The 57,671-nt window shown below is 46.3% G+C and carries 39 protein-coding genes and 1 pseudogene (1 of these 40 cut by a window edge); 32 read left to right on the top strand and 8 right to left on the bottom strand.

What is annotated here, in order from left to right; translation table 11 throughout:
* The first annotated feature begins 352 nt into the window (after positions 1-352).
* Entirely contained in the window at positions 353-1,402 is a 1,050-nt protein-coding gene (locus H5336_RS16885; protein WP_185235401.1) for a DUF481 domain-containing protein, read from the top strand.
* A 517-nt stretch (positions 1,403-1,919) separates the two neighbouring features.
* Here the strand turns inward: H5336_RS16885 and H5336_RS23475 are convergent.
* Entirely contained in the window at positions 1,920-2,054 is a 135-nt protein-coding gene (locus H5336_RS23475) for a hypothetical protein (RefSeq protein WP_281385658.1), read from the bottom strand.
* 7 nt (positions 2,055-2,061) lie between these two features.
* Between H5336_RS23475 and H5336_RS16880 the strand changes: the two genes are divergently transcribed.
* From H5336_RS16880 to H5336_RS16870, 3 genes are all read left to right on the top strand, one after another.
* The gene (locus H5336_RS16880; protein WP_185235400.1) at positions 2,062-3,735 is read left to right on the top strand and encodes a right-handed parallel beta-helix repeat-containing protein; all 1,674 of its coding nucleotides are present in this window, start codon (positions 2,062-2,064) and stop codon (positions 3,733-3,735) included.
* A gap of 1,089 nt (positions 3,736-4,824) precedes the next feature.
* Positions 4,825-5,826 (top strand): oxidoreductase family protein, encoded by a 1,002-nt coding sequence (locus H5336_RS16875; RefSeq protein ID WP_185235399.1) that lies wholly within the window; start codon positions 4,825-4,827, stop codon positions 5,824-5,826.
* 94 nt (positions 5,827-5,920) lie between these two features.
* Entirely contained in the window at positions 5,921-6,832 is a 912-nt protein-coding gene (locus tag H5336_RS16870; protein ID WP_185235398.1) for a 3'(2'),5'-bisphosphate nucleotidase CysQ family protein, read from the top strand.
* A 78-nt stretch (positions 6,833-6,910) separates the two neighbouring features.
* On the opposite strand, the gene H5336_RS16865 is transcribed toward H5336_RS16870, so the two are convergent.
* The 4 genes and pseudogenes from H5336_RS16865 to pelA all read right to left on the bottom strand — a co-directional run bounded on the left by H5336_RS16865 (position 6,911) and on the right by pelA (position 12,775).
* The gene (locus tag H5336_RS16865; RefSeq protein WP_185235397.1) at positions 6,911-7,801 is read right to left on the bottom strand and encodes a DMT family transporter; all 891 of its coding nucleotides are present in this window, start codon (positions 7,799-7,801) and stop codon (positions 6,911-6,913) included.
* Positions 7,802-7,990: 189 nt separating this feature from the next.
* Complete coding sequence (locus H5336_RS16860; protein ID WP_185235396.1) at positions 7,991-8,716, bottom strand: hypothetical protein; 726 nt, start codon at positions 8,714-8,716, stop codon at positions 7,991-7,993.
* Complete coding sequence (locus tag H5336_RS16855; RefSeq protein ID WP_185235395.1) at positions 8,716-9,870, bottom strand: hypothetical protein; 1,155 nt, start codon at positions 9,868-9,870, stop codon at positions 8,716-8,718. The genes H5336_RS16860 and H5336_RS16855 overlap by 1 nt, the downstream gene beginning before the upstream one ends.
* 668 nt (positions 9,871-10,538) lie before the next feature.
* Positions 10,539-12,775 (bottom strand): annotated as a pseudogene (gene pelA / locus H5336_RS23665) (pectate lyase).
* Positions 12,776-13,762: 987 nt separating this feature from the next.
* On the opposite strand from pelA, the gene H5336_RS16840 reads away from it, so the two are divergent.
* From H5336_RS16840 to H5336_RS16755, 18 genes are all read left to right on the top strand, one after another.
* The gene (locus H5336_RS16840) at positions 13,763-14,644 is read left to right on the top strand and encodes a helix-turn-helix domain-containing protein (protein ID WP_185235394.1); all 882 of its coding nucleotides are present in this window, start codon (positions 13,763-13,765) and stop codon (positions 14,642-14,644) included.
* A 402-nt stretch (positions 14,645-15,046) separates the two neighbouring features.
* Positions 15,047-16,483 carry an L-fucose/L-arabinose isomerase family protein gene (locus H5336_RS16835; RefSeq protein ID WP_185235393.1) on the top strand — a complete coding sequence of 479 codons (1,437 nt, stop codon included), beginning with the start codon at positions 15,047-15,049 and terminating at the stop codon, positions 16,481-16,483.
* A gap of 2 nt (positions 16,484-16,485) precedes the next feature.
* The gene (locus tag H5336_RS16830) at positions 16,486-17,325 is read left to right on the top strand and encodes a transketolase (protein ID WP_185235392.1); all 840 of its coding nucleotides are present in this window, start codon (positions 16,486-16,488) and stop codon (positions 17,323-17,325) included.
* Positions 17,322-18,323, top strand: coding sequence for a transketolase family protein (locus tag H5336_RS16825; protein WP_221628078.1), 1,002 nt, complete (start codon positions 17,322-17,324; stop codon positions 18,321-18,323). The genes H5336_RS16830 and H5336_RS16825 overlap by 4 nt, the downstream gene beginning before the upstream one ends.
* A 5-nt stretch (positions 18,324-18,328) precedes the next feature.
* Entirely contained in the window at positions 18,329-19,831 is a 1,503-nt protein-coding gene (locus H5336_RS16820) for an FGGY family carbohydrate kinase (RefSeq protein WP_185235391.1), read from the top strand.
* 17 nt (positions 19,832-19,848) lie between these two features.
* Positions 19,849-20,832: a D-ribose ABC transporter substrate-binding protein gene (locus H5336_RS16815; RefSeq protein WP_185235390.1), complete on the top strand. Its 984-nt coding sequence runs from the start codon at positions 19,849-19,851 to the stop codon at positions 20,830-20,832.
* An 85-nt stretch (positions 20,833-20,917) separates the two neighbouring features.
* Positions 20,918-21,517, top strand: coding sequence for a DUF2291 family protein (locus H5336_RS16810; protein WP_185235389.1), 600 nt, complete (start codon positions 20,918-20,920; stop codon positions 21,515-21,517).
* 9 nt (positions 21,518-21,526) lie between these two features.
* Positions 21,527-23,062, top strand: coding sequence for a sugar ABC transporter ATP-binding protein (locus H5336_RS23660; RefSeq protein WP_185235388.1), 1,536 nt, complete (start codon positions 21,527-21,529; stop codon positions 23,060-23,062).
* A 13-nt stretch (positions 23,063-23,075) separates the two neighbouring features.
* Entirely contained in the window at positions 23,076-24,077 is a 1,002-nt protein-coding gene (locus tag H5336_RS16800; protein ID WP_185235387.1) for an ABC transporter permease, read from the top strand.
* A 1-nt stretch (position 24,078) separates the two neighbouring features.
* Entirely contained in the window at positions 24,079-25,386 is a 1,308-nt protein-coding gene (locus H5336_RS16795; protein WP_185235386.1) for a DUF1593 domain-containing protein, read from the top strand.
* Positions 25,386-26,831, top strand: coding sequence for a DUF1593 domain-containing protein (locus H5336_RS16790; RefSeq protein ID WP_185235385.1), 1,446 nt, complete (start codon positions 25,386-25,388; stop codon positions 26,829-26,831). The genes H5336_RS16795 and H5336_RS16790 overlap by 1 nt, the downstream gene beginning before the upstream one ends.
* Before the next feature lie 126 nt (positions 26,832-26,957).
* Entirely contained in the window at positions 26,958-28,352 is a 1,395-nt protein-coding gene (locus H5336_RS16785) for a glycoside hydrolase family 88/105 protein (RefSeq protein WP_185235384.1), read from the top strand.
* 90 nt (positions 28,353-28,442) lie between these two features.
* Positions 28,443-29,825 carry a glycoside hydrolase family 140 protein gene (locus H5336_RS16780; protein ID WP_185235383.1) on the top strand — a complete coding sequence of 461 codons (1,383 nt, stop codon included), beginning with the start codon at positions 28,443-28,445 and terminating at the stop codon, positions 29,823-29,825.
* 91 nt (positions 29,826-29,916) lie between these two features.
* Positions 29,917-31,521 (top strand): DUF5060 domain-containing protein, encoded by a 1,605-nt coding sequence (locus H5336_RS16775; protein WP_221628077.1) that lies wholly within the window; start codon positions 29,917-29,919, stop codon positions 31,519-31,521.
* Positions 31,522-31,617: 96 nt separating this feature from the next.
* Positions 31,618-33,090: a DUF1593 domain-containing protein gene (locus H5336_RS16770; protein WP_185235805.1), complete on the top strand. Its 1,473-nt coding sequence runs from the start codon at positions 31,618-31,620 to the stop codon at positions 33,088-33,090.
* A gap of 44 nt (positions 33,091-33,134) precedes the next feature.
* Positions 33,135-34,640, top strand: coding sequence for a nucleoside hydrolase-like domain-containing protein (locus H5336_RS16765; protein WP_185235382.1), 1,506 nt, complete (start codon positions 33,135-33,137; stop codon positions 34,638-34,640).
* A gap of 919 nt (positions 34,641-35,559) precedes the next feature.
* On the top strand, positions 35,560-37,503 hold the full coding sequence (locus tag H5336_RS16760; protein ID WP_185235381.1) for a pectate lyase family protein: 1,944 nt from the start codon (positions 35,560-35,562) through the stop codon (positions 37,501-37,503).
* Positions 37,504-38,263: 760 nt separating this feature from the next.
* Positions 38,264-40,141 carry an endo-1,4-beta-xylanase gene (locus tag H5336_RS16755; protein ID WP_185235380.1) on the top strand — a complete coding sequence of 626 codons (1,878 nt, stop codon included), beginning with the start codon at positions 38,264-38,266 and terminating at the stop codon, positions 40,139-40,141.
* A 791-nt stretch (positions 40,142-40,932) separates the two neighbouring features.
* On the opposite strand, the gene H5336_RS16750 is transcribed toward H5336_RS16755, so the two are convergent.
* From H5336_RS16750 to H5336_RS16740, 3 genes are all read right to left on the bottom strand, one after another.
* Complete coding sequence (locus tag H5336_RS16750; protein ID WP_313557549.1) at positions 40,933-43,485, bottom strand: glycosyl hydrolase 115 family protein; 2,553 nt, start codon at positions 43,483-43,485, stop codon at positions 40,933-40,935.
* 468 nt (positions 43,486-43,953) lie between these two features.
* Positions 43,954-46,113, bottom strand: a complete 2,160-nt coding sequence (locus tag H5336_RS16745; RefSeq protein ID WP_185235379.1) for a xanthine dehydrogenase family protein molybdopterin-binding subunit — start codon at positions 46,111-46,113, stop codon at positions 43,954-43,956.
* A 1-nt stretch (position 46,114) separates the two neighbouring features.
* Positions 46,115-46,603, bottom strand: coding sequence for a (2Fe-2S)-binding protein (locus tag H5336_RS16740; protein WP_185235378.1), 489 nt, complete (start codon positions 46,601-46,603; stop codon positions 46,115-46,117).
* Between the two features lie 903 nt (positions 46,604-47,506).
* Between H5336_RS16740 and H5336_RS16735 the strand changes: the two genes are divergently transcribed.
* From H5336_RS16735 to H5336_RS16690, 10 genes are all read left to right on the top strand, one after another.
* Positions 47,507-49,087 (top strand): pectate lyase, encoded by a 1,581-nt coding sequence (locus H5336_RS16735; RefSeq protein WP_185235377.1) that lies wholly within the window; start codon positions 47,507-47,509, stop codon positions 49,085-49,087.
* Positions 49,088-49,188: 101 nt separating this feature from the next.
* Positions 49,189-49,722 carry a hypothetical protein gene (locus tag H5336_RS16730; RefSeq protein WP_185235376.1) on the top strand — a complete coding sequence of 178 codons (534 nt, stop codon included), beginning with the start codon at positions 49,189-49,191 and terminating at the stop codon, positions 49,720-49,722.
* Between the two features lie 9 nt (positions 49,723-49,731).
* Positions 49,732-50,679 (top strand): hypothetical protein, encoded by a 948-nt coding sequence (locus H5336_RS16725; RefSeq protein ID WP_185235375.1) that lies wholly within the window; start codon positions 49,732-49,734, stop codon positions 50,677-50,679.
* A gap of 456 nt (positions 50,680-51,135) precedes the next feature.
* Positions 51,136-51,501, top strand: coding sequence for a GntR family transcriptional regulator (locus tag H5336_RS16720; RefSeq protein WP_185235374.1), 366 nt, complete (start codon positions 51,136-51,138; stop codon positions 51,499-51,501).
* Entirely contained in the window at positions 51,491-52,186 is a 696-nt protein-coding gene (locus H5336_RS16715; protein WP_185235373.1) for an ATP-binding cassette domain-containing protein, read from the top strand. Before H5336_RS16720 ends, H5336_RS16715 begins: the two co-directional genes overlap by 11 nt.
* Complete coding sequence (locus H5336_RS16710; protein ID WP_185235372.1) at positions 52,183-53,028, top strand: hypothetical protein; 846 nt, start codon at positions 52,183-52,185, stop codon at positions 53,026-53,028. Before H5336_RS16715 ends, H5336_RS16710 begins: the two co-directional genes overlap by 4 nt.
* Positions 53,029-53,606: 578 nt before the next feature.
* On the top strand, positions 53,607-54,515 hold the full coding sequence (miaA, locus tag H5336_RS16705; protein WP_185235371.1) for a tRNA (adenosine(37)-N6)-dimethylallyltransferase MiaA: 909 nt from the start codon (positions 53,607-53,609) through the stop codon (positions 54,513-54,515).
* An 899-nt stretch (positions 54,516-55,414) separates the two neighbouring features.
* Complete coding sequence (locus H5336_RS16700; RefSeq protein WP_185235370.1) at positions 55,415-55,861, top strand: ATP-dependent zinc protease family protein; 447 nt, start codon at positions 55,415-55,417, stop codon at positions 55,859-55,861.
* A 67-nt stretch (positions 55,862-55,928) separates the two neighbouring features.
* Complete coding sequence (gene rimK, locus H5336_RS16695; protein ID WP_185235369.1) at positions 55,929-56,840, top strand: 30S ribosomal protein S6--L-glutamate ligase; 912 nt, start codon at positions 55,929-55,931, stop codon at positions 56,838-56,840.
* Positions 56,841-56,844: 4 nt separating this feature from the next.
* Positions 56,845-57,671, top strand: the 5' portion of a protein-coding gene (locus H5336_RS16690; RefSeq protein WP_185235368.1) for a succinylglutamate desuccinylase/aspartoacylase family protein. Its footprint extends 235 nt past the window's final position; only the first 827 of its 1,062 coding nucleotides appear in the window; its start codon is at positions 56,845-56,847; its stop codon lies off the right edge, out of view.

Genomic DNA, 57,671 nt, shown 5'->3' with positions numbered 1-57,671 from the left:
TAGAAGAGTTTGCATGTCACGACGACCAACAGCAATCACCATGACATATACATGCAGCGCGATAATTCGATAAATGATTCGGTAGGGCCTGAAATAGACTTCTCGGTATTCACTCAAGCCAATAGACAATTTACTGAAGCTCGGAATGTTCGTAATAGCGACAAATGTAATATAATGGTGGGCTAACTTACTTCAGGTAGTCACGGCTTGTGGCTAATGAATAGCCCATCACCCCTCTTTACTCAGCCCTATGTTTAAAATCCGTTACATCATCATAATCTGCAGCGCTGCCCTGTTATTTAGCCTTTTGGCAGAGGCCCAACCCCGCCGTGATACCCCAACCCCAGAGTACATGCATGATAAAACCCTACACTCTCGGGTTAACGGTGATGCAGGCTGGTCACCCGCCGCCCCGGCTATGCCCTCTGAGTTTGATTGGGTCCAACTCAGCTCAGGTGAGTGGCTAAAGGGTGAGCTTATATCCATGTATCGGGAAGAGCTGGAGTTCGATAGCGATGAGCTGGGGCTGTTAGTGCTCGATTGGGATGATGTTGTTGTGGCTCGCACGCATACCCACAAAAGTTTACGCTTTGAAAATGGCCGCATTGCGGATGGTTTAGTCTTAGTTGAGGGCTCGTTGATTCGTCTGATAAACGACACAGACATTGAACCCTTTCAGCGTGGTGCACTGGTTTCCATCGCCGCCAGTGGTAAGCAAGGCTGGAACTTATGGTCGGGCAAACTATCTTTCGGCGGCAATATGCGGGGGGGAAATACCGAGCAGCAGGATTACAACTTTGATTTTGATGTTCAGCGGCGTACATCTTCTAGTCGGCTGCAATTGAAATTACTGAGTAGCTTTTCCCTAACGCAATCGGTAGAAACGGAAAACAATCATCGAGCCAATGTTAATGGTGATTGGTTTATATCCAACAACTGGTTTTTACGTCCTATCGCTTTAGAAGCCTATCGCGACAAATTTCAGAATATTGATTTACGTGTTTCCTACAGCTTTCGGCCAGGTTATTTCATTATCGATAGTAAGCGAACCTCGTGGAGTGTTAACACCGGCGCGGGTTATCAAATGACACGCTTTATAACCGTCGAAGCAGGTAAAGAAGATAAAAAGCAAAACCCCGTTTACGCCCTGGGAACGGACTTCGGAGTTGAAATAACCAAGGATATCGATTTTGATTTCTACTGGGATTTTCAGTCCGTTGGTAAAGACGCCGGGGGCTATTTACAACATTTGGAAACAGGTTTGGATATTGAGCTGATTTCCGATTTTGATCTTTCTGTCATGTTTGTTTTGGACCATGTTAGCAATCCCGTGGCTTCTGAAAATGCACTTCCCGAAAAAAGTGATACCCGCTTAGTGGTGGGAATTGGGTATGAATTTTAACGTTTAGCCCTGTATTTTCGCGATAATTCCTACTGGCATTACCCTAATGGTTTCACATGCTTTTAGTAAGCTGCCCCACCTTCCACAGTAACGCTTGGCGTAGATGACTATGGATTCGTCAAATAGATAGTCCAGCCTGCCAAGGGCCGAACAACTCGGCCTGAGGGGCGCCCGCTCTGGCGGCGGTGAGTGGGTATTTACAGCATGGGTATTGAGAGCAAATACCCCGTTAAAAACTTAGAGCGGTGGAGAATGGTACTTGGCCCAAAAATAGCTTGATACAATTATTTTTAAAATTAACTTTCCCCCTAGCCGCTACACTTGAGTGCGAGTTACACTATTCTTTATTGACGGCCGCAACCCTTTCCCAGTCGCCCTCTTACCTGGAGTTCTTAATGAAACCATATCGTCATTCGTTAGGCTTAATTTGCTTACTTCTAATCTCTGGTTGTGGTGGGGGGGGCGGGACGAATGAAAGCGCTCGAAGCTCTTCGAGTGCTGGGGCATCACTTAGCCGTCAATCAAGCAGCTCCTTAAGTGTGGAATCAAGCAGTTCTTCAGTAAGCAGTTCTTCAGTAAGCAGTTCTTCAGTAAGCAGTTCTTCAGTAAGCAGTTCTTCAGTAAGCAGTTCTTCAGCAACAAGTTCAAGCACCTCCTCTGTGATGAGTTCCAGCAGCTCTTCAAGCCTATTGGCTCCACAGGATATTGCAGTTATAGCGGGCAATTCCGAACTTGATGTTAGCTGGACGGCTGCCGAGGGCGCCAGCGGATATAATATTTACTATGCAAAAGAAAGTTTATTACCGCTTGACTCTATAGCCAATTATACAAACTTGGCTGGGGCGGGAAGGCTCGCGAGCATCTCACAAACACAATCAACTATTATCGGTCTTGATAACAATCAACTCTATTTTGTGGTTGTAACCGCTATCGGTGATATTGAAAGCGTGATCAGTGTTGAAAAATCTGCAGTTCCTTCGGCGCCTCCGGCTGCTGGTGATGGTATTGCTTGCACGCTAAAAACTGACGGTGGCTACTGTGATGACTTCGTACCGATGACTAACGGAGGTAAAACCTATTCTTTAGCTAATCTTAACGCTCCTGGGAAAACCTACTGTATGCAACCCGTTGATACGGCCAAAGGCATGTCTATTAGTGATGTTACTGGTAGCGAAGGCAACCCAGTTAAGATCGTTAATTGTGATGGCAAGGTAACTTTGAATACAGTTGGTTGGCAGCGGGGTATTAATGTAACCAATAGTCAATTTATTCATATTTCAGGCACGGGAAGCCGTGAGGATTTTTATGGCATCCATGTCATTAACTCAGAAGGCGCAGGTGCTGATGCCACCAACGGTACATCTGATTTTGAAATAGACCACGTTAGAATTGACAATGCGGGTGGATCGGGAATTTTAGTACGTACATACCCGTTTGGTACGGAATGTCATTTAGAGTGGACTCGTTCGCAGTTCACCCAATTCAATACCAAAGTGCATGATAATCATGTCAATGGCGCTCGGTGGGAAGGTTTATATATTGGTACTTCCCATTATGATTTACCCGATGGGCCATCTGGAACCAATTGTGGAATCAACAGTGCGCCACAGGCGTCACTGGTTGGAGTGGAAATTTATAACAACAAAATTGAAAATACAGGGAACGATGGCATACAGCTCGGAGCGGCAATAACCGACGTTAAGGTCTACAACAACACCATAAGAAATTACGCATTGCATAATAGTGGCTCGCACGGTGGCGGATTACAGCTAAACCCAGGAACAGGTGGCCAATTTTATAACAATTTTGTGCAAGCGCACCCAGACTCTACTGAGGCGAAGGGGCTTATGTATATTGGCGGTCAGGCACCATTGTATGTTTACAACAATGTATTCGTAGGCGGAGACAAGGCGATCATGACACTGAATAGGATGCCTAATAGCACGCAATTTTATTTCACCAACAATACATTCTATGGTCGTGGCACTGGCAATGTTTTTTACTTTTTCTGTAATCTATTACCGGAGGTGCAAACCTATACTTTTAAAAATAACATCTTCACACATTATGAATCCATCGGATCTGATCAGTCAGGGGGCTGGAATTACTTTAATGGTGCTCAAGGTGCCAAATGCCCCATGAATGGTATAGAAATATCGGGCTATGCGGATAATGAAGAGGACTTACACATGACAGAAAACTACTTTTCAAAAATTCCCGACGACATTCTTTTTGTAAGTCCGCCTACCGGCGATTATTCTTTGCAAGGTGGGTCACCTGCCGTAGGATTTGGAGCTGACCTTAGCGGAACCATCCCATTACCTTCAGATTAAATATCGAGAAAAAAATAGCAAAAACAAAAAGGATAATGACTAAGTTCAACGGCAATTTAGAACGATGGTTCTAGGTTGACTTGGAGCTGGAATTAAGACATCAGATAATGGGCGTTTTATTTTTGTATCACACTAACGGGTAACCAATAATCAGTACGCGCCACTTAAAACCTGTAGAATAAAAGTCATTAAAAATGACACAAGAAAACTTAGTACAGAAGAACAGCGTTTAGCCGCAAGATAGCCATACCGCGAGTACATGATGGTGAAACAGCGGCCGAAGTGACACGCAGTTTTGGTCTTGTAAGCAGAACAATTTTCACCTGCCTGCGATTAGCACGAGTAAAAGAAATTGAAGCTCTGGCTCCCAAGGCGCGCACTGGAACACTATCCGATCTTGAAGAGCAAGAAATAAAGAGGTGGATAATCGGTGAAGATCCTAGGCAGCATGGTTTTAATTTTGGTTTGTAGACACGCCAAATTGTTGCTGATTTAATTCTTGAAAGATTTGGCGTTACCCTAAGTATTTCCGGTGTCGGCAAATTCTGCATCGACTGGGCTTGACGTCACAAAAACCGCTACATAGGGCGAGACGAGAAAGCGGTGCAAGAATGGGTTGACGACGTCTACCCTAAAGTTAGAGCATGCGCTAGAAAGAAAGCGGCTGAGATATTTTGGTTTGATGAAGCCACTATTCGCTCTGATGATCCTTTACATAGCGGAAGGCACGGAATCAACGTCAACCATGCGTTTTGCGCTTTCTAAAGCATGCATTATTTCCCTGTAATTTAACCCTCAACCCACCTCTAACTTGACTTCCAGCGACTATGTTTTTGGGGGAATTATGGCCCTTAAACGGTTATTGTCTAAAAGCGCTCAAGCACTTGTCGTCTTGATATTCAAGATTGACATTAAAACAGCTAACCAGTAATCATTGTTTTGTACGTGCCTTACTTGGCGTGATTCACGCCTTCTTCAAACAGGGCCCACTTACGGTTTTAATTATCCCGTTTGCCCTACTAGAGTTGGTCTAATGGGCACCTCAATGAAATTACTGTTTTGAATTAACCCCATTGTATAATGAGAACAATGACAACCACCTACCAAAGCATCATTACATCCTTAGCCAATGGCGGCAGTATAACGGCAACCGAACAAATCCAATCGCTTTGGAGTGGCTACGGCGAAATTGTGCGGATTCACCTAAAAGGTGGCCTTCACAACTCGGTAATTCTCAAACATATTCGGCTGCCCCAATCGGCCGATCACCCGCGCGGCTGGAATAGCCGCTTATCTCACCAGCGCAAGCTTAAATCCTACCAAGTGGAAACCTACTGGTATCAGCACTACGCCAAGCGGTGTAACCAACACTGCCCGGTGCCAGAAAGCCTGAGCGTAAGTGAAAGCCACCATGAAACCTATTTGCTGCTAACAGATTTGTCCGTTGCTGGGTTTTCTGACATAAAAAGCAGCGCCAGCCTGCAGGATGTTCATGCCTGCTTAAGTTGGCTAGCCCACTTTCATGCGACATTCTTACAGCAACCGAGTGAAGGCTTATGGGATTGCGGCACCTACTGGCATCTGGGCACCCGCCCGGAAGAACTGGCGGCACTCGCAGACCAGCGTCTTAAACAAGCCGCCCCCCTTATTGACCATGCGCTAAAACAATGTCACTACCAAACACTGGTACACGGCGATGCCAAGCTGGCTAACTTTTGTTTTACCCCAACAAACAGCGGTACTGCCGCAAGCCCCGTTGCCGCAGTGGATTTTCAATACATTGGCGCGGGTTGCGGCATGAAGGATGTGGCCTATTTTATCGGCAGCTGCCTTAACGACAACGAATGTGAAAAGCTGGAAACGCCCCTGCTAAACCATTATTTTCAAACATTGAAAACAGCCGTGAGCGAACAGCACCCGCAGGTGAGTACAGTACAACTGGAACAGGAATGGCGATCTCTATTTGATGTTGCCTGGGCCGACTTTCACCGATTTTTGAAAGGCTGGAGCCCCGACCACTGGAAGCTAAACAGCTACAGCGAACGCTTAACCCAGCGGGTTATTGAACGCCTATTGCCACACCCAAGCTAATCACCTAAAACCGAATACCTAAAACCAAATACCTAACACCTAACGCCAATACATAGCCTTAACCCTGAACCCTGAACCAGCGCTCACCCTGCCTATGTCTCTTGAATACACAGCATTGGAACAACTCTGTAATACCGCAAAACAGGCCGCAATAGCCGCTGGCAACCATATCGCCGGTGTAGACCGCAGCACATTGCTAGTTGAGCACAAGGCCTCCGGCAGCAGCCTGGCTTCGCAAGTGGTAACCGAGGTAGACCGCCACTGCGACCAACTCATTAACAGCTTCCTGTTAGAACGTGGCAACCACGCCAACTTGGCGCTGCTTTCCGAAGAAAGCGCCGAGCACCATAACCAGCAAACTAAGAACCGTTTTAACCAACCCTATTATTGGTGCATAGACCCACTAGACGGTACCCTGCCCTTTACCCAGGGGAAAGCCGGGTATGCGGTTTCTATAGCCCTAGTATCGCAAACTGGAACGCCTGTTATAGGTGTTGTATACGACCCGGTAAACAACACGCTATATTCCGCCATAAAAAACGGCGGCGCTTTTAAAAACGGTAAACCCATTCAGGTAGCAAAGCCCGGCACCGATAGCGACGATACCTTAACGGTGTATGCCGATAACAGCTTTAAAACCGCAGCCCACTATTCAGCCACCCAAAATTCTCTTACAAAAATAGCCGCTGAATTGGGTACAAATGGCTACACCGAAATATACGGCAACGGCGCCGTTAAAAATGCCTGCGCGGTATTGAGCAACCCCCTAGCCTGTTATTTTAAATTCCCCAAAGCGACCACCGGAGGCGGCAGTGTGTGGGACTTTAGCGCAACCGCCTGCATTATTCAGGAAGCCGGCGGCTGGGTAAGCGGTTTTTACGGCGAACCATTGAATTTAAACCCCAAAGGTTCAACCTTTATGAATCAGCAGGGGGTTATCTTTACTTCGGGCAAGGGTATTGCCGAAGCAATAATGAGCTTAAGAGAAAACAATTTTTGGGTGTAATTTAAGTTGGCCACTCGCTGGCCTAAGTGCTTGTAAATACTTGCATGAAGTCGTTCAACCGCTCACCCCCCACCGCATTTATCGTCGGCCTAACACATTCACCATCGCCCCCAGAAGAATCAAACCACCACCCGCAAACGTTGTAAGGGTCGGAATTTCGCCAAAATACACCCAGCCAATAACCGCAGCAAAAATTACCTGTACATAGGCGTAAGCCGTTGCTTTATTGGCGTCGGCACTGTGCAAGGCTTTTGTTAAGCCTACCTGCCCCACCTGGGTGAATATGCCCACCAGTACCAAGGCGCCTGCAACACCCAAGCTAGGCATTACAAAATCTCGGCCTAGTAGCACAAGCGCTATGGGGAGGGAGATAACAGGAAAGTAAAATATAATCACCGAGCTGTCGTCGGTGGCGGTGAGTTTTTTAACAATAATGTACGCAATAGCACTGCCCAGCGCACCACCAATAGCGGCGCCAATGGCGAGCCAGTTGTACTGTACCGCACTTGCTAGGCCGGTATGTGCCGGCATTAGATTCGGCTGAATCATTACCCATAAACCCAAAAGGCTGAGCACTATGCAAATAATCGTAGAGCGATGAATAGCTTCTTTTAAAAAGTAAAAAGCCAGTACCGCCGTAAATACCGGGTGCAGGTACTGTAAAATAGTGGCTTCTGCCAGCGGCAGGACAGTAACCGCATAGTAGACCAGCATTAGGGTGAATGCGCCCACCAAGCCTCTGGCAATAAGCCAAGGTTTATTATTGCCCCACAGCGATAGCTTTTTGCGTTTGATATCCGCGTAACTGAGAACAACCGAAACCAACGCTCTGGCGACAACAATTTCCAGCACCGGTATGCCGTGGCTGCTCACGCCTTTCACGCACGCGGCCATTAACGCAAACCCGAGGGCGGAGATGAGCATGTACCAAACGGAGATGGGAACGGTGTTTCGGAGAAAAGTGGGCATACTTCAGCTATACATCCTGCCTAAAGCTTGCAAAATACCCATTTCTTAGCCAACTCACTATGCGTTTAAAGGCTTAGGACTAAAATAGTATCGCAGGATATTGCACTTAAGCCTTCAAACCAGCAAAGCATTAGGCCTTTAATGCTAGCCTGGCGACAGCATCGCGGCCGCCCATTACACCGATAACCATTAACCCTCGGCTAACCGGCGAATGGTTTGTTTGGCTTCGTTAGTATATTCAATGGAAAGGTTAGCTAAAAAATCGTCGAAGAGTTGTTCTTTAACATTCTGAAGGAATTCATCGCTAAAGGGGTTAGCAAAATCAGCGTAGTCGAGCGAACCCAATTCTAAATTTACTCGTAATGTATATCGTCGCCCCAACGAAAAGTAGCCACAGGTACTTGGGTAGGGAGCCCCCTCATTGAGGAATTGTTTAACGCGCAAGCCGTCAATATCCTCATGTGGAATGGCTTGCGCCAAAAAATCGTTTTCAACCGAGGGGCTTCCCTCCAATATTTTGGGTTTGAAATCCCCATGTAATTCACGAAAATCATCCAGCAATACATTATAGAAATGCTGATAGTTCATGCTCATTAAACTATCGGCCTCCTTATCCGAATGCCGTAAAACACTGACCTTAAAAAAAATAGCCGCCAAATCCAAATGGTTATCACATCGATAATAACACCAACTTTGGGTTACAAGGTCTCTATCGAAAAATCCCGTATCACCAAGCACTTGCCACCCGGCGAGGTCAGTTTCGATAAAATCACTTTGTACACTCACCCTGTTAAGCTTGGTGCTATTACTGGGTAACGGGACAACCTTTAGTGAAACAGCCGCCTCATCAAATGAAAAGCTAACAATATCGCCCTCACTAAAGGTGGGGCCCTCAAATAATTCAGGTAGCTTCATTAAACAGCCTTATGGGTAGCCTGAAGCGCACCCACAAAAGTCGATGCCGCACCACGAAGATTTTGCTGCTGACCAGTAACTTGATTGGCTGAGGGGTTATCGGTTAATGCCGAAATACGCTCGGTTAAATACCGGCGCGTTATTTTATCGTAACCGCTACCGGCAGGCAGGGCGTCCAACTGCTCCAACAATTGTTGCTTTTGGCTGACAATCGCCAACAAGGCTTGTTTGTCTTGGAAGTAATTTAGAAACTCCCCCGAGACCTGGGCCTTTCGCTGATTTAATTTTTCTAATAGTTTGGGCAGCTGCGTTCTGGCGTTATCAAATTTAAAACTGTGCCCGTCTAGCGCGCCGGTAACCTTGTCTAAGGCATGGCTCAATAAACCCGCCCCTTCGCCTTTCACAAACCAAGCAACCTTATTGCGTTGGTTGTCATTTAGAATTTCACCCAGATCATTCACTAATTTTTGGGTATCACCGCCCAATCGGCTTTGCTTGCCAATATGGAGGTCATTAGCCGTTTGTGAGGGGCAGTAAAATAGCGCTGGTGAGGGGTTATTAGTAACTTGCATAGCTTCTTCTATCGCATCACTTAGAATATCGGTCGCGCCACTAATAAAGACATCTCGGTTATTTAACGAAGTGTTGGTGGTTGCCTGTAGCTTTTTAGCACCTCGACCACGGCTCACATAATCGTATAACCCCCCAGCATTGCTACTCCGCTTATGCTGAATCTGCACCTCAGAAATATACACCGTAGGCGCTGCATCTCCTGGGTTCTGATTAATATGGTAATACACACGTACACTCTGGGTCACTAGCGTTCGCTCCCGTTGCATATGCTGCTGCTCAGCCATACCGCGTTGTGCACGCCGCAATGCATCTAAGCGCTGCTTATGCCCGGCGCCCATGCGCGGTGGGTCTATTGGCCCCATAGCCGGTGTGGGCAAACTATCGGTGGACAACTTAGCGCGAAGATTTTCAATGTCGCGAATGATCATTTGCCCTTCGTTTGTGCTCGGGTCTAGCGCACAAAAGAGGTCAACGAACAGCCTTGTATGAATTTTAACCGGCTTGCCTGAGTGGCCTTTGGTGTTGTTCGAGAAGTAAATATAACCACCGATATCGTCGATATGCCGAGGTGCACTTGCCATAGCGTTAAAGCTCCTTTAGATACAATATTTAGGCGGTATAGACCACCTATTTCCCATTGTGGTGATGGGCACTTCTATTAATTGATTTTATGCTCAACGCGGCCTAGCAAACCTAATGTATGGCCCTGTGCGTAGCAGTAGCAGAAGGCAACTTGCCTTTCCCAGTAGGTCAACGCCGCAAGAAGCTTTGCCAGCCCGCGCCCTGCGGGGCTTCGCGTACGATTCATGCGCGCTGCTCATTTTTTTCGGCTGCCCACCGGCTTTCCTGTAACGCTCGTTTTACCCATGAACCCACGTATAGCCAGGGGAGCAAAGCGCATTAATAGAGGTGCCCTAAAGTATGTTACCCGAATTTCCAGCGAATTTTGTCTCCTGAGTTCCAATTTTCATCGTAAGTTTACCCCCAACTTAAAACATGCATTCAGCCCCACTAGCAGGGTGCGGTGGGCTATAGCGCTTGTGTGTATTCGTGCGCACAAATCAAACAGACTGGTTTAACCGCAATCGAACAAGCTTGGCATCAACTAATGCGCTCAAATCGCCTATCTAAATTAAAGGCCCTTGAACGAAACGGCGGTTAGCATTCACAGATCCACAAAGCAATTTCAGAGCAAAAAAAACGCCGGAACTACCGGCGTTTTCATTCGTCAATGACGGGCTACGAGCAATTAATAACCTACGCTATTTGCGTATGAAATAATTTTATCGCCATAGTTACCACCCCAGCTGTAACCGTTACGACGCTCTTCGGAAATATCCATTATGTCGTACACTTTACGGCTGTCTCGATCACTAAAGAAACCCCGATTAGAACGCAGGTCGTAGAAGCGATACCACATTTGACTGCCCGACTTATACACAATTTTTTCTTCTACACTCTTATCGTAAGTGTAATTTGCCAAATAGGTATTTGGGCTACGAAACCACGCAATGGCCGCTTTAACAGCTGCTTTAATTTCGGAAGATTGCGGTTGAGTCATAAGGAAACCAATAACATCTACCGATTCACTACCGCTTAAATATTCCAGCTCATATGCACGGGCCATTTTTGGCTTGTAGTCATCGTTACCGTGCTGCGCGCACCAAACGGTTAGCTTACCGTTTTGCTTCCATTGTGATTTAAGAATGTAATCTACGCCTTTATCAATGTCACCTTTCATTTCGATACGATCACTTTCGCTGAATATCTCGTTGTTAAACGGTGCTTTCTTTTGATGTGCGTTGTGCAATACCGTCAATACGCTTGCCATAGCATTATCGTTAAAGGTTACGTGATCTGAATATCCACCACGTAGTGGGTAACACTGAGGCCACCCGCCTTTTGAGTACTGCGCATCCAACACGAAATCTATCGCTTTACGTACAGTATTTCTATACTTGGTATTGCCGGTATTCTGGTAAATCTGAGCCAAGCAAACCATTTCAGCTACCGTTGCACCGTTGTCGAAAGTACCCTTATCGTTGCCACCGCTACCGGTAGAGTCGTAATCCTGATTCTTAGGCCAGCCACCATTGTCGTACTGGTGAGACAAAATGATGTCTGCCTTATTGCTACTCCATTTAGTTTTCACACTGTTGAATCGGTTTTGCGCGGGGTTACCACTTTGAGAAAGCGTGGGCGCGCTACCATTACTTGAACTACTGGAGCTTGAAATTGACGAGCTGCTGCTTGGTAGGCTTGAGCTAGACGAGGAACTTAAACTTGAAGAAGAGCTAATGCTGGATGAAGAATTCGCTGTTCCAGCATAGACTTTCAGTTCCGCAAGAGCTGGACGCAGAGCTTGAACTAACACTGGAACTTGACATACTACTGGAAGAACTTGAGGAGCTATCAACTTTACAAGAGCCATCCGAAGTTCTCAGGCCATTATTTGCGCCCGCCGTTTGCAACACAATTTGCAGAACACAGCCGGCATCGTCAAGCGAGAAAGAATACGGAATACTAATGGACGTTGTAGAAGAAGGGCTTGGCCAGCAGGATGTGTTCCACTGGTGTCGCTGCTCCAAGTAACACCTGGCCCCCAGATATTACCGCTAAAACCCCAATACCCCATATCATCGGTATAAAAGGTACCGAGGGGGGGTTTAGCATCTTCAAAATAGTTGATTTGTGCTTTTATGCGCCCAACGATACGTGGATTCATGCCAGACTTATTAATGCCATCATAATAGTTGTTGTACGCGTGTGCGGTTGCATGACGCAACAACGGGGTACGTGAATCAATATTCTGGTAGTAGTTATGATGGAAGGTAACGTAATTATTTTGGTCGTCACTATCACTGGAACCTACAAACCCACCACGACCAGAGTTTCTCAGAATACTATAGGAAAGCGTTACATATTTGGTATTGGTTTTAAGGTCAAACAGTGAATCGTAACCATCACTTTCACCGCCATATTGCTCTAATGTACAGTGGTCCACCCATACATTCGACACATTCGATTCCATACCAATAGTGTCACCACCATTAGAGGTAGGGGACCCTGATTTTTTAACATACCTAACATGCAAATTTTGTAAAATAATATTGGATGAAGAGCGCACGCGAATACCAATTTCATCGAAAAGTGCACCACTACCAACACCAAAAATGAAAATATTGCTGATTTTCTTCAGTTCAATAACACCATCGGCTGTATTACAACTACCGCTCGCTTTTTTGGTATTGCTTGGAGTAACAGTGCCTTCAACATGAATAATGAGAGGCGTATTATCATTTGCTCAAGAACAAATTGCCTCATGAATTTGAGTACCCCTTGAGGCCAAACTGTTTGCCCCCCGGCACCGCCGGTTGTACCTCCGTTAAGTGTTGCATAACCTGTGGCTGCATAGACTCCAAAACTAAGTGCCGTAGCGTCTATAGCAGCACAGAACCTGAAGATTGAGTTGAATTTATTATTCATCTTCTGTCTCACTTGAAATTTAGGATTTAGGTGTTTTACTAAGTGTATCTAGCCGCAGTCCTCAGTATTGAGCGCAGACTTAAGTAACGCCTTTGATTGAGTCTGTGTATTGTTATATGAATATTTATTTTTATAAAAGGGAAACGTTTTCCCGCGCCGACCGTAATGGAAGCAATACGAAACCAACACCCGATTTACTGCGCTTAATGGCAAAATAATAATATTCAGAGGGGCCACAAATCATAACCACCAAAACCATTGTAATGTCTAATAATGAACACATACCTTCTTGCGAAAAGGTAATGATTAACCCCCGAAAAGACATAATTTCGTATGGGGAAAATGCTCGTCGCTCTAGCGTTTATTCACTTAACGTAGCCGTCAAATACGGTTAAAAAGTTCAGCTTTTGGGCGGAGTAATGACACTTATAGTTATTGCGTAACATTTAGGTGTAGCTATCACGGTTAAATCAACTTTAGAAGCAACTAAAACCCCCGCTTTACCAGTAACCACAGGAATTAAACGGAATACACATCGTTGAAGCAAAAGTATCATTGTGCGTTAGAAGGGTACGCGCTTGCCCTCCGTCAGGATCGCCACTTTGCTACTCTTTTTTGGAGCCACTTTTGGAGCTACGACTAATGATGGCCCGCCTTTCCACAGAAGGGTATAAGAATGGATTTAAACTGGCATAAAGCCATATATCCAAAAATTGGATAAGTAATTTTTGTTTTCTTTCCTCCCTGTACCGAGAAAATACCAGATTCATCCTGTTTTTCTTAAAACACTTCCCGTATTCTAAGTAACGTCTGATAAGCCTTGATTCTAATTTAAAGGGAAATTACATTAATGTTTTTATCAAAATGCATAACAAATTGTGCACTAGCGACAATCCAGCTTTCTAAGCAAGAGCGCGTCCCCAACAAGGTAGCCGCTCATTTATAAATATAATAATACATATAGCAATACGACTCACCGAGTAGCATATGCAAGCAAAACATAAGCCTACTTCATTCGATCCGAATCGTGCGGACTTCGAACCCTATGGTTTAACCTGTACGCAATGGCAGCCTTCACCTATGCAGCGGCCAGACCACCACAATGAGGTTGAGCTGAATTTTCTAAAATCGGGATCAGTAACCTATATACACGGCGGTAAAAAAACCGTTGTACAAGTAGGAAAACTAAGTGCTTTTTGGGCGGCCATACCACATCAAATAATCGACTTTTCACACGAAACTGAATTCTTCGTGGCTACTATACCACTGCAACATTTTTTACAGTGGCGCCTGCCGGAAGAATTTGTTCAGCCGTTAATGCGCGGCCAATTTTTGTGTGAAGACAGCATCGACAAAGCCAGCTCCGACACCTATTTATTTCAACATTGGGAATTAGACTTACTCGACGACCTGCCGAGAAACGAAAAGCCCGTTATTTTGGAAATGCAAGCGCGCCTTACACGCTTCGCTTTAAACTGCCCTGCTATTTCAGAATCGCAGTCCGTTCGTAACCACCTCGCGTCCGTTAGTGACAGCGGATTAAATAAAGTCGAAAAAATGGCTTGCTTTATCGCAAAAAACTACACGCAAAAACTCACCGTTCGACAGGTTGGTGAGCACGTAAATTTACACCCCAACTACGCAATGAATCTTTTCCAAAAAACATTTGGAACCACATTAATTAATTATTTAACACAACACCGTGTATCGCACGCGCAACGCTTGCTTAGCACAACTGATATGCCGATCACAGAAATCGCCTTGCAATCCGGCTTTTTATCCATTAGCCGTTTTAACGATGCTTTCTGTCGTGCTTGTGGATGTTCGCCCCGAGAATATCGAAGCTCTCTTATATTGACTGAACAATAAACCCATAGAATATGTAGGGCACCTCTATTCACTAATACTTCCTACATCTTATCTTTCCGGCAGACATTTTTAGTAATCAGGATGAAATAACCCTACAAGCTAGTTAATCTGTCCAACGTCTTCACCGATACCCCTTTTGGTAAAGACATATCCTTTCTAGATTTTGCATGACTAGAAATGTTTTTGAATCGTTGTGACGACTGATTCGATAACGCGGGTTTGCACTGCACTTTATTACCCATTTTAGGCCGGCACATGCCGGCCTTCTTTTCCCCTCAAAAGCTTATTATACCGGCAGTATAAGTCCACATACAGGATGTTCTAGCTGAAAAATCATATTAAGCTCCGTTCCCTACTCAAACTATTAGTCAAATTACCTCCTTTTAAAGCGAAAGGTACTCCATGTCGCATTCCAGCCCATCTCCCCGCACTGTTTTTGGCGTTATCATCAGCAATCGGGATTTCTTCCCCGACCAACTTATTGGTGATGCACGGCGCGATGTCCTGCAAATTTTCGAAGAAAACGGTGTTGAGGCTATTCTCCTCAGCCCAGAAGATACTAAGCTAGGTGGCGTCGAAACACATGCTGATGCACGAAAATGTGCTGAGCTTTTCCGGAAAGAACGTGATCGCATTGATGGTGTTCTGGTTGTATTGCCTAACTTCGGAGATGAAAAAGCTGTTACCGATACGCTAAAAATTGCTGACCTCAATGTGCCTATTTTGGTACAGGCCTATCCAGACGACTTAGAAAAACTTGATGTTGTTAGGCGCCGAGATGCATTTTGCGGAAAAATTTCGGTCTGTAACAACTTGCGGCAAGTAGGATTCCCCTACTCACTTACCAACAAACATGTAGTTTCACTCCAGGACCAATCTTTTAAAGCCGATTTAAATCATTTTGTTTCTGTATGCCGAGTAGTAAAAGGATTACGGCATTTACGTATAGGTGCAGTTGGAGCAAGGCCGGGGGCATTTAATACGGTACGCTACAGTGAAAAAATTCTTGAGCGAAACGGCATTAACGTTACAACCGTCGATCTTTCAGAAATACTGGGAAAAGCAGAAAAAATTCACGCAGACGATTTACGTGTTTCTGAAAAAATAAAAGAAATTGACGACTACACCTCTACTACTGAAGTGCCCTCAGACAAGCTCGTGCAAATGGCGAGACTGGGAATTGTGCTCGATGAATTTGTTGCGAAAAACCAACTGGATTGTACCGCCATACAATGTTGGACATCGGTACAATCCAATCATGGCTGTAACGTCTGCACCAGCATGAGCATGATGAGTGAAAACTTTATGCCAAGCGCATGTGAAGTGGACGTTACCGGTGTATTAACCATGTACGCCATGCAATTGGCTTCGGGCTCACCCAGTGCTCTGGTCGACTGGAACAACAATTACGGCGCAGAAGACGATAAATGCGTTCTTTTCCATTGCGGTAACTGGGCTAAATCTTTCACTCCCGACATGAAAATTTCTACCGCACCTATTCTGGGCACCATTGCCGGCGAGGAAAACACCTGGGGGGCTTTAGATGGTCGAACCCCGGCAAACCCGCTTACTTACGCTCGTATCACTACCGACGATACCAGTGGCATTATTCGGGCCTATGTTGGCGAAGGCCAGCTTACCGACGATGAACTCAAAACCTTTGGCAATCGCGCCGTTGCGCAGGTACCAAAATTACAAAAATTATTGAAGCACGTCTGTAACGAAGGCTTTGAGCACCACGTAGTGATGAATGCCTCCCACAGTGCCAGCGTGCTCAACGAAGCCTTTAGCCGTTACCTCGGCTGGGAAGTGTATTACCACCAAGCACCCCAGGATTAAAAATGCTAAGCGATGACCAGCTTGCCGTTAAGTCGCTGCACTACCGACGCAATATAATCCATTGGATCAAACAGGCTGGTGCGGGGCACACCGGCGGAAGTTTGTCGTGCACGGATATATTAAATGTTCTTTACAACCGCATATTAAACGTTACGCCGGCTAATTTTTCGGCAGCGACACGTGATCGCTATGTGCAAAGCAAAGGTCATTCTGTTGAGGCACTCTTTGCTGTATTGGCCGATAAAGGCTTCTTTGACGCTTCGGAACTCTCCACTCTTTGCCAGTATCAATCCCACTTCGTTGGGCACCCTACACGTAAGGTTCCGGGGGTGGAGCAAAATACCGGAGGTCTTGGTCACGGGTTACCCCTCTGTACGGGTATGGCCATAGGCGGCAAACTAGATTCTGCTAGTTATCGGGTTTTTACCTTACTAGGAGATGGTGAGCTAGCTGAAGGCTCAAACTGGGAGGCCGCTATGGCAGCGTCCCATTATCAACTCGATAACCTTACCGTAATCGTTGACTGTAACAGCCTGCAAATTACAGGACGAACCCACGACGTAATGAACAACGAACCTCTTGCTGAAAAATTCTCCGCTTTTGGTTGGGCCGTACGCACCGTAGATGGCCACAATTTTGACGAATTGACCAATGCATTATCGACCCCCTTAAAAACCGATAAGCCCAGCGCCATTATTGCTCGCACCACCAAAGGCAAAGGCATTAGCTTTATTGAAGATGTGCCAAAGTGGCACCACCGTGTGCCCACTGATGACGAATACAGCCAAGCGCTGACTGAACTCGATACCGCACTTGCACACTATGCGGAGGCCACCCCATGAGCGCGCCGGCCCCATCGATGCATTCTAATTTGGCAAAAGAAACCGCACGCGACCTTGGATTAAAGCTTGGTAAATCTAACCTAGATGTCTTCGCTGAAACCTTGCTTAAACTCGCCAAAGAAGACCGTAATATACTGGCCGTTACCAGCGATTCACGTGGCTCAGGCAAACTGGTGCCGTTTGCTGACGCATTGCCAAAGCAAATTGTCGAGGTGGGTATTGCCGAACAAAACCTTGTAGGTGTTGCGGCGGGCCTGGCATCAGTGAACAAAACAGTATTTGCTGTATCACCTGCCTGCTTTCTTACCGCGCGCGCACTAGAGCAGGTGAAAAACGACGTCGCATACTCAGACAATCCTGTAACACTGGTTGGTATTAGTGCGGGGGTTAGCTACGGCGCACTGGGTTCAACACACCACTCCCTGCACGACCTAGCGGCACTGCGAGCCATTAACAACCTAGCCATTGTTGCACCTGCCGACAACCTCGAAACACGTGAATATGTGAACGCGGCAGCAGCGTCAGGATCGCCTTTTTATCTCCGCTTTGGCAAAGCGGCCCTGTATGACCTGCCTTATACTCCCCCCTTTAATTTACATATGGCGCGCACTTTACGCTCCGGTAAGGACGCAGCATTTATTGCCACCGGTGAAACTGCAATTCATGCATTGCTAGCAGCAAAACACCTGCAGGAATCGGTGGGAATCAACTGTAGAGTTATCAGTATGCCCTCCATTAAGCCTATGGACCGTGAGGCTGTACTCGATGCCGCTGGCGAGTGTCGTGCGGTCGTTACGGTTGAGGAGCATATGGTAAATGGTGGATTGGGCGAAGCCTGTGCTGCAATACTCGCGGAATCTGGCGCAATTTGTAAATTTAAAATTGCAGGCATTCCAGATGAATATACCGTTACCGGTAGCCAAGCGGATATTTTTCGCCACTACGGATTAACCATGGAAGGTCTAGCGAATACCATGCTTAAGCTTTTGGAGGATTAGTCGCCATGCCCTTGTTACTCGCTTTAGACCAAAGCACATCAGCCACCAAAGCAAACCTGTTCAATCACAATGGCCACTGCCTAGATCGTGAATCACGTATTCATCGTCAACACTACCCAGCACCTGGTTTTGTTGAGCACGACGCCGAAGAAATTTGGCAGAACGTACTGTCTGTTGCGCGCACGCTTATAAATCGCAACCAGCAGCGTATTGATCAACTTGTTGGTATTAGTATTACTAATCAACGGGAAACTATTGTTGTTTTTGACCGTGAGACAGGTAAGCCTTTATACCCCGCAATGGTATGGCAATGTCGGCGAGGTGAAAGCCTCTGTAAAGCCCATATCAATGCGGGACACAGCGAGCTGGTAAGCTCCCGTACCGGATTGCGGCTTGATCCATATTTTTCAGCCTCGAAGATCCAGTGGCTGTTACAAAATAACGCCTCCCTTAAAGCCGCAATCAATAGTGGCAAAGCCCTGATCGGCACCATCGAAACCTACCTAATATACCGATTAACCCAGTGCAGTGTTTTTGCCACAGATCACACCAATGCCAGCCGCACACTATTGTATGATATTGGCGCATTAAGGTGGGACCAAGAGCTATGCGCGTTGTGGCAGGTACCACTGCATAGCCTTGCTGAAGTTCGCTCCAGCGAAGATTGTTTCGGTGAAACAACGCTAAACAATGCCTTGAAGCACCCGATACCGATAGTTGGCGTAATTGGCGACTCCCAGGCCTCTCTATTTGCCCAACGCTGCTTTGACCGAGGTTCAGCCAAGGCCACCTTTGGCACAGGGTCATCTTTACTCTTGAATATTGGTTCAAAGCTTTTAATATCAAAGCGGGGTGTTGTAACGGCTCTGGCGTGGGTGCATGGGGGTAAACCTACCTATGCATTTGAAGGTATTATTATCAATTCAGCGGCCACCTTAGAGTGGCTAAAAAACCAGCTAGGGTTCGTTGACGATATTAATGAGTTTGAAACCCTATCTAAGGATGTCAGCGATTCTGGGGGCGTGTTTCTGGTTCCCGCCTTTTCTGGGCTTGGTTTCCCTCATTGGAGACCCGACGCTAGGGCAGCCATTGTAGGTCTTTCAGGTCATAGTGATCGGCGGCATATTGCGAGGGCTGCGATTGAATCCATCGCCTATCAATTGTGTGATGCCGTAGATGCCATGCAAAACGAAAGTGGTATCGATATGAGCGAACTCAAAGTTGATGGGGGCCCAACCAATAATAAATTCCTTATGCAGTTTACAGCCGATATTATGCAAACAAACCTGGCAGTATCGAAAACAAGTGAATGCTCAGCACTTGGTGCAGCACTTATGGGTTTTCTCGGCCTCGGACACTTTAGCTCTCTCGACGACATAAAAGCACTAAAACTGGAGGAACAATACTTTCCGCCCAAAATGCAACCATCGGAGGCCAGCACCTATCACGAAGACTGGACCGCCGCCGTTATTCAAGTACTCGCTGGAACAAGCCAACAAAACGTTTAATACTGGAACATCAATAGATGATAAAGAATAAAAAAATAGTTGCCCTTCTCTCTATAGTACTTTGCTGCGCGGCAATTGTTACCGGCTGCAGTAAATCGAACAATCAGGCAGGCACTACTCACGAACCAAAATCTAATTCAGAAAAGCGTATAGCCGTGGTTATTTCCACCTTGAATAACCCATGGTTTGTCGTACTCGCCGAAACGGCGCGTGATCGCGCCCAAGAGTTGGGCTATAAAGCCACTATTTTTGATTCTCAAAATGACCCGGCAAAAGAATCCGCCAACTTTGATAACATTATTGCTTCCAAGTATCAGGCCATTCTTTTTAACCCTACCGATGCCAACGGCTCTGTTGCCAACGTTCGAAAATCCAAAACAGCCAATATCCCGGTCTTCTGTATGGATCGTGAAATTAACGCCATCGACACAGCCACATCACAGATATTGTCAGACAATTATTCCGGTGCTGTAAAAGTCGGACAGTACTTTGTAAAACAACTGAATAAAAACGGAAAATATGTGGAACTACTCGGTCTTGTGGGTGACAACAACACTTGGAATCGCTCAAAAGGCTTCCACAGCGTAGTCGATCGTTTTGAGGGGCTGGAAATGGTAGCCCAGCAAAGTGCAGATTTCGATCGAGCAAAAGCACTCGATGTGATGGAATCGCTTCTTCAGGCAAATCCGGACATCAGCGCGGTCTTTGCAGGCAATGACGCCATGGCAATGGGTGCCTACCAAGCCTTAGTCGCTAACAATAAAGCCGACAAAATAAAAGTCTTTGGCTTTGACGGCGCAGACGACGTAGTCAAATTGATTTCCGAAGGAAAGATTGAGGCCACCGCAATGCAGTTCCCAAAAACCATGGCTCTCACTGCAGCGGAAAGTGCCCACGATTACATCAATGGCAAGCGCGACTTCCCGCAGAAAATACCTGTAGCGGTCGAATTGGTGCATATAAACAATGTTCACAAGTACAGTGACTATGGCCGAAATTAACGTGCTCAACAGCACAATTTTTCCATTTAAAAATTCAAAAAAACGCTCTTACTCGCGAGTGAAAATGCTTTGTCTGAGAAGCATAATGGCGGTGATACTCATCGCGACTGTAAGCACATTATTCCCTCTGTTCCATCTCGTTCCACTCAAAGAGGCCCAGCAAAAAACCGCTGATGAACAATTTGATGTATATACCTACGTCAATACTTTATGGAATTCCCTGTTAAGCAATACCGATACCCTCGCGGTGGAGGTAAACACCCTAAGTGCCACCCTTGAAGAAGGCCTAGAGGTTGCATCCAACCGGTTTGGTCACCGACTTGGCATGGGTAGCAATGCGGCCTACTTTGTACATGGCACGGGTAAAATAGTAGCGGTAGACACCGACGTTGTTTCAATCGAATTTTCAGGTGGTTCTAAAGCTATTATTGAATTTGGGCCCGTATTTGGTAATGCCATTAGAGATGGGGCTGGCTTGCTCGATATCAGCGATTTTTCCAACACTCAAGACTTTAATGCCATTTCGACTGAAATTAATCGCAGAGTGGAGACCCAAGTTTTGCCCACACTTAAAAACATTGCGCAGCCTGGCGTATCAATACGCTTTGTTGGTGGCGTTGAAGTACTCGATTCAATGCCCGAGTCTCCCCTCTTCGTGATCCCCATACTTGTTGAATTGTTATAAGGGGACACCGTGGTACCGTCTGCTGATATTATTTTAGAAGCTCAAGGCATTTCAAAATCATTTCCCGGCGTTCGTGCGTTAGGTGATGTTGACCTTACACTTCGCCGAGGTCGTTTAACAGCTTTGCTTGGAGAAAACGGCGCTGGAAAATCCACACTTATGAATATTCTCGCTGGCGTCTTAATAAAAGATTCTGGCAACCTTAAACTCAACGGAAAGAAGGTTAGCTTTTCAAACCCCAGAGAAGCACTTGATGCCGGTATAGCCATGATTCATCAAGAATTGAATCTGGTTGCCAACCTCACAGTGGCTGAAAACATTTTTCTTGGTCGTGAACCCTTAAACACATTTGGGCTTATCGATACACCAAAAATGAATCAGGACACAAAAAATCTGCTAGAAAAAATTGGCCTAAATGTAAAACCGAACACCCCGCTAGCTCAACTACGCGTTGGCCAACAACAGCTTGTCGAAATAGCAAAAGCCATTTCGTGTAATGCGCGGGTACTCATAATGGATGAACCCACCTCAGCCATTACAGAGCAAGAAATAGACGTACTGTTTGATATTGTAAGCACCCTTAAGCAACAGGGCGTAGCCATTGCTTACATCACTCATAAACTGGAAGAATTGCCGCGAATCGCTGACGACGCTATTGTTATGCGCGATGGAAAACTGATTCGCACGGCAGATATTCGAGAGCTCTCCCGCGACGAAATCGTACGTTTAATGGTTGGCCGCGAAATTCCGCCAGAAACAAACCGCCAGCACCTATCTCATACTGACGAAGTACTTCGCGTAGAGAACCTATCCCTGTCTTATCCCAACAGGCCCGGCGATTATTTATTGCAAAATATAAGCTTTAGCGTTAACCGTGGTGAAATACTTGGTTTTTTCGGTTTAATGGGGGCTGGGCGAACGGAGCTATTTGAAGCTATTTTTGGCTTGCACCCACAGAAGTCTACAGGCCTAATTTCAATTGAACGTAAATCGGTAACCATACGCTCACCTGCAGATGCCATTGCACATGGTCTAGCACTCGCGCCCGAAGACCGTAAGCAAGAAGGCCTTATTATGGGTATGTCGGTAGAAGAAAACACAAGTCTGGCGTGCTTGAAACGCTTCGACCGTTGGGGAATACTGGATAAGTCCGCCGAGACACGTATGGCAAACGAAGCCATTGTGCGCTTTAAGGTAAAAACCTCATCAGGAAAAGATCTAATTCGCAATCTCAGTGGCGGAAATCAGCAAAAAGTTATTCTTGGTAAATGGTTGGCAGCACAACCGCAGATCTTGCTATTAGATGAGCCAACCCGCGGCATTGACGTAAATGCCAAAGCCGAGATCTACTCAATAATCCAGGAGCTTAGTGCAAGCGGCATTACCGTCGTATTTGTATCATCTGAACTACCCGAAATTCTTACCTTGGCTGATCGAATTGTGGTTTTGTGCGAAGGTCGTAAAACCGCAGAATTTGACCGTAACAGCTCCAATGCCGAATCCATAATCAATGCTGCTCTGCCCCAAGGAGTAGTGAAAGCGTGAATCCTCTTTGACTATGAATAATAATTCCACTTATAGACTGCCCTCTCTCAGTAAAGAAACGCTGGCAAAGTCTCAATCATTAATTGCGCTAGCGATCATGGTATTGGCCATGTCATTGTTATCCGACGCATTTTTAACAGCAGACAATGGCTGGAATATTTTAAGGCAAATATCAGTAAATCTATGCCTTTCAATTGGTATGACACTGATCATTCTCTCCGGCGGCATTGACCTGTCGGTTGGTGCCATACTCGCCTTGGCTGGAGCGATTGCTGCCGGCGTGCTGAAAAATGGCATTGCACTGCCCATGTTCGATACCTTAATTCAATTCACAGTTGCAGGGGCGATTGTAAGCGGCATTGCTATAGGCATGCTCTTGGGCTGGTTTAACGGTTTTGTTATCACTCAGTTCAAGGTGCCTCCTTTCGTGGCGACCTTAGGCATGTTTAGCATTGCACGTGGCTTAACCATGCTTTGGACCGGTGGTTTTCCCATAACGGGCCTTGGCAGTAGTTTTGCGTATATAGGTACTGGTAGTTTTATGGGTATTCCTATGCCTGTTTGGATTTCCGCGTGCTTAGTTGCAGTGTTTGTAACCGTTACGGGCAAAACACGTTTCGGACGGTATTTGTATGCGCTAGGCGGCAACGAACGCGCTGCACTATTAACGGGCCTCCGAGTTAACCGCATAAAAATATGGGTATACACTCTAGGTGGTGGCCTCGCGGGTATTGCAGGGCTTCTCGTTACCGCACGGCTAGATTCCGCCCAACCCAATGCCGGGCTTGGCTACGAACTCGACGCAATTGCCGCCGTTGTTATCGGTGGTACATCGCTCTCAGGCGGCAGAGGTACGGTTATGGGTACTGTTTTAGGGTGCCTTATAATAGGCGTGTTAAATAACGGTCTCTTTTTAATGAATGTGTCACCCTTTTGGCAGCAGGTTATTAAAGGCGCGGTCATCCTCGCAGCGGTTGCCATTGATAGAGCGAACGTAAAAAACCAGGACAATTAGCATGCGCTCATATTGTGCACTGTTCTTCCTATTATTTGTAACAGCTCCGGCCTACAGTGTGGACGCTGAACGACTTCGCCTTATTGTTTCTACCGATATCGGTGGCACCGACCCAGATGACCTCCAGTCAATGGTTCATCTACTCTTATATGCCGATACATTTGATATTGAAGGGCTAGTATCTTCGCCATTTGGCCCCGGTCGAAAAAAACACATACTTAACATTATTAGCCTTTACGAAAAGGACTACCCTTTTCTCTCTGCCCATTCGAACCAATACCCAACTCCTGCGACACTGCGCGAAATAACTAAACAAGGCGAAACCGAACTTGCCCCTTTTCAAGGCTACCGAAACAGCACCGAAGGCTCGCAATGGATAATTAAACGCGCACGCGTTAAAGATCCTCGCCCGCTGCACTTACTAGTATGGGGTGGACTGGAAGATTTGGCTCAAGCCCTACACGATGCCCCCGATATCTTGCCAAAGCTCAGGGTTTATTATATTGGCGGCCCCAATAAAAAATGGTCGCCCGACGCCTATCACTATATTGCCACCCATCACCCAAAACTTTGGCTCATTGAATCAAATGCCACCTACCGCGGTTGGTTTGTTGGTGGCAACCAGGAAGGTGAGTGGGGGAATAAAGCATTTGTATCCACCCATATCGCTGACCACTGCGCACTGGGGAATTACTTTGCCTCGCTATTAGATGGCACAATGAAGATGGGCGACACACCCTCGGTGGCCCGACTGCTAAACGGCAACCCAGAAGACCCTTCTCAGCCTAGCTGGGGCGGCGAATACGTGCGAGCTTGGCCACGCCCCTATAGGGTATTTCAAGGGCTCACTACAGAAAAAGACACCATTGAAGAATTCGGTATTGCTGAATTTGTTTTGCCGCTCGGCGAAACTGGAGTACCAAAGGCCCAGCAGAATGTAGGCGCGACCATGCATATCGAAAATCAAGCATTAGTTGGCTTTGTAGACAACAATAACCTGCGTTTTCGTTTTTCTCCGAAAGCGGCTCGTCCCTTTCTCTACACAATAAAAAGTACTGACTTAACCCTTAACGGTAAAACTGGCGTCCTTACGGCAATTCCCACTAACCCTGAAGCGGCTTCAATTCCGGACAAAAATTTACCCCATTGGTGGGTAGATAACCCGACAACAGTATACTCTGAAGGCCCACACATCGGAGCGAAAACAGTTAGCCGCTGGCGGAAAGCGTATTTAAGCGATTTCGCTAAACGCTTGCAGCGCTGTCAAACCCCCTCCGTCACAACACTTCCCTTAGAGAACCTCCAATAATGAAAGGAATAGTCTCGTTTTTTGCAACGGTCATTTTTTTGGGTTTTTCTACTCTAGTATTCGCCGAAGAAAAACCACGTATTATCGTTACCAGTGATGGCGAGATCGACGATGAATGCTCGATGGTACGCTTTCTTTTATACGCTAACGAATGGGATATTGAAGGAATAATAACCTCAAGTTCTCAGTACCACTGGCAGGGGCATAAATGGGCCGGAGACGATTGGGCACAACCGTTACTGCAAGCCTACGCCAAAGTTCAGCCCAATCTAACTAGACACGACTCCCGATACCCTACCGCCGAATACCTTCAAGCACATACCTTTCTTGGGAATGTGAAAGCAGAGGGTGAGATGACCGAAATCACCCCCGGATCTGAGCACATAGTAAAAGTATTGTTGGATGAATCTGACCACCGCCCCGTTTGGTTGCAAGCGTGGGGCGGCACCAACACGATTGCCCGCGCACTAAAAACCATTGAAGAAAAACACCCAGACAAAATGGAGTATGTGGCCAATAAAATACGTTTTTTCTTTATTTGGGAGCAAGACAAAACCTACCAGGAATATATTCGTCCACGCTGGGGGAAATACCAAATTCTAACCATCATCTCGGATCAGTTCTGGGCCATCGCCTACCAATGGAACAAAATCCAACCTTCCCACATGCGTCAGTACTTTGAAGCCTCGTGGATGAATGACAATATTCTCAATGACCATGGCCCGCTCTGCTCTGCTTACAAGGCCCATGTTAAAGGAAGTTATGGACTGTCGGGCGACTACAACTTTACCGTTGGCGATTTTCGCTCTGAAGGTGATTCGCCGGCATTCTTACATACTATTAACACCGGCTTACGCAACTTAGAATCTCCAGGCTGGGGCGGCTGGGGCGGCCGTTATGTCCGGGTGCGAGATAATACCTGGCTCGACCCTGTGCCGGTAGAGGGTTATATTCACCCAGAGGGACGTTGGTACACAAGCTCTGCCTGGGGGCGCAATAGTATGCGCGAGGGTACTAAAACCACTGAACAACAGCGACTAGAATACTTCAAACCTATGTGGCGCTGGAGCAAAGCACTACAAAATGATTTTGCCGCACGCGCAGACTGGAGCGTAAAACCGTATGAAACGGCAAATCACCCACCGCAGGTTAAAATTGCTCATGACATCAACCTAAAAGCTAAGCCCGGAGCAAATATACAGCTAAATGCCGCTGGCACGTCAGACCCTGACGGCGATGCGCTCTCGTTCCGGTGGTGGCAGTACCAAGAAGCGGGCACCTACAAGAAAACGATTAGCCTCTCAAACGCCAATCAACCTAGCACTACATTCAGCGTGCCAAAAGATGCGAATAAGAACGATACAATACACCTAATTTTAGAAGTGACCGACAGTGGAACTCCAATGCTGACGCGGTATAAGCGGGTAATAATCGAAATCGAATAAGTTTTAATATTGATTGGGATATAAGACACTTCTACACCTTTATTTTGTCCTCTGCGCGCCCGTCAAGGCTTTATGTACAATGAGTAGAAGCTCTCTAATTCTGTTAAAACAAAAACAGGAGTATTCATGAACCATAATAAATCTATAACCCTAATTTTTGTTTGTTTACTGTTCAGTGTAAACCTCTTCGCCCAAACACAAAAAGAAGAAAAAGCACGCAATCCTGAATATGAAGTGCCCTACGAACTGCCAACAATTACGGGCATCAAAGACGCCTTAAATAGCATACGTGTTTATTACGAATCAACGAGCACACAAACCATTATCAACGCTGAAACAGGGATAGAAATTACTAATATTTCATCGCCCAATAAAAACGCGATCGTGTCCAAGGGATTTTCGAGCGAGTGGTCTTATACCCACGGCGTTGTGTTATCCGCTTTCGACTATATTGATAATGTAACAGGTGATAAACGTTTTTTTAATAACAACACCAAATTCTATGATTTCGTTATCCAATACCGCCCCTATTTCCAGAAACAGGCCCAAACCTATGGGGCAAGAGAAAAGATAGGTGCCTGGGGTAGAATCCTTAACTTTCATGCCCTTGATGATTGCGGCTCGATAACCGCCGCCATGATAAAAACCTACCAAAAAGACAAAAACGAAGAGTATCTTGAGCTCATCAACATTACAGCCGATTACATTTCCAACAAACAGTTGCGTCTGAAAGATGGCACTCTGGCACGCCATCGCCCGCAGTATCAATCTATTTGGGCAGACGACATCTACATGAGCGTCCCCTTCCTCGCCAACATGGGCAAACTAACTGGCGACAATAAATACTTCGACGATGCCATAAAACAAATAGTGCAGATGGCCGAGCGGCTATACGTGCCCGAAAAAAGTTTATTTGATCACGGCTGGAGCGTAACGTCTGGAGACTATGACCCGCGCTTTTATTGGGCACGAGCCAATGGCTGGACACTGATGGCAATGACAGAGCTACTCAGCGCAACGCCAGTAGATTACCCTAACCGCGACAAGGTACTGCATTTGTACCGGTCAATGATTCGTAGCCTTGCCACTTTACAGAACGGAAGCGGGTTTTGGCACAACATGCTAGATAAACCCGATACTTTTTTAGAAACCTCCGCCACCGCAATGTTTACCTTTGTAATTGCCAAAGGCATCAATGAAGGCTGGATTAACCATGTGTACGGCCCGGTAGCCATTACCGGCTGGAATGCTATTAATTCACGCATACTCGAAGATGGTGCTGTAGACGGCACAGTTGAAGGCACCACCTTCGCACACGACAACACCTACTACTACAATCGCGGAACCAGTAAATATGCTACCCATGGATACGGGCCAGCACTTTACGCTGGCGCCGAAATGATACGGTTATTGCAAAATCGAAATATTGAAATAGAACCCACTCGAGCTAATGCGCGCAATAGCACCTTTCATTTCCGCTTAAAAAACGAATGGCCGGTAAAGGGCACCTCTACTAATTGACTTTAATCTCGTCGCGGCCTAGCAAGCATTCGGGAAAACACAGTCCTAAATTTACACGCTACAATTACGCTAGATCATTGGGGTAACAAAATGACATCCAGATTTCTATACGCAGTGCTATTTTCGTTATTGGTCATAAGCAAAGTGGCAGTGGCAGACAAATCTGAGTACGGTCGGCTTGAAGTCGCCGATAATGGTCGCCACCTTCAGTACGAGAACAAGGCTCCTTTCTTTTATCTCGGCGACACAGCGTGGAGTTTATTTCATCGGCTCAACAGAGAAGAAGCTAACACTTACCTCGAAGACCGAGCGCAAAAAGGATTTACCGTTATTCAAGCGGTAGCGCTGGCTGAATTGGACGGCCTAACCGTGCCAAATCCATACGGCGAGCTCCCCCTAATCGACCTAGATCCCGCACAACCGAACGAAAAATATTTTGAGCACGTTGACTATATAGTGGCACAGGCAGAATCACTCGGCCTTCACATAGGTTTCTTACCTACGTGGGGTAAATACTGGAAGTCTGGCGACGCTAAAAAAATATTCACCCAAAAAAATGCACGTACATACGGTCGCTTTCTGGGTAATCGCTATCGGGATAATGCCATCATCTGGATACTTGGTGGAGATCAGAATGTTGTTAGCAAAGAAGAGCGCAGCATCATTGACGCAATGGCCGCAGGAATTAAAGCCGGCGACGGCGGAAACCATCTTATGACCTTTCACCCGCGCGGGCCAGGCCAGTCTTCGGCACAATTACAAAAAGCACGCTGGTTAGATTTTCATATGTCACAAACATCCCATGCCGGGCGCAACCTCGATACGGGCCTTTACGTCGAGCGTGATCTATTACTTAAACCCATACGCCCTACTCTCGACGGTGAGCCTCGCTACGAAGGTATTCCTATTGGCTTCTATTTAAAAGAACACAACCGATTACTGCGTTTCGATGACGATGATGTACGTCAGGCCGCATGGTGGTCGGTTATGGCGGGTGCCTGTGGTCACACCTACGGCAACAACAATATATGGCAAATGTGGCAACCGGGCAGAAAGCCCGCTATTGGTGCCAACATTCCTTGGGTAGAAGCGCTTGAACATCCTGGCGCAATGCAAATGGGTCTCCTGCGGCGGTTCATGGAAGCCAACCAATTCCAAAACCTTATACCAGATCAAAGCCTGATCGTAGACGGTCCCGTACGAGGGCCTGCCAAGATACGGGCAATGCGAGCGCGTGATGGCTCGCGTATTGTCATATATTCACCGCGCGGCGAGAGCTTTACGCTCGACCAAAGTAAGCTCAACGCAGTACGTTCAAAAAAAACATGGTTTGACCCGCGCTACGGTGCTTCCTATGAGTTTCGTACCTCACCGCGCGATAGAGATAATCAAACTTTTCAAATATTTACACCGCCCACATCTGGACGCGGGCAGGACTGGATATTAGTGTTCGAACGAATTCCGGAGCAATAAGCCGCATCGATTTTTTTATGGGGTAAGTGATAGCCCTCAAATCTCAGCGCACAAGTCACGGCGTTCAAATTAACAGTAGGTTTAATTCTAGATGAAAAAAATTCACTTATTGACGCCAGTACACGCCTACATTTTGGCAGCGCTAATGACCTGTTTATTACCGGCCCACGCGGCCATTAATATACAGGTTGAGCAATGGGGAGTTTTCGAACTCACCCTACCTGGCCCTACGAAAGGCAACCCATTTACGGAAGTACAGCTGTCCGCTAACTTTACGAATGGAGTCAAAACCCTAAAGGCAAACGGATTTTACGACGGTAAAGGCCTCTACAAAATCCGTTTTATGCCCGACAGCATTGGAAACTGGGCCTATATTACCCATAGCAACCGCTGGGAGCTTACCGGACAACAAGGTAACTTCGTTGCCGTGGCCCCTTCACCAGAAAACCACGGGCCAGTAAGCGTTGCACACACGTTTCATTTTTCGTATGCAGATGGCACGCCCTTTAAGCCGATAGGTACTACATCTTATACCTGGACGCACCGCCCGGATAAAATAGAAGAACAAACACTAAGCACACTGGCCTCTTCACCTTTTAATAAAATACGCATGTGTGTATTCCCACAAACACACGGCACCAAAGGCTTACCGCCCAAGCGTTTCCCGTTTGCGGGCAAGCCCACCAAACCTGACTACTCGCGCTTTAACCCGGATTTTTTTCAACACCTCGAAAAACGACTGAGCCAGCTGCAAGAACTCAATATTGAAGCCGACCTGATTTTATTCCACCCTTACGATGATAAACATATTTGGGGGCTAGATAATATGGCCCCAGAGGTTGAAGAAAGATACTTGCGTTATATTGTCGCTCGCTTAAGTGCCTATCGAAATGTGTGGTGGTCGCTAGCCAATGAATACGACTTTATTCGCACCAAAACGGAAGAAGACTGGGATAGACTTTTCAAGATTGTAGCGAATTCTGACCCATACCAACACCTGCGCTCCATTCACAATGGAAAAAAGATATACAACCATACAAAACCTTGGGTAACCCATGTCAGTATGCAAAATGGATTGGCCGTTACCAGCCCCGGCAGTGCACAGCTTTATCGTGATGTTTACAACAAACCTATCGTCTATGACGAAGTTGAATACGAAGGAAATTATGCCTCTCGTTGGGCCCAATTAAGCGGGCAAGAACTGGTTCATCGTTTTTGGGCAGGTTCGGTTGTGGGAACCTACGTGGGTCATAGTGAATTCTTCGTTGAACCAGGCGATAGCGATAAATTCGTTTGGCTCGGTCAGGGTGGCACCCTAAAAGGAGAAAGCCCTGCCAGACTCAAATTCTTGCGTACTATTCTTGAAGAGGGTCCAGCAAATGGCATCGAACCTACTGACAAGTGGTGGAACCCTAATATTGGCGGCCAGCGTGGTGAATATTACCTCATTTATTTTGGCCATAAAACACCGAAGAACTGGTCATTCACATTACCAGCAAAAGGGCTAGAAAATGGAATGGCCTTCAACCTTGATATAATCGACACCTGGGGAATGACAATCACACCGGTTGAAGGGGTTTTTGAAATAGAACGTAAAGACCGCTATAGCTTCACTGACACCCACAATCGCTCTATTCCGCTACCGCAAAAACCGGCTATCGCTTTACGTATCACGCGAGTTATTGGAAGCCACTAACCCAAGGTATGCAGGGTTACATTGAGTCAAGCGATAGTTTTTAAAATAATAGAGAAACATCACGAAATAAAATTGAGGGGAAGAATGAGCGGAGAAATGACCATACCGAATACTCGTAAAACAATTATCTCAAGGAAATTGTTTTCGATTTTTTTTGTTAGTCTTTCGTGTTTCTTATTAAATATCAACTTTGTCTATGCGGACAAAAAACCAAGTATAAAGCCCCGTGTTTTTGTTCTTACTGACATCGAAAACGAACCCGACGACGCGCAGTCGATGGTACGTTTTCTCACTTATTCAAATCAGTGGGACATAGAAGGCCTAGTAGCCACAACATCTGTTCATCAGAAAAACCATACGGCCGCCGCGCGTATTCGGAAAATCATCAACGCATACGGTAAGGTACAAAACAATTTATTGCTGCACGAACCAGGATTTCCCACCGAAAACTATTTGCTCTCCATAGTACGTGAAGGCCATTCATCTTACGGGATGACTGCGGTAGGAAAAGGCATGGATTCCGAAGGGAGTAAATTATTAATCCAACAAGTTGATAAAAACGACTCCCGCCCGCTTTGGGTAAGCATATGGGGTGGCCCGAACGTATTGGCACAAGCGCTGTGGAAAATTCGTGAAACCCGCACGCCCCAAGAACTGAAAAGATTTGTGTCGAAGATCCGTGTTTACACCATTTCAGATCAAGATGATTCCGGCCCCTGGATCAGGAAAAACTTCCCCGATCTATTCTATATAGCAAGCCCAGGCATCCATTCTGGTGGTGCGTATCATCATGCGACTTGGAGTGGTATTAGCGGCGACAATTTTCACGCGCGCTTTAGTGGCGCTGACTTCTCGGTCGTTGATAACCCTTGGCTAGACAAACACGTTCGAAGTAAAGGGCCACTGGGTGCACAATACCCCTATACGAAGTATTTAATGGAAGGCGATACCCCAAGCTTTCTGGGTCTGATTAATAATGGCCTCAATTCACTTGAGCACCCAAATTGGGGTAGCTGGGGTGGACGTTACGAACTTTACACGCCGCGATTCGAACGCTGGTTTATACAAAAAGAGACACGCCCCTTGTGGACCAACGCCACAGACGAAGTACTTGGCCATGACGGCCGAAGGCATACCAGTAATCACGCCACCATTTGGCGTTGGCGCAAGGCCTTTCAAAACGACTTTGCCGCAAGGATGGATTGGACCACTCAACCCTATGCAGACACTAATCACCCACCCGTTGTAAAATTGGCGACCCCCGCAGCCATTACGGCCAAACCCGGTGGTCGCGTTGAACTCAGCGCAATAGGCTCAACCGACCCGGATAGCGATCAGCTTTCCTATCGATGGTTCTACTACCTAGAAGCCGGTAGTTTTACGGTATCCAGTGCGCGTAGCGGTCAACCCGTCGAGATACAAAATTTTGACCAACCCCAAGCGTGGTTTAATATTCCAACTAAGCGCGTACTGCGTAAAGGAACCATGCATATTATTCTAGCCGTTACTGACCATGGTAAACCTCGGCTTACCCGCTACAAGCGTGTAATTATTTCGGTAAAACCCTAATTTTTAAATTTGAGCATTACAGCCAACAAAGAGACTCGGATGCAATGAGAAGAGCCAATAAAATACCAGCCATATCTCAAACAAAACCAACCAGGTTGAGTATTCGCAGTGCCTCTGTGCTGGCCCTCACCTTATTCCTAGTATCAAATGCGAGCCAGGCCAATGACAACCATCCAGCAGGAATCATTGACGAAAAACCTAGACTGTTCGTGCTCACCGATATAGGCGGAGACCCCGATGACCAAATGTCTATGGTGCGACTCATGACCTATGCCAACCAACTAGACATTGAAGGCTTAGTGGCCACAGCTACCGGGCACGAAAAAAAACGTATTGAACCTCAACGTATCAAACGTATCGTTAAAGCCTATGGCGAGGTGCAGAACAACCTACTTCTCCACGAACCGGGATACCCCTCGGCGAAATCATTACTCAATGTAATATCACAGGGAATACCCGTTCACGATATGCAGGGCGTGGGTAAAGGCAAAGATTCACCGGGCTCGGAACTACTCATTCAGGCAGTGGATCGCGATGATCCTCGGCCATTGTGGATAAACGTATGGGGCGGCCCCAACGTGCTCGCGCAAGCGCTTTGGAAGGTGCGTGAAACACGAAACGCTGAACAACTTGCCACTTTTGTTTCCAAACTGCGTGTTTATGCGATTTCAGATCAGGACAACAGCGGCCCGTGGATACGAAAGGAATTCCCCGCACTGTTTTATATTGTTACACCTGGCATTAACGCTGGTGGGGGCTTCCACCATGCGACATGGATTGCGATTGGCGGAGACAAATTCCATGGACGCTTCGGAGGCGCAGACTACTCGCTAGTGACTAACGAATGGCTAGATCGCAATGTACGTCAAAAAGGTACACTTGGAGCGGAATATCCTCGCTGGAAATTTATGATGGAAGGCGATACGCCAGCGTTTTTCTACCTTCTTAATAACGGTTTAAGCAGCACGAAAAACCCAAACTGGGGTGGCTGGGGTGGTCGCTATGAATTGTATATTCCCCGAAAAGAAAAGTGGTTTTTAGAAGAGGAAACCCGCCCAATCTGGACAAATGCCCAAGATGAAGTACTTGGCAACGATGGTGAATGGCATACAACCAATCACGCAACGATTTGGCGCTGGCGCGAAGCCTACCAAAACGATTTTTCGGCACGAATGGATTGGACTATAAAACCCTACAGCGAAGCCAACCACCCACCAGTGCCGAAACTGGGCCACCCGGAAACTATAACCGCCAAACCCGGTGAACGTGTAGATCTTGATGCTACCCCCACCTCGGACCCAGACGGAGACGCCGTATCCTACGAGTGGTTTGTTTATGCTGAAGCCGGTACCCGTGGAATTTCAAATTCTAGAACAGGCGTAATGCTCGATATTAAAAACTTTGATAAAGCCAAAGCCTGGTTCATCGTAAAAACCAAACGTGTTATGCCGCCAGGCACAGGTACTATGCATATTATTCTTGCGGTAACTGACCATGGCATACCTCGTCTCACTCGCTATAAGCGAGTAATCGTCGATGTTCAGCCATAGAGTAGCGCTTGCTTAACTGCCTTGCACACCCCATAGCGCAGGGCGCTATGCATTAGTTTTAACCCTGCGCGGATTAGTGCAATGCTATCTACGCAGCAAAAGGCTAGCTGCATTCAAAAGACGCTCACCGCCTCAACAAAAGGCAGCCGCATAAAACAATAAGAATCATGCCAGAACAGGGCAATCGCGCGACACTTTTCACAAGCAAATATTTTATTACTATCAAAAATCATTTGCTCTACTAACTCTCTCTCTCAATCGATTCAATTATTTTCATAAAGTAATAGCCAAACACCACAAACGCTCCTCAAATGAAATCTCCCATTAACTTACGCCCCTCACAACATCAATTCACTTTACACAACAATATCGACAGCACTGATCATGCATTTGACACACGCCGAAGCCGATTTATTTATCACTTTCTATTTGTACTTAGAATACAGGGAGTAATACGCCCAATTAAGGAGGTGTTAGCGCATTGAATTAATTACTGTGTACCGAAAGGGCAGAATTTATCTGCTCAAAAAATAATAATATTGATTAATCATGTTTGGTATAGTTAATTTGATGGGCTCTACTGTACTTCTTGCCCTGCGTATACATCCCTAACGTAACCGCTCCAGCATTCACCCGGTAGCTTAAAATCACTCTACTCGTGACTTTTCTACTCGCATTGCTAGTGGTATTGAATTGATACTAGGAAGATGTCCATATGTTGCATGGAAAATCGTTAATCCATAACAGTATGGAAAAACGCTTTTTCGTGCTCATTGATCCAATGCCTATCGGGTAATTTGACCTTACTTGGTTTTCTTCATGGCGGTAGCTGTATTCAATTCCGCACCACTGGAAATATTAAGAAACTAAAGGGCTGTACAGCCTAATCAAATCTTGCGTCAATCTAGGAGGCATAATAGTGTCTACTTCAAAAATATTTTACTCAACTATCGCCGGCATTGGGCTCAGTCTGTTTGCCAGTTATGGTCATGCATTGTCCTGCAGCAGCACTGCCGATACCTGGAGTTCCGGGTACGTCCTTAATGTGACTGTAACAAACGACAGCACCTCAACCATCAACGACTGGGACGTAACACTCGGTTTTAATCAAAACCCCAGCGTTACCGGTTCTTGGAATGCGGACATTAACTCATCGGGTAACTCAGTCGAGGCGTCCAATATTGCATGGAACGGTACCCTTGGTGCGGGTCAAAGCACTACCTTTGGCTTTCAGGGAACACACAACGGTAACTTCCAAACACCAAGCTGTTCAGGTTCAGGGGAAGGCTCCAGCTCTTCATCCAGCAGCTCTTCATCCAGCAGCTCTTCAAGTAGCTCTAGCTCTTCATCAAGTAGTAATTCTAGTTCTTCCAGTAGCTCCAGCTCTTCGAGCAGCAGCTCTAGTTCCTCCAGCAGCAGTTCTAGTTCCTCCAGCAGCAGCTCGTCTACTGGTACAGAGCTTGTCATTCAAGAAAACAGCACAGGCTTCTGCTCTGTTGATGGAAGCGTAGACAGCAACAACAGCGGCTACACAGGTGTAGGCTTTGCGAATACCGACAACGAGTCGGGCACCAAAATTGTTTGGCGCGTTAACGTGCAGTTTGCCAGTAGCTACCAATTGGACTGGCGCTATGCGAACGGCTCAAGTAATAACCGTGCGGGTAGCGTTACTGTGAATGGCTCATCCCAAGGCGACGTTAGTTTTCCATCTACCGGCTCTTGGACAAGCTGGAACGAAGATAGCGCCAGCGTGAACCTCAACAGTGGTAGTAACGAAATAGTGCTGCAGGCCAATGCTGGCGAAGGCCTTTCAAACATTGACTCCCTCAGTATCTTTGGCAGCGGTATTAGTGCAGCATCTTGTGAGGGCTCTAGTTCAAGCTCTAGCAGTTCAAGTTCAAGTTCAAGTTCAAGTTCAAGTTCAAACAATAACGGTACCATTAGCATTAATGACAAGGCACCCGGCTGGGCGAGCGTCAGCGGCGGCACCACCGGGGGTGGTACTAACCTTGGCAGTGCTGTCACTGTAAGCAATATGAGTGCACTTAAGTCGGCCGCCAGCGGTAACGCCAGTAAAATTATACTGGTTACCCCAGGCACCTATGATGGCACGCTTTCTCCCGGGGCTAACACCACCATCATTGGCACTAAGCCAGGTGTCGTTATTAGTGGAAACATCAATATCAGCGGTTCGGATAAGAAGAACATCATTATTCGTAACATCGCCGTTCGCGGTAAGCGATGTGGTAGCAACGACGATTGTCGATCAGGCTCCGACGGTGTCTACATTGGTGGTGGTGCCCACCATGTTTGGTTTGATCACGTAGACATAGCCGACGGTCAAGACGGTAATTTTGATGTTACCCGATCTGGCGATTTTGTAACTTGCTCCTGGTGTAAATTCCACTATACCTACGACAAAGAGCACAGCTTGTCGAACCTGATTGCCGGTAGCGATAACGAAACTGAAAGCCGAGGAAAACTCAACATTACCTACATGAACAGCATGTGGGGAGATCGCGTGAATTCTCGTCAACCTCGCGGGCGTTTCGGCAAAATCCATATGCTTAATAACTACCACAAAAATAGCGGTTCGCTTCATGGTGTAGGGCGAGAAATGACACTTCTGGCTGAGGGTTGCTACTACGATGTGTCCGGTAAAAGCGTATTCTTTACCATGGGCGGCCAGCACACTGGCTGGAAAGGTATTGGTAATGAAGGTACAGCCAAAGGCATGAACGACTCTGAAGGCAGCATATTCTCACCGCCTTATAGCTACAGCGTGAAGTCTGCATCCGAGGCCAAGTCGGCGATTCTTTCCAGCAACTGTGGTGTAGGTAATACCTGCAACCTCCAACAGTAGTTCAGTTGTGTTAGAGGGTCTCACTTGGAGGTGTTTATCCATGTGAGACCTATTGCTGCAAAAAATTATGACCACTTTAAGGCACCTCTATTAATTGGTTTTAGCTTGTGCGCATTCTGGCAAGCCTAAGTGTGAGGCGGACTGCACAGCGGAAGGCTAGTGCCTTTCCAAGTAAGCCAACGCTGCAATAAGGTTTTCCTGGCCGCGCCCTTCGGCGATTTGTAAAACAGCTGCAACAAATACAAGAAGCAATCACCACGCCTAGTAAAAAATTTAGTGGCTAGGGAGCTATGAGAAAATGAACTCAATATCGATCAATCGAGGTTGCGTATCAGCCTAGTGTTTCCGATGCGCACCGAACACAAAAAACAACCTATTCGGCTTATGAACACCGCTATTTAATCAAAAGACAACGGCGTTTTCGCTATCGATTAGGCTCGTTATTAGCATCATTTTTGTGGGCGTCATAAACGTCAACATTTTTTTCAGCACACTACGGTATTGAGGTTAAAGAAATAATCATGGCAAAACGTTAATCTCAATTTCATCGCTGAAACATGGCCATAACACGATATCAACAAGTGAACACACTATCGGTCTATCTACGGTCAACACTAGATCTTTCATACTCACGAATCTGGTAGATTTCTTATCTATTCATTATCGACAGGAAGCAATCGTCGTTCTGAAGAAATATTCGGGTCATTCTGAAATATCTAACAGTGTTTCAGCAACTTAATAATAATTGCGAGATAAAAAAATGAAACTAATGCAACTATTTAAATCGAAGGTAAAGCTAAAATCGGCACAACGCTTATCATTCTTGTTTTTATTGGTAGGCTTTTCCCAAGCAAGCTGGGCAAGCTGTGAGTACGTCATTAGCAACCAATGGGGGTCGGGTTTTGTAGCCAGTATTCGGATTACAAACGACGGTTCATCTGCAATTAATGGTTGGGATGTGAGTTGGAAGTATAGCGGTGACAATCGTGTAACCAGCAGTTGGAATGCTAGCTTATCCGGTTCAAACCCATACTCAGCCAGCAATATAGCGTGGAATGGAACCATTAACCCTGGTCAGTCTGCAGAATTTGGTGTTCAGGGTACATCGAACGGTAATGCCGAAACGCCAACCGTAACCGGCGCTGCCTGCCAAGGTGGAAGTAGCTCGTCTTCCAGCTCTAGTAGCTCTTCCTCGTCTAGCTCCTCCTCTAGTAGCTCTTCCTCTAGTAGCTCTTCCTCCTCTAGCTCCAGCTCATCCAGCAGCAGTTCTTCAAGTAGCTCTTCGAGTTCTAGCGGAAACGGCGACCTTACTATTCAAGAGAACACTACGGGTTTTTGTTCTGTAGACGGCTCAGTTGATAGCAACAATAGTGGTTTTACGGGAAGCGGCTTTGCCAATACCGATAATGCCTCAGGCAAGTCAGTTGTCTGGAAAATTAACGTCGCGTCGGGAGGCAACTATATGCTCGAATGGCGTTACGCGAATGGTTCCAGCAATAACCGCACCGCAACTATAACGTCTAACGGCTCACAGGGCAGCGTAAACTTCCCTACAACGGGATCGTGGGCGAGCTGGTCGGTTGATGGTACGTCTATCAACTTGAACTCAGGCGTAAACGAAATTGTGTTGCGGGCCAATACCAACGAAGGCCTTGGCAATATCGACTACATTTCTGTATTGGGTAACGGCATCTCGGCCGCAAACTGTAATGTCAGTAGCTCAAGCTCTTCAAGTAGCAGTTCTAGCTCTTCAAGCTCCTCCAGCAGTAGCTCATCTTCTAGTAGCAGCGTTAATCCCGGGCGTTTCTTCGTTGGTAACATCACAACAAGTGGCAATGTGCGCTCTGACTTCGATCAGTACTGGGATCAAATTACGCCTGAAAATGAAGGTAAGTGGGGCTCCGTCGAAAGCTCGCGTGATAACTACAATTGGGGCGGACTCGATAGAGCCTACAACTATGCCAAAGCCCTAGGCATTCCCTTTAAACAGCACACGATGGTTTGGGGTAGCCAATACCCGAGCTGGATAAATAACCTAAGCAATGCTGATAAAGCCGCTGAGATTGAAGAATGGATTCGTGATTACTGCAACCGCTACCCCGATACAGACATTATTGATGTAGTTAACGAAGCAACACCCGGACATGCACCGGCCAATTTTGCCAAAGATGCCTTCGGCAGTGACTGGATTATTAAATCCTTTCAGCTAACCAGAAAATATTGCCCAAATGCGATATTGGTTCTTAACGATTACAACGTACTGAGGTGGAACACCAGTGAGTTTATTGATATGGCTCGACCTGCAATTAATGCCGGTGTTGTTGATGCGATTGGCCTGCAAGCTCATGGATTGGAAAGTCAGTCAATTTCTGAGCTGAAAACCAATCTGAATCGGATCGCGGATCTTGGATTACCAATTTATATCTCAGAGTATGATATTGCAAAAACCAACGACCAAGACCAACTGAACATTATGCGCGAGCAATTCCCTGTATTTTACAACCACCCCGATGTCGTCGGAATTACGCTTTGGGGTTATGTAGTTGGCGAAACTTGGCGTAATGGTACTGGTTTAATTCAAAGTAACGGTACTGAACGACCTGCCATGATATGGCTAATGGACTATTTAAACCGCTAAATTCTAAGCAGGTAGAAATACTGTTTTAAAAGCCCCCTAATAAATTTAGGGGGCTCATTAAATCCAGCTAAAACTCACAACACTATATCTCCCCATAAACTGAGCGAATAAATTACAGTGTAGAAAAGCTCCTCGTATTAATTCATAGCACGACCAAAATCCATTTCACCAACGGAATATCGAAAAATTTTTTCTTTCGAATAATTAATCGATTACTAACTCCCTACAACTCTGTACAGAGTGCATTTTTTTAATATTACTACTGAAGACAGCCATACCCAAGAGTAACAAAAGAAAGAAAATGGAGGTGTACCGCAAGCACAAGAATACAGTACTATCAAGCTTTGGACGGAACGCCAATATTACAGGCGCATGGAACCCAGCCTTAGCTCAACTGACTCAACGGTTTCAACATCGAACACAGAACGAAGAAATAGCCTCCCCCTAAAATCTCAAGTTAATAACTAACGATTGTCCGTAATCAAATGAATCTCGCATTCTTACGCAGCAATAAAAATAGTGCTGTAGAGACACCAAAAAGATATGCAATTTACGCAGGCCCGCACTTTTGGTCCTACTAGCTTTCACATAAACAATAGAACAGGACCCCACAATATGACTATTTTCGAGGCCCTTCAATACCGCATAATACCCAATAAACGAACGGATTCATCTAGCGACAGAAGGTCAAAAGCAAAACTAACCCGCTTAAAAAATCGTTCAAAACACCGAGAACCAAGCTCTATCAGAACGCATTGAACACGCCATATACTCTTCAAAAATTCAATCGCTCAATACTCCGTCACTCTGATTTTTTGCAGCACAACATTGTCATCCAATCGCCATATCTTGAGGGTTCGCCGCCCACTTTTAACGTCTAAAAAAACTGTTTCGAGCAAATGGTAATTATTGCTCACAGCATCAAACCAATCCCGTTGCTCTTCCGAGCTGACACCACCACCTGTAGGCTGCAAATTCATAACAAGCGTTTTTACTGGTCCCTGATCTAATGAGACTCCCACTCGAACGCCGTCACCCCCGGTAGTATCCAACGAAGGGCTCAGTTTTAATGACACTTTCAAATCGGTACTCTCAGACACAGAAATATCATATTCCAATCGTACATTATCACTAATTTTTGTTGCCGGCTTTCCTTGTGGGTAGGCAACCATAGAAGCTTTAGTTTGACCGAGATCGGGGATAGCAACCCAAGCCACACTTGCACCAGCTGAGCGCCGATCAAAGTTGGAAGCTTCAATGCTAACCGTATGACTTTCATCTTCCTCCTCAACAAACACTACGGGAATATCGTTCCTACCACCTGCAACCCGCGTTACACTTGGCATAGTTTGTTGTGTTGGTTCGTTCCAGTGCACATAATTCATATGTACCTGGTTCATCATGCCATTCCACTTACCACCATTTATCGTATGATATTTTTGAGTTAGCTCTCTATCACGCTTAAACGAATCCTCTACAATCGTTAAAAAATGATTGGCTCGCGCATCATGATGAGACGCGAGACGTCGATTCCAAGCGGTAGCATAGTAAAGCTCATAGAGGTTCGACAAAGCTAAAACCGGGTATTCAATATACTGGAAGAACGCCGACTGTTGCTCTTTCGATATTCGAGGTTTAACCTCTTCCATAAAGGTTACAAGCTGTCGCCACTGATAAACATACTGCCCGAACTCGCCGCCCTTCAGCACTTGATTGGTAACGTCACCAATAGGGAAAGTGCTCTCGTCAATAAGCTCTGGTTTTCTTCGCGCCGCATATTGACTGTAACGGGAAATAAGCTCCGCTACAGCTGGCGCCAACTCGACACCAAAGGTTTGTGCAGCCCACTGCTGAGGATACCGCGCAAGCGCTTCGGAAGTCATTTTCTCTGGATTCCACGCCATTTCCATAAAAAAGTCGAGCGGATATTCCAGTGGTTTGATGTCACCAACATTCACAACCCATATGCCGCGCGCACCACGCTCGTAGGACAAACTCATTTGCTGCCACACCTTGGCAATTTGTACAGTGTTTTGCCACTTATAACTACGCGGCACACCCACATAGTCAAAATGATAATACACCCCATAGCCCCCACTGCGATCCAGCTCCTTAGTAGGCAGCCGCCTCACATTTCCCCAGTTGTCGTCAGCAAACAGCAGCGTTATATCATCCGGTACATCCATGCCTTGATCGTAATAATCCTGAACTTCTTTATACAGCGCCCAGACCTGTGGCGTTTCACTCGCCGGCTTGCCCGTTACTTCTTCAATGATATCGCGCTGGTCAGCGACAATTTTTTCCAGTAAATTTATTGCCGTTCCATCAGACATAGGTTCATCACCATCTCCTCGCATACCGACAGTAAGAAGACTATCAAACGCATCACCATTACCCTTAGACATCATGCGCTCAATGCCACCGCGCCAAAAACTTCGCAGGTTTTTGGCGTTGGTGGTGTAGTTCCAGTCTCCTCCTGTTGTTGGGTCATCGGGGAATGCATGCCATTCGGATTGTGCGCGTGTCATTGGCTCGTGATGCGAAGCACCCATCACAATACCCATTTCGTCCGCCAATAAGGTGTTACGTGGATCATCGAGATGGAATGATTTACCCCACATCGCAGGCCACAAATAGTTACCTTTTAAGCGTAAGATAAGCTCAAATACATGCGCATACATATCGGCATTAACTCCACCAAATGAGTTTTTCGCCCAACCACTGAATGCGGGGTCTTCATCGTTAATAAAAATGCCCCGGTATTTAACCTTTGGTTGATCACGTTGAATACCTGCGGTAACAAAGACATTTTCAAGACGTTGCACGGGAACGTCGGCAAACCAGTACCAAGGGGAAACACCCAGTTGCTCGGAGAGTTCATAGGTGCCGTATATCGCACCACGACGATTTGAGCCCACAATGACCAAAGCTCGCTCTACCTTCGGCCAAGGATTATCAACAACTGATATTTTGTACGCTTCCCATTGCCCAGACAGCCCCGTCGCATCAACAACACCCTCTTTCACCAATCCATCAATGAGTTTACTCTCACCAAGCACACCAATTAGCACCACCGGCTGTTTTATTTTTTTGGGGCTCGAAAGTAATTTCGATCTTTTCCCAGTCAGCCGCTTTAGATCTAAAGTAAAACTCTCAGCAACGCGTTGCACAGCAGAATCTGCACCGGCGTCAATCACAACGGTAGCTGGCCGCCCCCCCTCAATCAAAGCAAAACTGCCGTCGAGATTACTTGTACAAACGGATGCTGGCAAATTGCACGCAAATGCATTCGAAATCAAACTCAGGAACAGAAAGGTTATACAAATGCGGAAAATATTTTTCACGAAAACGCCCTTAAAATAGCAAGATAGCCTCTGATCAAACCCAAGCGGCCCGAGATTTCTCGCATCTATTTATATTCTATTAAATCAGCCAAAATAGCTTTAATTTGGATCGCAACGCGGCTCAACACCAACATCACAAAGGTTTCTTACATTCTAACATAAGGCTCTGATTAAACCGTTTCCCCAAGAAGCAACTGTGTTGTTTACTGCTGCCTAAGTACTAAACAGCTGATGGTAATACTTCTTATCAATACGCCCTGTTTCATTAGACGACTCCCGCCACAGACAGCGATAACTGCGGAATGCGGATTTTGGGATAAATGCCAATGGCCTCTAAACCCCTGACAATGTAACTAACCCTAACAAAAAGGATTCACTGGACGACAACAAGCTCAAAAAAAACACTCAAGTCTGAGCCAAAAAAATCAATCCACATGTTGTATTTTTTCGCAATTTAATCAATGCTTCTTAGCTTTTAAATGGTAAATCTCGATACCGCTTACCGGAAGCCGCAAACACTGCATTACTCAGTGCCGCTGGAAATGGGCCGAGACCAGGCTCGCCCAAACCTGTAGGCTTGATATCTGAATCAACCATGTGTACTCGCACCTTGGGCATATCGTTAATTCTTAACACCGGGTAGTCATGGTAGTTTGAATTGACCACCGCGCCGTCTCTAAAAACAATTTCGGTATGCATCGCCAAGGACATGGCCATCACCACCGCGCCTTCCATTTGTGCCGTGGCACCATCCGGGTTAAGGATTTGTCCGCAGTCTATGGCACAGTCCACATTCAGCACTGTGATATCACCGTCATTTACCTCTACGTGGACCACCATGGCCACATAGCTTCTAAAGCAGTAGTGAACGGCGATACCCACGCCCTGATTTTTTGGCAAGGTATCGCGCTTGTCCCAGCCAGACTTTTCTTTAGCCAGAGCCAGTACGCCTTTAGAGCGTTGCACCTTTTCGGCCTGTTTCGGATCCTTGTTATTGTCGTAGATGGTATTTAAAAATGTATAGGTATCTTTGCCCGCCTTGTGCGCGAGTTCATCGGCAAAGGTACCGAACGCAAAGCCGTAAAAAATAGCGTAAACGGCGCGATACCAACCGATGCGCGTATGGGCTTTGGCCTCTCCGCTCTCGCTGCGCAAATTTACAATACCAAAGGGGTGATCCTTAATAGTGTTTAAACTATCCGCTGGCGCTCGGTCAAGGCTGGGATCAAAGAGCGAGGCAATAGCCGGAAAAGCCGCGCGGTGGAGCCAACCGGTAACATGGCCGTCTTTGTCGATAGAAGCTTTGATATGTTGCGCATTAATCGAGTGATAATAGCCGGTGCGCATATCTTCCTCGCGGGACCAGGTCAACTGTACCGGTGCCTTGATTTTTTGTGAAATTACCGCCGCCTCATGTACATAATCGCACTTAAACTTGCGACCAAAAGCGCCGCCCGCCATTTGTACGTGCACAACAATGTCTTTTGGCTCGCGCTCTAAGTACTGCCCTAACACTTTTTGAATGTCGACAGGGCTCTGAGTTGAAGCCCATACTTCACAGCTATTGTCTTGCACCCATACAACACTGGCGTTGGGTTCCATAGGTGCATGACAAAGATGCCCACCCGTGTATGTTGCGCTGTACAAAATTTCCGCTTTTTCAAATGCGCCTTTAACGTCTCCCCGCTCAGCAGCAAGTCTGGCTGGCTTTTCAACATTGTTAACCAATTGCGCTTTATACTTTTGTGTATCGTAAATTTTATTCTCACCGAGATCCCACTCGATCTTGATCTTCTTCAGGGCTTGCTCAGCTGTCCAGGTATTGTCTGCAACCACAGCAACGCCACCCAGTGAACCATAAGGCACATTAAAGCGCGGTATTTCAATTACATCGATAACGCCTTTCATCGCTAAGGCTTCTTTCTTATCGGCACTAATCATTTTCCCCCCGAGAACCGGGCAGTGGCGTATAGCCGCGTACCTTAATCCCGGCATTTTGGTGTCGATACCGTAGGTTAACTTTCCCTGTACGATATCTCCCTGATTATGCCGAGGCAGACCTTTTCCAATATATCTGTAATCTTTCTTGACTTTTAGTGCTGGCTTTTCGGGTATTGGCAGTTCCGCCGCTTTGGAAGCCAACTCTCCGTAACCCAGTGTTTTATCGTTGTTTTTGTTTTTAACAATATGATTTTCTCCGTAGCACTGGCTTATTGGTAAGCCCCAGACCGCCGCAGCCGCGGCTACCAGCATCTCACGAGCAGCGGCACCGGCTTCGCGCATGGGAATAAACATAAGATGAATACTCGCCGAACCGCCCGTCTCTTGGGGGCCGTATTTTTCGTCGCCGTCGCCTTGCCTTACCGTTACTCGACCCCAATCGGCCTCCAGCTCGTCGGCCACTGCCGCGGGCAGCGCGGTACTAATACCTTGCCCCATCTCACAGCGTCCGCAATAAATCACCGTATCACCACTTTCTGCGATATGGATAAAGGCACTGGGGGTAAATGCTGCATTACCTTTTTGTGCCACGCTAATTCCCGGTACGCTAACACCTAAAATAAGCCCGCCAGCACTCACACCGGCAAGGCCTAAAAATTTACGGCGACTAATATGTGAAATCGTCATCCTAGGCCTCCTTGTTACGGGTGGTTGATGTGTTTGCGTTCATTTCACTTGCGGCATCAGCCACCGCCTTTTTGATACGCTGATAGGTGCCGCAGCGACAAATATTGCCTTGCATTGCACCGTCAATCTCCTCACTGGTTGGCGCCGGGTTGCTAGCGAGGAAGCTGGCAGCATTCATAATTTGTCCCGCCTGACAATAACCACATTGCGGTACTTTATTTTCTATCCAAGCCTTTTGCAGAGGGTGGTCGCCGTTTTCAGATAAACCTTCTATGGTGGTGACACTTCTACCCGCTATCGCCGATACCGGCGTAATACAGGAGCGCGTTGCCTGCCCGTCCACCTGCACTATGCAGGCCCCACATACACCTAAGCCACAGCCATATTTTGTACCGGTGTATTCCAACCGGTCACGCAGAAACCACAGCAGAGGCATTGCCTCATCAACATCAATGGGGTGAGATTTTCCGTTGATCATTAAGGATTTCATCAGTGTTATCTCTTTGATTTTTATGGATTAATAAGAGCTTTATCGTTGAGAATGGCCTGTAAATCACTAGCTCGCAGCCTCTGTTGCTTTTTATTGTAAATCATGTTGTGTGAAGATAATTACAGCAGCAGAGGCTGCCCTTAATGTGTGGTATTAAGGTTAATTCAGTTCAGTAATATCGACTTGACTCAGGTTTTCAATGCACAGACCACCGCAAGAGTAAGCGGTGCACCTACTCTAAGCCTGATCAAAAAAGCCAATTGAATATTGCGGGGGTTGCGCAGCCGCATCCCATATCATTAAACAAGGTAGATGAGACACCCCCTTTCAGTCGCCCGAATACAAATAAAAACAACTTTATATATAGCCAAAACGCCTAGCTCGCACTCAACGAAATCCATTAGCGATGGACCTAATTCGCAACCCTCACATTATTTTTGATATAGGCAGCGGCGAATTTCGTAACAATGGAATTTACAGTTGTCAGCATCAGAGTAAGCCCAGGGAGAAGCAGACTAGGTAGCCAATATTAGCTTAAGCGTAGCGCTGTTAGCATCCGGGAACTTATTCAAATAATACTGGAAGTGATGCAAAGTAGTTTACGCTAGTCTGTCGTGTAGTCTGTCGTGTAGTCTGTCGTGTAGTCTGTCGTGTAGTCTGTCGTGTATAGGCTGTGGTTTAAACAATATAACAATAAGTAATTGATCATTTTTGGCGGACGAAAGTACGCACGAATAGGTTAAGTTTAGACTCGGTTTTACGCAGTTTGTCTTAAATAGCCATTTCGGCGCGTACAAAATCAAACCAAACTTTTGTCTTTTCAGACAAGACACGGATTCGTTTTGCTTTGCGTATCTTTAAAATAAAAATCTAAGCGTAATATGTCGAAAGGAGGCATATCTTATGTTTTCATCCAAATCTTTCCATCTAGCTCTCGCAGGAATAGGGATCAGTTTAATGGCGAATTACGGCCATGCCCTCTCCTGTTCAACCTCCACCGATAAGTGGGATAGTGGTTACGTAGCAAATGTTACGGTAACCAACGACTCAGGCTCAGCCATCAACAGCTGGGATGTAACTCTCAAGTTCGGATCAAGCCCAAATGTAACAGGTTCTTGGAATGCCGATATAAGCACTTCGGGTAACTCCGTTAATGCCTCGAATATTTCGTGGAATGGTAACCTTTCTCCGGGTCAAAGCACCACTTTCGGCGTACAGGGCACTCACAGTGGCAATTTTTCTGCGCCCAGCTGTTCAGGTAGTGGTTCCGGCGACGGCTCGTCTTCGAGTTCAAGTAGTAGCAATAGCTCAAGCTCGAATTCCAGCAGCTCCTCAAGTAGCTCCTCAAGTAGCTCCTCAAGTAATAACGGTGGCCAGAAAATAACCATCCAAGAAAACGGAAATGGCTTCTGCGGTGTTGATGGTTCCATCGACAGCAATAACTCCGGCTATACGGGCAGTGGTTTTGCTAATACAGACAACGCCAATGGTAAGGGGGTGAACTGGTCGGTCAAAGGAGATTCTGGTTCATACACAATTAGATGGCGCTACGCGAACGGCTCATCTACAAACCGTTCAGGCGTATTGAGTTCAAACGGCTCCAATAAATCAACAAGAGATTTCAATGACACTGGCTCGTGGTCAAGCTGGTCGACTACGTCCATTACTGTCAACCTCGGCTCTGGCCAGAAAAACCTGCGTCTTCAGGCCAATCAGGGAGCCGGTTTGGGTAATATCGACTATGTCGAAATAACCGGCCCGAATGTATCAACCGCTTCCTGTAGCAATAACAGCTCCTCAAGCTCCAACTCTTCAAGCAGTAGTTCTAGCTCTTCAAGTTCCTCAAGTTCTACCGGTAACGGCAACTATGGTTCCACTTGTCGCGGTGGTAGCACAACCACGGTTACCTCTACTATTCGTGTAGAAAATGGTGGAACATTTGACGGTGGCTGTAAAACCTATAACGGTGGTGGCGATTTAGGTGACGGCAGCCAAGACGAAGGTCAGGACCCTATCTTCCGTGTTGGCCCAGGTAAAATACGCAACGTTTATATCGGTAGTAACGGCGCCGACGGCATTCATAGCCGCAATGGTGGCGATGTCGAAAATATCTATTGGTCTGACGTAGGTGAAGATGCAATGACCATTAAAGACCCTACAAACGGCGCTACTGTATCGGCAAATAAATTAACTGCATTTAAAGGTTCAGATAAATTTTTACAAGCCAATGACGATGCCACCTGGACAATCAACAGCTGTAGAGTTGATAACATGGGTAAATTCGTTCGCCAGAACGGCGGCAAAACCTTCCCCTTCCATATTGAAGTTACCAACTGTGATATCTCCAATATGAAAGAAGGCATTTTCCGCTCCGACGGCCCCAACAGTACGGCGCGCATTACTAACAGCCGATTGAAGAACGCCGGTGATATCTGTATTGGTAAGTGGAAAAGCTGTACCTCTTCTGGGATAACCAATTACTAATCTGAAAAACATCTAAACAAACTATTTTTGGATGTGAAACTAACCTGCGTATTACATTTTGGTACGCAGGTTATCTCTAACTGTACATAACCGTTGGCACAATGAATAAACAAGTATTATTGATTGGTTTAATAACAACAGCCGTTAGCTTCGCGTACTACCTATACCATTCAAATCGATCCATTGAAAAAGATATCGCGCAAGCACATTCATTTTGCTCTGAAAAAATGGTCGACTTTCATAAGCGCGAACAAAACAAACATCAGCACATAGCCATTAAAACCAAAAATAACATAAATAAAACCAACCCAAGGGTCGCCCCTGAAAGTCAACCGCCGCGGATCAACCTTGAGCAATTGGTATCTCACCAGCATCGCGTACAAGCTGTGACCAATAAGTACGAATTCCTATTGGCATCAGCTCAAGTTGTTAGCGAAGAAAAAAATGAATTACGGCGCTTACTCACGCGCCGAGAGCGCATAGCCAACGCCATGGCTTTTGCCGAATACGACCCTAATATCGACTTAAGCGTTTTAAATGAAGATCTTTACGAAATAGAAGATAGCATTTCACTATTGCTAACCGACCCTATCGACTATCAGCGTTACGAATCTTTAAGAGATAGAAGCCTTTAGAGTATCACGATGAACAACTTCAAAATGTTTGGGCTGTATAGCACTATTTTCAGCATACTGGGATTAGTTTGCGCCTATTTTTTATGGGAGCATGCACACTTATCCAGAATGCTAAATGAGGCACACAATCAGTGTACGCAGGACATAACGCTCTTAAGTGAAAAGACCGAAGAAAATAATGGCGAAATACCAGTCACCCCCTTACCCGCCAACACTACAAAACTCACAAAAGAAATTTCACCTGCGCCAACGTACGCACCTGCATATGAAGACGCACCCATACCACAACAGTTTAGTGAAACATTAGACAATATCGTTAAAAGAAAATACCGCTTCCTTCTAGCCCGCCTACAACTGAGCGATCACGAGCTGACCCTTCTTATAGAACTTCTAGAGAAAAGAGAGAATATTCACCTGCAAATCGGTGACGCTGAAATGTATCCAGACGAATTAGACTACAGCTCATCAGACATTGCAGATCTTCGCTACGATCTGGAACAGACCGACGAGAAAATTGAGCAGCTCATTGGCGACAGTGAAACCGAAAATAAATATACACTACTAAAAAATTCAGACAAAGAGCAAGACGAATTCAATCAGTACGCTTTAGGTTTAAGCGGCTTATTCCCGTTAGATAAGGAGCAACAGGAAACGGTTCTATTTTCTCGCTTGCGACACAAAAAAAAATTTGAGGAGGCCATCACCAAAACAGGTTTCCATATGGATTACCCCCTTACCTATGCACAACAGCAGGAGATTATAGCAAAAGTGAATTTCGCTGCATTTAAGTATAAAGAATCCTATTTAAATGAAGTTAAACCTAACCTAGAATTTGACGACACCCCTATGAGCCAGTTCACCTTGCTGGAAAACTATACAAACACAGAGTTTGAGCAACTACAGGAATCTCTACGTAAAACCATTGAAAAACGTGGCGTAATGGACCCATACAAATAACCCACCACCCGTCTATTTTATTACGCCGACCGCCCTGTTAATCACGCACTTGAACACAAAAAAACCACCAAAATATTTAACAAGTATCTACAGAAACCCACTATTGAGAAACCCCTATTGCACGCACCATGCCCGCCATTAAAATCCAAATTAGGCTTCCATCAGATACTGATCTGTTCAAATGCCAACTACTAATTTGCCTACAGATAAAGCAAGCCTGCAAAACGCCTAAAGGACCTTCATTTTTTACCGTGTACGACATACAAACCAGTAAAAATAGCGAATATTACCTCGCCGACACCATTCCATCCCCCATGTAGCACAGACGATCTCGAGCCCGGCCCCTTAAACCGCAACTCTTTGTTACACCAGTGATTGACATACGGAACCAAAACCCCTACTATTATAGTGTACTAGCTTACTATTACACTATATGTAGCGCATAAAGGCTTATAGATGATGCAGTTTGATTCCAGAAAGGGCGCTCTTTACCAGCAGCTGGCCGACTACCTAGTCTTCAAGGTGGTTCAGGGTCGGCTTTCGGCCGGAGATAAACTGCCTTCGGCCCGGGAGTTAGCAGTGGAGGCAGGCTTGAATCCCAATACCGTTATCCAAGCATTTCAAGAGCTGGAACGACGCGGTATTTCAGAAACCCGGCGAGGTAAGGGTACTTTCGTCCGGGAAGAGGTTAACACCACAGCGCTTCGCCACGAACGGCTCACTAAGGTCACACAAGATTACCTAAATGAAATCAGGTCATTAGGATTGGCCCCTGAAGACGGCCTAGAAGTATTAAAGGAGAATATTCAACATGATCGCTAGCTTTAAAGAGGTCTCAAAGCATTACAGCAGCGGAGATGGCGTGGAAGCACTGAGCTTTTCGGTAGAGAGAGGCCAAATCATCGGCCTGCTCGGCCTTAATGGCGCAGGTAAAACCACCACCATGAAACTCATGGCCGGTATGTTACATCCGCAGTCGGGAACCATCGATGTAATGGGCAAGACACCCAGAGAGGGGCGTCACAATGTGGCGTTTCTAGGCGACAGGCAGAGCTTCCCCTCATGGATGGCGCCTAAAGACATGCATAAATTTATGGCCACTTTTTACGCGGATTTTCAGCCAGACAAATTTTATCAGTTGATGAAAGATTTGGATGTACCCGCAAAGGCCCTCGAACAAATGTCACGAGGCCAGCGACAAAAATTGAAAATAGTCGCGACTATGGCCAGAAAGGCGGCGCTCTACCTTTTGGATGAACCCCTCTCCGGTATTGATCTTGTTGCACGTACAGGCATATTAAAAACCCTAATCGAATACTGGGATGAAGACTCCTGCGTAATATTGTCTACACACGAAATCAAAGATACCGATCCATTTTTGGATCGTGCGATTTTCATTGGCAACGATGGTTGCATTAAGGCCGATGAAACGACAGAAAGTATGCGGGAGCAGGGCTTGGGGGTTGCCGACCGCTTTTTACAGGTTTTAGGAGGGCAAGCCGAATGAAGCAACTGATATTCACTATTATATGGCTTGAGTTTACGCGCACTAAAGCGCGCAATTGGCTATTGCTTATATTAATTTTAGTTAGCGGCTTTATGCTGTTGTCTTACGGCCACTCAGTGGCAGGCATTCAAAAACACTCGAATGGAGATACATCCAATATTGAATTTATATCCCCCGAACGGCTCGCCGTGCACCAGGGTATTAACGATAATTTCGTGCCGCTCTCTAGCATACCAACGGCCTTAGTGACCGCTACGGCAAGTTTTATTGGTTTTATCATATTACTGACCATCCCCTTCCGCAGTAGACAAGAGTGGGAGGATGGTCAGTTTCAGATGATATCCATGGGCAGGTTCACTTTTTATCAGGTAGAAGTAGCACGCTTCCTTTCCTACTTATTTTTGGCTGCTTTTTTCTATAGCGTTTTGCTGCTAAGTTCCAGCCTGTACGCTTGGCTAAGCGGAGTGGTTACACCTCAGGGGATTAAAACGATGAACCTCTTTATTGGTTATTTATTTCTATCGTTGGTACCCCTTATGCTGTCTTTCGGGGTGTTCGTATCGGCCATCAATACCGCCTACTACCGGGATGGCGGCAGTAAGCTTTTAACTTTAGCCAAATATATCAGCTGCTTTTGTTTTTTTGTGTTAGTTATAAAGGTATTCAACGGGATAGAAGGATTGAATACGCAACTATTCCCAACGCTAGATTTACAGTTTTCAATTAAACCTTTATTTGAGCACACAGCTAAACTAAATTTCGAATTTTTATTACTTTCGCTGTCGGGTGCGGCCGGCTTGCTATTCATGTCCGCACGCATCATGGAAGAAGTAGAGGATTAAATGATTATTAAGTCTGTTATATTATTGATTTGCGCTGGCGCTATCTACAAAGCGCTGAAAGGTACTACCAGTCCGTCGGCAAAGATAGGCATGTGCTGTTTAATTTTTTGTACTGTTATCTTGGCCTTGCTCTAGCAAAGCTGGCCACCATTCCAATCCGGCCAACGCCGCCATTCATGCGCGGCGTTAAAACTTTTCACAAGCCCGCAGTATGCCTGCAATTTTTTTCTTGTGCATGAATCGCACACAAAGTCAGAGACCAAGAGCAATTAGTAGAGGCATCTTTAGTAAGGCTGACGCCTTTTTACAAACAGCCGGTAGCTATCACCTAACCCAGGCCTTGGAACTGGCGATGTTCTGCGCCCTTTATGCAACCCTCTTTGAAGCCAACACAAAGACCTTGTCATCAATTTGGGCGACGTTGTTCTGCCCGCAATATCAAATTTACGCCAGCAGTACACGTAGCTCTTCAGTACAATAGAATATTTCGTCTTTTCTTGATCCCGTCAGCAAAGCACTAAGAATTCAGTCGATACAATGGGCCCATTCAAGCTACCCGAATCAAAGGCGCAAACCCATTGGATTTAAATGTCAACCTGATAGTCGTTCTTGGCGCTACCGCGTCAGGCAAAACATCACTGGGCGTTAAAATAGCCCAGCAATTAGGAGGAGAAATCATTTCAGCCGATTCCCGACAGGTATATCGCGGTATGGATATCGGCAGCGGGAAAGACCTGCACGAATATGGCGATACCCAGCACCACCTCATTGACATTGTCGACCCCGGCTATGAATTTAACGTATATGAATTTCAGAAGCGCTTTTACGATGCATTTACCACTGTAAAGCAAAGGAGTCACCTACCGCTATTAGTAGGTGGCACCGGCATGTATCTAGATTCTGTTTTGAATAAATACCGTTTTACTGAAGCCCCCATCAACCCACAACTAAGAGAAGAGCTTAGCGCACAACCCCAACATGCATTAGAAATCAGGCTAAAGCATTTGCAACCTACACTGCACAACACCACCGACCTGTTAGATCGTGAGCGACTTATAAGAGCCATTGAAATAGCCGAGGCAACGCGGGCAGAGGAAGCCAACGATGTAAACATACCGGAACTAAACCCCCTAATATTCGGCATAAAATGGGAAAGGGCGGAACTGAGAAAACGCATTACCCAACGCCTAAAAGAGCGCTTAGAACAAGGCCTAATAGAAGAAGTGGAACAGCTTCAAAAGCAAGGTGTTAGCTGGGACACCCTATATTTTTACGGCTTAGAATATCGCTTCGTTGCCGCCTATTTAAAAGGCGAACTAAACCGCAACGACATGGTTCAGAAGCTAAATTCAGCTATTCATACTTTTGCTAAACAACAAGAAAAATGGTTCCGCCGTATGGAACGAAAAGGCACCCGCATTATTTGGTTAAATGGCGGCCCCACTGTATTCCAGCAGGCTTTTTGCAGTCTATCACGCGACCATTAACAGAACCCAAAAAATAGAATGCTATAAACTGTCAATAATAGTAAGCAATTTATTCGAGCGATTAACGCTAGTATAGAATGCCGTTTAGGCTAAATATTTATCTGCCGACATCGTCTATTTCTGGTGGATAAAATTGGCCTAATTTAAAATATTTCTGCAACTTCTCTACCGCCTTGTCTGTAACGGGTTCGGCCGCCACGACCGTAGCAAAAGGTAAAATCTGGTCTATAGCCAAGCGTGAGTTCACAGTCGATGGCGGTTACTCGTAAATATCGACTATACCCTTATAAAAGAAATTGATACCGCGCTCGGTCCAATACGAAAAGGTCGATCTAGCATTCCCAATCGGGTCGGGCTCATATGGGCACCGCTATTAATTACTTTTGGCCTCTGGCTTTCTGTGCGGTTCGTGCGCAAGGCAAACCTTATTGCAGTGTTGGCGAGCTTAGAAAGGCAACCGGCCTTTCCCCATCGGTGTGCGTAACATACTTGCTGCCGTAATTACCACCTTACCCGCTAAACTTCTATGCTTTCGCCCCGAATTACACCCAACCGGCCGTTAGTACCTAATGTACACATGCGCATCCATAGGTGGTGATCTAGCCATCGGGTTAACCCACCCCGTATTGTTGCTCTTCACTTAATAGTGCAGCATTAAAGACAGCAATAGCGAGAAAAAATATGTGGACGACGGAGCAAAATACTACAACAATAAACCCATCTACACGCCCATATTTGCAAGGGTTAAACACCCCAGGAAAATCTACTTTTGACGAGCAGCGGTTCGCACGGTATATCGCCCCGCTACCCCTAATTCAAAACCGGCAACACTATGATCGAGCCACAGCAACCGAAGCCATGCTCGATAATAATCGTGCCCTAGGAATTGAGAAATTACCATGAGTAGCAATAACACACTAGCCACTCTGGGCTGGCGAGAGTGGATCGCCTTACCAGACTTAGGTATTAATAACATAAAGGCAAAGGTCGATACAGGCGCACGAACCTCGGCCCTGCACGCCTATTTTGTAGAGCCCTACCATAAAGGCGAGGAGCATCGAGTCAGGTTTGGCATACACCCCCACCAGGGAGACAACGACACCGAAACCCTTTGCGACGCCCGCGTTATAGAAGAGCGTAAAATCACCGACTCCGGCGGTCACGTAGAGTTTCGCTTCGTTATCGAAACCACCGTGGTGATCGGCACAATACGCCGTAATATTGAAATGACACTGACTAACCGAGACACCATGAAGTTCCGCATGCTGCTTGGCCGCACAGCCTTGAATGGCGTATTTTGTGTCGATCCTGAAAGTTCTTACCTGCTAGGTCACTCTCCCGTGTGACTTATTCAGAAACCAACAAGTCTAATGCCCGAACATCCACATACTGCTTAACATTACTGGAGCGCTTGTGAAAATAGCCATACTGTCTAGAAACCCAAAACTTTACTCCACCAGACGCCTTGTAGAGGCGGCCGAAGCACGCGGTCACGAGGCACGCGTTATCAACCATGTGCGCTGCTTTATGGATATGGGCACCGAAAACCCCTCTATGCACTATAAAGACGAGGAATTTTTACCCGGCGATTTCGATGCTGTGATTCCGCGTATTGGTTCATCAGTAACCTTTTACGGTACCTCTGTAGTGCGCCAATTCGAAATAATGGGCACCTATTGCGTCAATGAGTCGGTTGCTATATCGCGCTCACGCGATAAGTTACGCTCTATTCAATTGCTTTCGCGTAAAGGTGTCGGTATTCCCGTTACCGCGTTCGCTAATTCGCCAGACGATGTCGGTGGGCTCATTCGCGAGGTTGGCGGTGCACCCTTGGTCATAAAACTGCTAGAAGGCACACAAGGTATAGGCGTTGTATTAGCCGAAACAAAAAAAGCCGCAGAAAGTGTTATACAGGCTTTTATGGGCGTTAATAGCAACATTCTGATTCAAGAATTTATCAAGGAAGCAGGCGGTAGCGACATTCGCTGTTTCGTCGTGGGCGGAAAGGTTATCGCCGCCATGCAAAGAACCGCACCTGAAGGCGAGTTTCGCTCTAACCTGCACCGGGGTGGTTCAGCTGAGCTGGTTAAATTATCCCCTGCAGAGCGTGCCGCTGCCGTGAAAGCCGCAACGATTATGGGGCTCAATGTTTGTGGAGTGGACCTACTTCGCTCTAGCCGCGGCCCACTGATTATGGAAGTTAACTCATCGCCCGGATTAAACGGCATTGAAGAAGCCACCAAGAAAGACGTAGCCGGCATGATTATCGAATTTATCGAGAAAAACGCCAAGCCCCATAAAACCCGCACCCGAGGCAAGGGATAAATCCGTGAGCGCAAAAAACCAACCTATCACCATCAACGGAATAACCGTCAATCCCGGAGAACAACAGGTAATAGACTTACCTGTTGCAAAACTCTATACCCATGCAAACGTTAGCATTCCACTGCAAGTAATATGCAGCAAAAAGCCGGGGCCAAGGTTATTTATTAGCGCAGCTATTCATGGCGATGAACTCAATGGGGTTGAAATTGTTCGGCGGCTGGTGAAAACCAGCGCGCTAAAGCGACTCTCAGGCACATTAATTGTGATTCCCATCGTTAACGTTTTTGGCATTATCCAACACTCCCGGTATTTGCCCGACCGTCGCGACCTAAATCGCTCTTTCCCTGGGTCAAAACGGGGCTCTCTGGCGGCCCGCCTTGCACATATCTTTTTACACGAAGTTGTTCGCCAATGTGATTTTGGAATAGATTTACATACCGGGGCTATACATCGGTCCAATTTGCCGCAAATTCGCGCTAATCTGGACGACCCCGAAACGAAGGAGCTTTCCGAAGCTTTTTCAGTGCCCGTGCTGCTTAATTCAAACCTCCGCGATGGATCGCTACGTCAAGTTGCGGACGAACACGGCGTGAAAGTACTGTTATATGAAGCAGGGGAAGCCTTACGATTTGACGAGCTGTCCATTCGCGCGGGCGTACGCGGCATTTTGTCGGTAATGCGTTCACTGAAGATGCTCCCCCAAACAAAGGCACAGAAGAAGCGTTCCGAACCTTTTATTGCAAGGTCCAGTAACTGGGAAAGAGCGCCAGAGAGCGGCATATTACGTTCAATTGCACCACTGGGCGCCCGTGTAAATAAAGGCGACCTGTT

Origin of the sequence: Teredinibacter franksiae, assembly GCF_014218805.1 — a bacterium.
In the GTDB taxonomy this organism is placed as follows: domain Bacteria; phylum Pseudomonadota; class Gammaproteobacteria; order Pseudomonadales; family Cellvibrionaceae; genus Teredinibacter; species Teredinibacter franksiae.
This window is presented reverse-complemented; position numbering and strand designations above follow the sequence as displayed.

Coding starts and splice junctions, on each gene's coding strand:
- H5336_RS16730 (WP_185235376.1), top strand. CDS start 49,189: ATGAATAAACAAGTATTATTGATTGGTTTAATAACAACAGCCGTTAGC.
- H5336_RS16755 (WP_185235380.1), top strand. CDS start 38,264: ATGAAACTAATGCAACTATTTAAATCGAAGGTAAAGCTAAAATCGGCA.
- H5336_RS16745 (WP_185235379.1), bottom strand. CDS start 46,113: ATGACGATTTCACATATTAGTCGCCGTAAATTTTTAGGCCTTGCCGGT.
- H5336_RS16815 (WP_185235390.1), top strand. CDS start 19,849: ATGATAAAGAATAAAAAAATAGTTGCCCTTCTCTCTATAGTACTTTGC.
- H5336_RS16820 (WP_185235391.1), top strand. CDS start 18,329: ATGCCCTTGTTACTCGCTTTAGACCAAAGCACATCAGCCACCAAAGCA.
- H5336_RS16795 (WP_185235386.1), top strand. CDS start 24,079: ATGCGCTCATATTGTGCACTGTTCTTCCTATTATTTGTAACAGCTCCG.
- H5336_RS16830 (WP_185235392.1), top strand. CDS start 16,486: ATGCTAAGCGATGACCAGCTTGCCGTTAAGTCGCTGCACTACCGACGC.
- H5336_RS16700 (WP_185235370.1), top strand. CDS start 55,415: ATGAGTAGCAATAACACACTAGCCACTCTGGGCTGGCGAGAGTGGATC.
- H5336_RS16720 (WP_185235374.1), top strand. CDS start 51,136: ATGATGCAGTTTGATTCCAGAAAGGGCGCTCTTTACCAGCAGCTGGCC.
- H5336_RS16740 (WP_185235378.1), bottom strand. CDS start 46,603: ATGAAATCCTTAATGATCAACGGAAAATCTCACCCCATTGATGTTGAT.
- H5336_RS16725 (WP_185235375.1), top strand. CDS start 49,732: ATGAACAACTTCAAAATGTTTGGGCTGTATAGCACTATTTTCAGCATA.
- H5336_RS16875 (WP_185235399.1), top strand. CDS start 4,825: ATGACAACCACCTACCAAAGCATCATTACATCCTTAGCCAATGGCGGC.
- H5336_RS16790 (WP_185235385.1), top strand. CDS start 25,386: ATGAAAGGAATAGTCTCGTTTTTTGCAACGGTCATTTTTTTGGGTTTT.
- H5336_RS16865 (WP_185235397.1), bottom strand. CDS start 7,801: ATGCCCACTTTTCTCCGAAACACCGTTCCCATCTCCGTTTGGTACATG.
- H5336_RS16825 (WP_221628078.1), top strand. CDS start 17,322: ATGAGCGCGCCGGCCCCATCGATGCATTCTAATTTGGCAAAAGAAACC.
- H5336_RS16710 (WP_185235372.1), top strand. CDS start 52,183: ATGAAGCAACTGATATTCACTATTATATGGCTTGAGTTTACGCGCACT.
- H5336_RS16765 (WP_185235382.1), top strand. CDS start 33,135: ATGAGAAGAGCCAATAAAATACCAGCCATATCTCAAACAAAACCAACC.
- H5336_RS16840 (WP_185235394.1), top strand. CDS start 13,763: ATGCAAGCAAAACATAAGCCTACTTCATTCGATCCGAATCGTGCGGAC.
- H5336_RS16800 (WP_185235387.1), top strand. CDS start 23,076: ATGAATAATAATTCCACTTATAGACTGCCCTCTCTCAGTAAAGAAACG.
- H5336_RS16855 (WP_185235395.1), bottom strand. CDS start 9,870: ATGGCAAGTGCACCTCGGCATATCGACGATATCGGTGGTTATATTTAC.
- H5336_RS16785 (WP_185235384.1), top strand. CDS start 26,958: ATGAACCATAATAAATCTATAACCCTAATTTTTGTTTGTTTACTGTTC.
- H5336_RS16775 (WP_221628077.1), top strand. CDS start 29,917: ATGAAAAAAATTCACTTATTGACGCCAGTACACGCCTACATTTTGGCA.
- H5336_RS16770 (WP_185235805.1), top strand. CDS start 31,618: ATGACCATACCGAATACTCGTAAAACAATTATCTCAAGGAAATTGTTT.
- H5336_RS16715 (WP_185235373.1), top strand. CDS start 51,491: ATGATCGCTAGCTTTAAAGAGGTCTCAAAGCATTACAGCAGCGGAGAT.
- H5336_RS16885 (WP_185235401.1), top strand. CDS start 353: ATGCATGATAAAACCCTACACTCTCGGGTTAACGGTGATGCAGGCTGG.
- H5336_RS16870 (WP_185235398.1), top strand. CDS start 5,921: ATGTCTCTTGAATACACAGCATTGGAACAACTCTGTAATACCGCAAAA.
- H5336_RS16780 (WP_185235383.1), top strand. CDS start 28,443: ATGACATCCAGATTTCTATACGCAGTGCTATTTTCGTTATTGGTCATA.
- H5336_RS16810 (WP_185235389.1), top strand. CDS start 20,918: ATGGCGGTGATACTCATCGCGACTGTAAGCACATTATTCCCTCTGTTC.
- H5336_RS16735 (WP_185235377.1), top strand. CDS start 47,507: ATGTTTTCATCCAAATCTTTCCATCTAGCTCTCGCAGGAATAGGGATC.
- H5336_RS16860 (WP_185235396.1), bottom strand. CDS start 8,716: ATGAAGCTACCTGAATTATTTGAGGGCCCCACCTTTAGTGAGGGCGAT.
- H5336_RS16835 (WP_185235393.1), top strand. CDS start 15,047: ATGTCGCATTCCAGCCCATCTCCCCGCACTGTTTTTGGCGTTATCATC.